We start from the raw sequence: 55,437 nt of genomic DNA on the forward strand, positions 1-55,437 counted from the left end.
ACCATCCGCTCCATGACCCGCCACATCCAGCCGGTGCCTTCGCGGCACGGCGTACACTGGCCGCAGCTCTCGTGCTTGTAGAAGTAGGCCGCCCGCGCGATGGCCTTCACCAGGTCGGCGTCCTTGTCGAACACGATCATCGTGCCGGTGCCCAGGCCCGAGCCCCGCGCCTGCAGGTCCTCGTAGGTCATCACCGCGACCTCGGCCTCCGCCGCCGGGATCATCCGCACCGAGATGCCGCCCGGGATGACGGCCTTCAGGTTGCCCCAGCCGCCGCGCACGCCGCCCATATGCTCTTCGATCAGCGTTTTCAGCGGGATGCCGACCGCGTCCTCGACCACGCAGGGCCGGTTCAGGTGGCCCGAGCCAGCGAACAGCTTGGTGCCGGTCGACTTCTCGGTGCCGAACTGGGCGAACCAGTCGGCGCCGCGCCGCAGGATGGTGCCCACGACCGCGATGGTCTCGACGTTGTTCACAGTGGTCGGGCAGCCGTAGATGCCGGCGCCGGCCGGGAACGGCGGCTTCAGGCGCGGCTGGCCCTTCTTGCCCTCGAAGCTCTCCATCAGCGCGGTCTCGTCGCCGCAGATGTAGGCGCCGCCGCCATGCTGCACGCGCACGTCCACGTCCCAGCCGTGGATGTTGCCGGGGCCGATCAGCTTGGCGTCGTAGGCCTGCTTGATGGCGGCCAGCAGGCGCTCGCGCTCATGCACGTACTCGCCGCGGATGTAGATGTAGGCCGTGTGCGCCCGCATGGCCTTGCAGGCGATGAGGCAGCCCTCGATCAAGAGGTGCGGGTCGTTGCGCAGGATGTCGCGGTCCTTGCACGCGCCCGGCTCGGACTCGTCGGCGTTGACCAGCAGGTAGTGCGGCCGCTCGCTCTCCTGCTTGGGCATGAAGGTCCACTTCAGCCCGGTGGCGAAGCCCGCGCCGCCGCGGCCGCGCAGGCCCGAGGCCTTGATCTGGTCGCAGATCCACTCCGGCGTCTGGGCCACGATGTCCTTGGTGCCGTTCCACGCGCCGCGCGCCTTCGCGCCATCCAGGCCCCAGTCGCGCTGGCCGTAGATGTTGAGGAAGATGCGGTCCTTGTCGGCCAGCAAACCGGGCAAGTCAGGAGTCTCCCTTGCGGCCACGCAGGGCGGCCATGAACCACAGTTGGACGGCGAAGCCGCCGACCACGGCGGCGATCACCATCGCGATCGCCCACGTCTGGCCCTGGGCGTAGAGCATGATCCCGATCACGGCGACGAGGGCCGCCACGACGTTGGCGATCATCATCACCTTGCGCCGCCGCTGGATGGTCTCGACGTCCAGGGTCATGCCCCCACCTTCGTCTTCGGCGCCTTGGGCGGCTTCGGCGGCAGGTTCGGTATGGTGATCTTCTTGGCCAGCGACCCGTCGTAGAGCTTGCTGTCGGTCAGCGTCAGCGGTTCGCCCGCGGGCGCCGAGCCCTGCCGCTTGATCTCCGAGCCCGGCTTGGGGGTCTTCCCGGCCGCGAACTCGTCCAGCAGCTTCTCGAAGCCTTCCGGCGTCAGGTCCTCGTAGTAGCGGTCGTTGATGGCCGCCATCGGCGCGTTGGCGCAGGCGCCCATGCACTCGACTTCCTGCCAGTAGAATTTGCCGTCGGCGCTCTTGTGGTTCTGGGGCCCGATGCGCCTCTTGCACACCTCCATGAGCGCCTCGGAGCCGCGCGTCTGGCAGGGCGTCGTGCCGCACACCTGCACCAGCGCATGCGTGCCCACCGGCTCCAGCATGAACATGGTGTAGAAGGTCGCCACCTCCAGCACCCGGATCACCGGCACGCCCAGCAGCTCGGCGATCGCGCGGATCGCGGGCTCGGGCACCCAGCCTTCCTGCTTCTGGACCAGCCACAGGATCGGCACCATGGCCGACTGCTGCCGGCCCGCCGGGAAGTTGGCCATCCACTGCTTCGCGGCCTTCAGCGTCGCGGGCGCGAACGCGAAGCTCGCGGGCTGGTCGGGGCTGAGACGACGAACGCTCACGCGGGCCTCACTTGCGGAAATCCACGCGGGCGATCCTGCCGCCCGCGATGGTGTAGATGGCGATCACCTGGAAGGCCTCGGTCTCGCCGTCGCGGAACACCCGCTCGTGGTCGATGACCGTGTCGCCGACGCAGATGCGGTTGGCGAGTTCGGCGCGGTTCCGGGGGAAGTCGGCGAACACCTGGGCGTACTTGGCGCGGTAGGCGTCCAGGCCGCGGATCGTGACGTCGCCGTTCAGGTCGGCCACCACCACGTCGTCGGCGAAGAACGCGCAGTGCGCGTCCAGGTCCTGGCGGTTGTAGGCGTCGAGCTGGCCGGCGGCGAGATCACCCGGCTTCAGATTGGCGGCCGCGGTCATCGGTCGATCTCCCCGAACACGATGTCCAGCGAGCCCAGGATGGCGGAGACGTCGGCCAGCATGTGGCCGCGGTTCATCCAGTCCATGGCCTGCAGGTGCGGATAGCCCGGCGCGCGGATCTTGGCGCGGTAGGGCTTGTTGGTCCCGTCGCTGACCAGGTAGACGCCGAACTCGCCCTTCGGCGCCTCGACGCAGGCGTAGACCTCGCCCGGCGGCGTCCGGTAGCCCTCGGTGAACAGCTTGAAGTGGTGGATCAGCGACTCCATCGAGCGCTTCATCTCGCCGCGGCGAGGCGCGGTGATCTTGTTGTCCTCGATCAGCACCGGACCCGGCGTCTTCAGCAGCGCCTCGCAGCACTGCTTCATGATCTTCGTCGACTCGCGCATCTCCTGCATCCGGCAGAGGTAGCGGTCGTAGCAGTCGCCGTTCACGCCCAGCGGAATGTCGAAGTCCATGTCGTTGTAGGCGGCGTAGGGCTGGCTGCGGCGCAGGTCCCAGGGGATCCCGGAGCCGCGCACCATCACGCCCGAGAACGAGCGCGCGATGGCCTCCTCGCGGGTCACCACGCCGATGTCGACGTTGCGCTGCTTGAAGATGCGGTTGTGGGTGATCAGGCCTTCGATGTCGTCGCAGATGCGCGGGAAGCCGTCGCACCAGTCGGCGATGTCGCGCACCAGCGCCTCGGGCAGGTCCTGCCGCACGCCGCCCACGCGGTAGTAGTTGGCGTGCATCCGCGCGCCCGACGCGCGCTCGTAGAACACCATGAGCTGCTCGCGCGGCTCGAAGCCCCAGAGCGGCGGCGTCAGCGCACCCACGTCCATGGCCTGGGTGGTCACGTTCAGCAGGTGGTTCAGGATGCGCCCGATCTCGTCGTAGAGCGTGCGGATCAGCAACGCCCGGTACGGCGGCGTCACCCCCAGCAGCTTCTCGATCGCCAGGCAGTAGGCGTGCTCCTGGTTCATGGGCGCCACGTAGTCGAGGCGGTCCATGTAGGGAATCGTCTGCTGATAGGGTCTAGCCTCCATCAGCTTCTCGGTGCCCCGGTGCAGCAGGCCGATGTGCGGGTCCACCCGCTCCACCACCTCGCCGTCCAGCTCCAGCACCAGGCGCAGCACGCCGTGGGCCGCCGGGTGCTGCGGGCCGAAGTTGATGTTGAACTTGCGGACCGGGGTCTCCGGCGTCTCGGGCGCGTAGAAGTCGGTGGCCGCCGCGGGGCTGTTGTCGCCGGTCATGTCTTGTCCCCGGTCTTCTCGCCAGGGCCCTTCTCGTCGCCGGGCAGGATCGGGGCGAAGCCCTTCTCCACGCCTTCCCAGGGCGAGAGGAAATCCCAGTTGCGCCACTCGACCGACTTCACGGGCTCGTAGACCACCCGCTTCAGCTCGTCGTCGTAGCGGACCTCGACGTAGCCGGTCATCGGGAAGTCCTTGCGGAGCGGATGGCCGTGGAAGCCGTAGTCCGTCAGGATGCGCCGCAGGTCGGGGTGGCCGTCGAAGAACACGCCGTACATGTCGAACGTCTCGCGCTCGAACCAGTCGGCCGCCGAGAACACGCTCACCACCGACGGCACCGCGGTGTCCTCGTCGGTCTGCACCTTCAGCCGCACGCGCCGGTTCTTCGTCAGCGACAGCAGGTGGTAGACCACGTCGAACCGCAGCGGCCGCTCGGGATAGTCCGCCCCGCAGAGGTCGATGAGCTGCTGGAAGCCCTGCGCATCCTTCAGGTAGGTCAGCGCCTCGACCACCCGGCCCGCCGGCCCGGTCAGCGTCAGTTCGCCGAACGCCACCGACGACCCGGTGATGACGCCCTTGGCCTCCTTGACGATGGCCTTTCCGAGCTTGGAAAGCTCGCTCTCGCTCGCGGGCCAGCTCATCGCACGATCGTCCCGGTGCGGCGGATCTTCTTCTGCAGTTGCAGCACGCCGTAGACCAGCGCCTCGGCGGTCGGCGGACAGCCCGGCACGTACACGTCCACCGGCACGATCCGGTCGCAGCCGCGCACGGTCGAATAGCTGAAGTAGTAGTAGCCGCCGCCGTTGGCGCAGCTTCCCATCGAGATCACGTACCGCGGCTCGGGCATCTGGTCGTAGACCTTGCGCAGCGCGGGAGCCATCTTGTTCACCAGCGTGCCGGCCACGATCATCACGTCGCTCTGCCGCGGGCTGGCGCGCGGCGCGAAGCCGTAGCGCTCCAGGTCGTAGCGCGGCATCGAGGCCTGCATCATCTCGACCGCGCAGCACGCGAGGCCGAACGTCATCCACATCAGCGAGCCCGTGCGGGCCCAGGTGATCAGGTCGTCGACGCCGGCGGTCACGAAGCCCTTGTCGGCCAACCGCTGCGACACGCCGTCGAAGAACGGGTCATGCTTCTGCGGGTCGTAGCCTTCGACGGTCGTGCGACCGGCGGAGCCCGCCGGGACGATCGCGCCGCTACCCGGGGGAACGATCACTCCCATTCCAGGGCGCCCTTCTTCCACTCGTAGATGAAGCCCACCGTCAGCACGCCCAGGAAGGTCATCATCGACCAGAAGGCGTACTTCGCCGCATCCGGCGGCAGCTTCATCAGCGCCACGGCCCACGGGAACAGGAACGCGACTTCCAGGTCGAAGATGATGAAGAGAATCGAGACGAGGTAGAATCGCACGTCGAACTTCATCCGTGCGTCGTCGAAGGCGTTGAAGCCGCATTCGTAGGACGACAGCTTCTCGGGATCGGGCGCCTTGGGCGCCAGCACCGAGGCGAACAGGATGAAGACGATACCCAGCACCGCCGCGATCCCCAGGAAGATCACGATGGGCAGGTACTCGAGCAGGAAGTCGTTCACGTAAGTCTCCGGAGGGAGTCGCGGCGCCCTTCTAGACCGATCATTCCGGTGTTTCAAACCGCCTTGTGCAGCGCGAAACGGAGGTTTTTTCGGAAGTTGCGAACCCTTCTCAATTAGCCGGCCGACGAACCTTCAGAGGCATCCCGCCGAGCGGCCTCAGGGCCACGTCGGTCCTGGGCTGCACGACGTGTCCGGGCGCGGGTTCGAAGGCGTACTCCGCCACCCAGCGCGAGAGCAGGATCAGCGCCCCGGCCTGCCGACGCCGCCGTGGATCGCGGTCGGCGCGTAGCACCCGTCTTCAAACCGCGGGAACGCGAGAGAACGCGGAGGCGCCGGGCCGTTCGTGACCCTTCCGCACCGTTCCTCGTTCCGCGGGTCCCTGCAAATCCGTGCGGCGGATGGTCCCCCGAGCACTCAGTCGTTGACACGATTCCGACCCGCCCATATGAGACGCGCCTTCGCAGCGCCGGACGGCATTGCGCGGGTGTAGCTCAGTTGGTTAGAGCGCCGGCCTGTCACGCCGGAGGTCGCGGGTTCGAGTCCCGTCACTCGCGCCACTTCCGGTGGCGAACTCCCCAAATCCGAACAGACTCCTGACGCCAGGCGCCGTTCGCCGCGTTAGAGACCTTGCCTATGGCCTTCCCCGCCACACATCCCGCCCTCGCCCGCGCGCTCGACGCGCAGGGCTATCAGGAGCCGACGCCGGTCCAGGCCGCCGTCCTCGCCGCCGAGCCCGACCGCGACCTGCTGGTCTCGGCCCAGACCGGGTCGGGCAAGACCGTCGCCTTCGGCCTTGCCGCCGCGCCGACCCTGCTGGGCGAGGCCGAGCGGTTCGATCGCGCCGCCGCGCCGCTGGCCCTCGTCATCGCCCCGACGCGCGAGCTGGCCCTGCAGGTCGCGCGCGAGTTCGGCTGGCTCTACGCCCCGGCCGGCGCGCGCATCGCCACCTGCGTCGGCGGCATGGACGCCCGCGCCGAGCAGCGCACCCTGAACGGCGGCGCCCACATCGTCGTCGGCACGCCCGGCCGCCTGCGCGACCACCTGGAGCGCGGCAACCTCGACCTCTCGGCCCTCAAGGTCGTCGTCCTCGACGAGGCCGACGAGATGCTCGACATGGGCTTCCGCGAGGACCTCCAGGAGATCCTGGACGCCGCGCCCGCCGAGCGCCGCACCTTCCTGTTCAGCGCCACGATCGCGCGCGAGATCGCCGCATTGGCCAGGCGCTACCAGCGCGACGCGGTGCGTATCGACACCATCCGCCGCGACGAGAGCCACGGCGACATCGCCTACCGCGCCGTCCGCGCCGCCCCGACCGAGATCGAGAACGCGGTCGTCAACGTGCTGCGCTACTTCGAGAGCCCCGGCGCGCTGATCTTCTGCGCCACCCGTGAGCGCGTGCGCTACCTCCACTCCGCCCTGCGCGAACGCGGCTTCGCGGTCGTCCAGCTTTCCGGCGAGCTGAGCCAGAAGGAGCGGTCCGACGCGCTCCAGGCGCTGCGCGACGGCCACGCCCGCGCCTGCATCGCCACCGACGTCGCCGCGCGCGGCCTCGACCTGCCCGACCTCGGCCTCGTGATCCACGCCGACCTGCCGGCCGGCCCGCCCGCCCTGCTCCACCGCAGCGGCCGCACGGGCCGCGCGGGCAGGAAGGGCGTCTCGGTCGTCATGGTCCCGCACCCCAAGCGCCGCCAGGCCGAGCGCCTGTTGCAGATCGCCGGCGTCGACGCCGAGTGGTCGGGCCCGCCGCTGCCGGAGGAGATCCGCGCCAGGGACCAGGCCCGGATGCTGGAGGACCCGATCCTCACCGACACGCCCACCGCCGAAGACGTCGAGCTGGCCCAGCGCCTGCTCGCAGACCGCAGCCCCGAGGCCGTCGCCGCGGCCCTGGTTCGCCTCTACCGCTCGCGCCTGCCGGCGCCGGAGGAGATGCTGCCCGACCGCGGCCCGGATCGCGGCGGCGAGCCCCGGCCGCTCCGTCCCGAGCGCCAGGCCCAGATCGAGTCCGCCGACGGGAGCTGGTTCCGCCTGCCCGTGGGCCGTTCGAAGAACGCCGACCCGAAGTGGCTGGTCCCGCTGATCTGCCGGCTGGGCCACGTCACCAAGAAGGACATCGGCCTGATCCGCATCTTCGACCATGAAACGAAGTTCCAGATCGCCCCGGACGCCGAAGGCCGCTTCCTCGAGGCCGTCCGCGCCGCCGCGGACGCCGGGGAGATCCGTATCAATCCCTCCAGCGCGCCGGGGCCCCAGGCTCCGCGTGGCCCGCGTCCCCACGGCAAAGGCCCGCCCGGCAAGCCCGCGCCCGGCAACCGCGGTCCCAGGCCGCCGCGCGGCCCTCGCCGCTGAGACCACCGCGCCGCACGGACGCACCCTTGACGCGACGAGATGTCACGGAACATCTCAGGCGTGTGTATGCGAAAAAGAACCCCCGGTCCCTGTACGCGGACCGGGGGCTTCAGAGGGGGCCTACGGGTCTAGGGTCCCGCAAGCTCTCGCCGGTTATCGAATCTGCAAGGCGACCCCCCAGCCACCTTCCAGACCCCTCGCCGAGCGAGCTGGGCTCGCACCGGCGAGCCCGGGGAGAGGTCTCGACGCTTCAAGGCGCCCCCCCGGACGCAATCCGTCTGCCAGTCCGCCCGCGGGAGCTAGGCGGCGGCGTCGGGACCGGGACCTAGGGCCGAGTGTCGGGTCTGCCCTGGGTCCCCGGATGCGGTCGAAACCCACGTCTAAGATCATCAGGAGTAGCTCCGACCCGACATGGAGCGGTTCCGATCTTTCCCCGAGCAATTCCCGATCTTTCCGCCTTGGTTGCGGCGCAGCGCGCCACTAGGTTGTGAGGAGCGTCCGAGTCAGGGGGTCGCGGGCGAGCGGGGCCGCAGGGACCCGTTCGCGGGGTAAAACGGGACTGGAGTTCTATGCAGCTTGCCCATGAGAGTGGGTTCACCATCGGTGCGCTCGAGGTGCGTCCGCCGACCCGCGAAGTGATGGCCCCCCATGGGCGTGAGGTCCTCCAGCCCCGCGTCATGCAGGTGCTGGTCACGCTCGCGCGGGCGGACGGCGGCGTGGTCAGCCGCGACGACCTGATCGCGGAATGCTGGGACGGCCGCGTCGTCGGCGAGGACTCCATCACTCTGGTGATGAGCAAGCTGCGCAAGCTGGCAGCGAGTTGCGGCGGCGCCTTCATCGTGGAGACCATCCCTCGCGTGGGCTATCGCCTGCTCGCCGATCGCAGCCCCGGCCCGGCCTTCGAGCCTTCCACGGGCCCGGCCGGCAAGGCGCGCCCCCGCATCGTCGTGCTGGAGTTCACCCACCAGCCCGGCGACGAGGACCAGGCCTGGTTCGCCGAGGCGCTGGCCGACGAACTCACCGCCGGCCTGTCGAAGTCCCCGCTCCTGTCGGTGACGCCGCGCCAGTCACTGCTGGTCTCCGACGTCGTGGGCGCCCCGCCCGGGGCCATCTGCGCGCGCCTGGGGGTGGACTACGTGATCGACGGCAAGGTCCGGGCGCTGGGCGGGACGGTCCGCGTGTCGGTCGACCTGATCCGCGGCGTCGACGAAACCAGCGCCTGGTCGGCCCGCTACGACCGCAGGATATCCGACCTCTTCTCGATGCTGGACGAGATCACCGCGTCGATCATCGGCACGGTCGAGCCCGCGGTCCTCGAGCAGGAGGAACTGCGGGCGCTCAAGACCCCCGAGCACAGCCTGCTGTTCTGGCGGCTCTTCGTGCAGGGCCGCCGCCATTTCTGGCGCTCGACCACCAGGGACGTCCGCGCGGCCGAGCAGTTCCTCGAGCAGGCCCTCGAGATCGAGCCCGAGGACGTCTCGGCGCTTTCGATCCTGGCCCACTGCCGGCTGTTCGACGTGTGGAGCGGCGTCTCCGCCGATCCCACCGCCGCCGTCGCCGACGCCCACCGGATCGCCCTGAAGGCCGTGTCGGCAGGCCAGTCCGACGCGTTCGCGCACTTCACCCTGGGCGTCGTGCTCTCGCTCCTGGACCGGCTGCCCGAGGCCAAGGCCGAGCAGCGCCGCGCCCTGGAGCTCAACCCCTACCTCGCGGCGGCCTCGGGCGAGATCGGCCGCCTGATGGCGTTCGAGGGCGAGTCCGCCCAGGCCATCGCCCACAGCGAGCGCGCCATCTCCGCGAGCCCCAACGATCCGCAGGCCTGGCTCTGGTTCCGGTCCAAGGCGCTGGCGCGCTTCTCGGCCGGCGACTTCGCCACCGCCGCCCTCGACGCCGCCGACGCCCGCGCGCGCAAGCCCGAGCGGTTCTCGCTCTGCTATCTCGTGGCCGCCTGCTACGCCGCCGACGGCCAGATGGACCAGGCCCGGCGCGCGCTCGACGAAGGCGACCGCCTCGCGCGCGAGCAGCTCGGCGGCGAGGGCCCGGGCTATACCCTCGAGGCGCTCCGCACCGGGCACCCGTTCGTGCGCCCGGAAGATTCCGAACGTCTCGTCGAGGCTCTGCGCGGCGCCGGCTGGTCGGGTTCCTGACCTTCGGCGAACACCGGCCACCGCTGCGGAGTTGTCCGCGACACAGCGCCGCCCGGGCGGCGCGCTTAACCTAAACAAAACCTATGATCGCCACAGTACTCAACCTAAGCGTCAGGTTGGGGGATGCGGGATGACTAGCGCGAAGAAGCCACAGAAGGTGGCGATTCTGGGCGGCGGCATGGGGGGTCTTGCGACCGCCTACAACCTCTCGAACCGACCCGGCTGGCGCGACGACTACGACATCACGGTCTACCAGCTGGGCTGGCGGCTCGGCGGCAAGTGCGCCTCCTCGCGCGGCGAGAACGCGCGGATCGAGGAGCATGGCATCCACGGCTTCGTGGGCAGCTACTTCAACGCCATCCCGATGATGCACGAGGTCTACGCCGAGTTGAACCGGCCGGCCGGCGCCCCGCTCGCGACCTTCGACCAGGCCTTCATCCCCTCGAACTTCGCCATGATGTGGGAGTACGAGAACGGCGGGCTCAAGCCCTGGCCGACCCGCTTCCCGGAGAACAGCCACTCGGCGATCGACCCGTCCGGCTACAAGGGACTCGAAAGCTCGATCACCTCGATCATCTTCGAGGTCCAGTCGATGCTGGACGCCGCCAAGGGCGTGCCGAAGATCGTCGAACTCGCCATCGACGCCCTGCTCGGCAAGGCCGCCGACCAGTGCCGCGAGATTCCGCTCTCGGAAGGTCCGAACCACCCGCTGGTGGGCGAGATCAAGACGGCCCGCGCGCTCATCACCGGCGTCGTGAAGACGATCGACAAGTTCGCGCCGGGCATCCTCGAACACTGGGACGACCTGCGCCACGCGCTGATGACGCTCGACTTCTACTCGACGATGATCCTGGGCGCGCTCGAGGACAACGTCGTGGTCAACGGCTACGACGGCCTCGACGACGAGAACTGGTCCGACTGGCTGATCCGCCACGGCATCGACGCGGCCACGCTGAAGTCGCCCGTCGTGATGATCACGGTCAACATCTGCTACCAGAGCCCCAACGGCGACACCTCGCGCGCCGCCCGCATGGCGGCCGGCGCCTTCCTCGACTGGACGCTCCGCACCTGCGCCTACTGCGAGGCCTTCCTGTGGAGCTTCGCCGCCGGCAGCGGTGAGACCGTCGTGGCGCCCATGTACGAGGTGCTGAAGCGCCGTGGCGTGAAGTTCGAGTTCTTCCACAAGGTCGACGCGCTGCACATCGACCCGCGCGACCGCCGCTCGATCGAGTCGGTCGAGTTCACGCTGCAGGCGACGCTCAAGGATCCGGCCCGGGGCTACGATCCGCTGATCGAGGTGAAGGGCCTGCCCTCCTGGCCCCATCGTCCGCTCTACGAGCAGCTCGTCGAGGGCGAGTACATGCGCGCGCTGCGCCAGGACCTGGAGTCCTACTGGTGTCCCTGGCCCAGCGCCGAGTTCCCCCACCTGCGACAACCCAGGATGTTGCGCCGCGGGGCGGACTTCGACGAGGTGGTGTTCGCGATCTCGCTGGGTGCAGTTCCCTTCCTCTGCGACGAGTTGATCCAGGAGAGCCCGCGCTGGGCCGACATGGTCGCCAACATCCCGTCGGTGCAGACGCAGGCCATGCAGCTCTGGCTGTCCAAGGACCTCTACGAGCTGGGCTGGGCCGAGAAGCTGGATCCGGCCAAGAACGAGGTGCCGATCACCGGCACCTACTTCTGCCCGCCGAACGGCAACGCCGAGTTCCACGACCTGCTGAAGTGGGAGGAATGGCCGGCCGACAACCGGCCCAGGGCCCTGTGGTACTTCTGCGGCCTGATGCCCGACTACGAGCCGATGCCGCCGTTCTCGGACCACGAGTATCCGGCCCGCCAGGCCGAGCGGGTCAAGGCCCAGTGCATCCAGTACCTGCAGGCCTCCATCGGCACGATGCTGCCCAAGGCGACCGTGCGGGCCAACAACCCGATCGGCGACCCCATGGGCCTCGATTTCGACCTCCTCGTCGACACCCGCGAGGTCGGCGCGCCCGGTTCTCCCGGCATCCGCGGCGTGCAGCGCTTCGACAGCCAGTTCTGGCGCGCCAACATCGACCCAACCGAGCGCTACGTCACCACGCCGCCCGGCAGCGTGAAGCACCGCATGGAGGCCTGGGGCTCGGGCTTCGACAACCTGACGCTCGCCGGCGACTGGATCTACACGGGACTGAACGTAGGCAGCTTCGAAGGCGCCACCATGAGCGGCAAGCTCGCGAGCCACGCCATCGCCGGCTACCCCGCGCTGGGCGCCGTCATCGGCTACCCCACCGTGCCGCGGCCCCAAGCCACGGCGTGCCCGCCGCCCGCCTTCGGAAGCAGTCCGCGCCTCAAACTCGTCGGCTGAGCGGGGTCAGCGGGTCGGCTGCCAGTTGGCGGCCGGCTGGAACAGTTCGACCACGTTCCCCGACGGGTCCTCGATCAGCACCTGCGAGCCGCCCGGGCCCGACAGAATCTCGTTGCGGAACTTCACGCCGAGTCCCCGCAGCCGCTCCGCGTCGGCGGCGATATCGTCGGTGATCCACTGGAAACGGTTCCAGCCCCCGGGCTCCGGCTGTCGTCCGTCGGGCATCGGCCGGCCCGCCGAACTCGCCCTGCCGCTCAGCAGGAGCCGAAGGTTCCCCAGCGCCACCGACCCGAAGGCCGGCGTCGACATGACCGCCTCGAAGCCGAAGCATGCGACGTACCAGTCCACGGCGGCGGCGACGTCGTCGACCATGTAGCGGACATTCACCGTCTCGAAGGGCGCGGCCATCTCGGGTCTCCTCGTCACGGGCGCCTGCCCCGCCGACCTCAGAAGACGCCGACCGCGAGCTGGGCCCAGATCAGCACGAAGATCGCGGCGATGACCAGCCCGGCGGCGATCCGGTAGGCCGGGCGCGGCGTCATCCACGCGGCGACCTCGAACGCGCCGCAGGCGCCGATCAACATGCCGGCGAAGACCGCGAAGTCCTCCCGCCCCCAGTTCACCTCGCCGGTGACCTGCATCGCCACGGCCGGCGCCAGCAGCAGCGCCGCCGCGCCGCCCCACATCGCCAGCCGCCACCGCCCGTCGCGAAATCCGCCCTTCGACGCCGTCATCGCCTGACCCTCATGCCGAACCCGGGCCCCAGGCTCCCATGCCGCCCCTGCGGTCCTGATGCGCCCCGTATGGAATTCCGGTGCAGACGCGGCCCGGTTCAGCCTTCCGCCGGGGTCAGTGAGGCGTCGACCATGATCTCGGCCGAGATGTCCTCCAGCGCCGCCTGCACCTGCGCCGCGCCCATCCCCGCCGGAAGCCGCAGGCGGGCCTCCATGTGGAAGAGGGCGCCGCCGGAGTGGGGCTCGGGGCTGATGCGGGTCTCGAAGGCCTCGATGTTGACCCCCAGGCCGGCCAGCACCGCGGTCACCTGGCGCACGATGCCGGGCCGATCCTGGCCGACCAGGCTGAACCGCAGCGCCTCGCCGCCGGTCCCCGCGCCCTCGATGGACGGCGCGATGCGCACCTCCAGCCCGCCGGCGTCGACGGCCCGCACCGCGTCGCGCAGGGCCTCCAGCCTGTCCGCCTCCAGCGCCACCAGCACCGAACCCACGTAGAGCCCGCCCAGTTGCGACAGGTGGCTCTCGAGCCAGTTTCCGCCGGCGGCAAGGACCGCGCCCGCCAGCGCCTCCGTCAGCCCCGGCCGGTCGCTGCCGCTCACGCTCAGGATCACCGACGCCACGTCTCGCCCTCCAGCTTCGCGCCCTCGCGCGGGCCGCCATCAGCCCGGCGCGCGGCCCCGGGTCAAGAGGGGGTGGGTCAAGAGGGGGCGGGTCAAGAGGCCGGCAGCTTCAGGTCCGCCAGATCCTCCAGCAGGCCGGGCCCGGTCGGCCGCCAGCCCAGCCGCGCCTGCGTCAGCGCCGAGGACGCCGGCGCGTCGTGCCCGGCGAACATCGCGAGCCAGCCGAAGTAGTCGGCCGCCTCGCCCTGGTCGATCGAGCGGACCGGCAGTCCGAGACGCTTGCCGAGCGTCTCGGCGATGGCCCGCAGGGTCACGCCCTCCTCCCCGACCGCATGCCAGCGCGCCCCGCGCGTCCCCCGCTCCAGCGCCAGCCGATACAGCCGCGCGACATCGCCGACGTGCGCCGCGGCCCAGCGGTTGGCGCCCTCGCCCACATAGGCGCAGAAACCCCTCGCGATCGCCGCCTGGATATAGGGGCTGACCAGTCCCTGCTTCTCCGTGTCGTGGACCTGCGGCAGGCGCACGACACCGGCGTTCGCGCCCTCGGCCGCCGCGGCCTGCGCCGCCTCTTCGGACGCCGCGCGCGGGATCGCGGTGGCGCTGGCCGCCGGATCGTCCTCGCCGATCATCTGCCCCGGCCGCGCCGCGCCCATGCCCGTGCCCGACGTCACCAGCAGCGGCTTGGCCGTCCCGGCCAGCCCGGCCGCCAGCGCCGCGATCGCGCGCCGGTCGTCGTCGCAGTTCTGCATGTAGGTCGAGAAGTCGTGGTTGAACGCCAGGTGGATCACCCCGTCCGCCGCCGCCGCGCCCGCCGTCAGGCTCGCAGCGTTCGCCAGCGACCCGCGATGCGCCTCGGCTCCGGCCGCGGCCAGCGCCGCCGCACCGGCGTCCGACCGCGTCAGCCCCAGCACCGTGTGGCCGGCCCCGATCAGTTCGGCGGTCACCGCCGCCCCCACGAACCCGGTCGCCCCGGTCACGAACACACGCATCGTCCATCTCCGTTCGCCCATGACGTGAGCGTCCTGTTCCTGCCCCAACTCCGCTCATCCCGCATTCGCGGGGCTGAGCAGGGGTATGTGGTGAGGCCCGGCTACTTCGCTTCCCACCAGTAGGGCGCACGTCTGCGCTCGCCCGTGACCACTTCGTTCAGCGTCGTCGGGTCGTACATCCGCCCGCCCACCATCACGCGGTGGATCTTCTCGCTGTTGCGGATGTCGGCCGTCGGGTCGGCGTCCAGCACGACGAGGTCGGCCAGCTTGCCGGCCTCCAGCGACCCGATGTCGGCGTCCATGCCCAGCGACTGGGCCGACACGATCGTCCCCGCCCGCAGCGCCTCCACGGGCGTCATCCCGCCGCGCACGAACGACCACAGCTCCCAGTGCGACCCGATACCCGCCTGCTGGCCGTGGGCGCCGATCGAGACCTTCACGCCGCGCCTGGCCAGCCTGTGCGCCTCGCGGGCGTTGTCATCGTCGACGTAGTCCGCCTCGGGCGCAATGGGCCGGCGCACGTTGTCGGCCGCCAGCACGGTCGGCGGGATGTGCGCCTTCAGCAGCGGCTGCTCCCAGACGTCGGTGTGCGCGCGCCAGTAGGGGTCAGCCGCGAGGCCGGAATAGGTCACCACCAGCGTCGGCGTGTAGTTGGTCCTGCTCTGGCTGAAGAAGCTCAGCACGTCCTCGTAGAGGCGCAGTTGCGGGATGTTGTGCTCCAGCGTGGCGTTGCCGTCGGCGACGATGGTCATGTCCTGGCCGAACAGCGCCGCGCCCTCGGCCACCACCTGCATGTTCTCGCGCCGCGAGGCCTCGACCACCTGCTGGCGCTGGTCCCGCCGCGGCTGGTTGTAGTTCTTGACGCTGAGCGCCCCCTGCGCCTTCAGCCGCCGGACGTGGGCGAGCGCGTCGTCCAGGCTGTTGATCTCCGCGTAGTTCCGCGCGCTCTTCGCGCCGTAGACGATCTCCCCGGTCGAGAAGATGCGCGGACCCAGGATCTTGCCTGCCCGCTGCATCTCGGCGGCCGCGAAGATCTCCGAGGCCTGCGCGGACGGGTCGTGGATCGTCGTGGTCCCCAGCGCCAGGTTCACCATCAGCGACCAGTTCTGCTGCGGGACCAGCTCGTCCTCGCCCTGGGCGCCGTGCGCATGCGCGTCGATCAGGCCCGGGATGATGGTCTTGCCCGTCACGTCCACGGTCCGGGCGTCCGCGGGGATCTGGACCTCGCCGCGCCGGCCAACGGCCGCGATGCGGTGGTTTTGGATCACGATCACGCCGTCGTCGATCAGGCCGCCGTCCTCGCGGGCCATGGTCACGATCCGCGCGCCGGTCAGCGCCAACGTACCGCGCGGCCGGTCGGCCTCGACGGTCCGGGCCAGCGACACGCCGCCCGTCGGCGGCTCGAACTTCGGCGCATCGTCGCCCGCCGGCGCCGTGGCGAAGAACCGGTCGGCCGCGGCCGTGTAGACCGCCGGGCCCATGCTCCAGTGCAGTTCGCCGTTGCTCCAGTGGATCCAGTCGGCGCCGCCCTTGCTGACCCGCGTGGCCGGCATCGGACCGCCCTTCTGGTCGACCGTCACTTCCTGCGTCCCCGGCATCAGCGGCATGACGAAGGCTTCGTAGTTCTGCCGGAACGCCATCGTCCGCCCGTCGGGCGAGACGCTGTAGTCGTTGACCATCTCGCCCGCCGCGTGGGTCCGCCGGGCCTCGCCGTTCAGGTCGGTGGAGACGAGCACGGTCTTGCCCTTCTCCGAGCCCAACATGAAGACGCGGTCGTTCGAGGCGCCGTACTGCGGCCGCACGAAGTCCTTCGACACCCGCACCGGCTCGCCGCCCCCCGAGGCCACGCGATAGACGCCCGGGTTCTCCGACCCGCGCGGCGCGACGAGGCTGCCGTCGCGTTTCTTCTCGAACACGATGGTCTTGCCGTCGGGCGACCACTGCGGATGCGCGTAGTGCCCCGCCTCGCGGGTCACGGCCTTCGCCGCGCCCCCCGCCGCCGCCACGGTCCGGATCTGCCCCAGCCCCGCGTCTGTCCAGGCCACGAACGCGACCTGCTTGCCGTCCCGCGACCAGGCCGGGAACAGCTCCAGACTCGCCTCGTCGCCTTTCGTCAGCCGCGCCGGCGCGCCCTCGCCCATCGGCTTGACCCACAGCTTGCCCAGGCTCTCGAACACCACCCGCTTGCCGTCCGGCGACACCGCCGCGAACCGGGTCATCCTGGTCGTGAACCTGTCGGGCGACACCTCGATCTTGGGGTGGACGGGGTCGATCACGCCGCGCTCGTCGCTCACCTTGAACGGGATCACCGCCGCGCCCGTCCCGTCCGCGCCCACGCGCCGGATCTTGCCGCCGGCCCAGAACACCAGCGTCCTGCCGTCCGGCGTCCAGGCGAAGTTGGGATAGGTCCCGATGACCGCCCAGGTCTCCTGCATGTCCACGTCGAGCGCGTCGTAGATCTTGGTCTCCACGCCCGAGGCCAGGTCCTTCACGTACAGCTTCGACTGCGCCCGCTCGCGTCGTACGAAGGCGATCTTCTTGCCGTCCGGCGACGGCGTCGGCCGCACCGAGCCGCCGTTCCCCGACACCGCCGTCGAGATCTCGCCCGTCTCCAGGTCGTAGCGCTCGATGTGGAAAAGGTCGCCGTTCGAGTCCTGCGCGTACTCGAAGATCGGGCCCGGCGTGACGTTCCGCTCATAGAAGATCGACTTGCCGTCCGGCGCGAAGACCGGCTCGCCCAGCTCCTTCTGGTGCGTCTCGTTCGGCCGCTTCACCAGCACCACGCCGCCGCCGCCGGAGACGTGGTAGAGCCAGATCTCGCCGGTCCCCAGCGAGCGGCCGGTCGTGAAGTGCTTCTTCGCGGCGATGAACTGCCCGTCCGGGCTCCAGCTCGGCTGGTTCAGCAGGCGGAAGTCCTCCTTGGTGACCTGCCGCTTGTCCGACCCGTCGGCGTTCATGATCCAGATATTGTCGCCGCCGCCACGGTCCGAGGTGAAAGCGATCCGCCTGCCATCGGGCGAGAACCGCGGCTGCACCTCCCAGGCCAGCCCCTCGGCGATCCTCGTCGGCGGTCCGCCCGCGATGGGCATCGTGTAGATGTCGCCCAGCAGGTCGAACGCGATCGTCTTCCCGTCCGGACTGACGTCGAGGTTCATCCAGGTGCCCTCGTCCACGTTGAGCGGCAACTGGCGCACGGTCAGCCCCGGCGGCGCGCTGACGTCCCACTTCGGCGGCTTGGCGGGCCTGGCCTCCTCCTTCGCGCCGGGGGCCGGCGTCACGGCCGGCGCGGGGGCCGGCGGCTGCCGCTCCGGGTTCAGCGCCTTGTCCTCGGGCCCCTGCGTCGCCTGCACGGGCGGCGGCGGCGTCTGCGGCGCGGGCTGCGCGACCGCCGCAGAGCCTCCGAGGCCGGCCGCGGCCAGCGCCAGAATAACGTGAACCCTCATGCCGAACCCCATCGTTCGCAGGCGCCTGGGCGCCGCGCTGCATCGCCAGGCCCGCCGGGACTCGGCCGGGCCGTTCTGGGTCCTTGCGTATCCCTGCGCCCCCCGCGGGGCTAGAGAATGTAGTGGTCCCCCGCCGCGCGCACGGTGATCTCGCCGATCGAGACGCCCCAGGGCTGGTCGATGGCGTGCAGCACGGCGTCGGCGATGTGCTCGGGCGCGAGGGCGGCGTAGTCGATCTCCGCGGCGTCCAGCCGGCTGCCGGCGCCCTCGCGCATCTCGCCCATCGCCTGCATGAAGTCGGGCATGTTGTGGCCCACGATGCCGACGACGGCCGCCGGGTTCACGATGGCCCCCGCCAGCCCCGTCCCTGGCACGCCGGTCGGCTTCACGGTCGTCACCTTGATCTTGCCGCGGGCCTCCATGCGCAGGGACTCCGAGAGGAAGTTCACCGCCGCCTTGCTGGCCCCGTAGACCGCCGCGCCCACAACCGGGAAGTTGCCGTAGATCGACGAGATGTTGACGATCTGCCCGCGCCCCGCCGCGATCATCGGGTCGTAGGCGGCGACCATCCCGTTCAGCACGCCCTTGATGTTGATGTCGATGCAGCGGCTCCACGCCGCGTGCGCCGCCGCGTGATCCGAGAAGAACGCCAGCGGCATGATCCCGGCGTTGTTGACCATCACGTCCACCCCGCCGAACGCCTCGACGCTGGCCCCCACCAGCGCCACCAGGTCCTCCAGTCGCGTGACGTCTGCCGCCAGCCCCTGCGCCTTGTCCCCGCTCGCCACGATCCCGTCCGCCGTCTCGCGCACCCCGGCCTCGTCGACGTCGCCGCAGGTTACGAGCGCGCCCCGCGTCGCCGCCTTCTGCGCCACCAGCCGCCCGAACCCGCCGCCCGCGCCGGTGATGACGATGGTCTTGCCCGCGATGTGGTCGCTCATGGCGCTCTCCCTTGTCCGCACTGCCAGACTGACGCCCGCGACGTGGCGTAAGGCGAGCGCGCTCAGGCGAGGGCGGGCTGATTCCCACGATGCTCGCCGCGTCCAGGACCGCGCTCTTTCTGTGGGACTGTGGGACCGCTGGAGCTTACGGCGAGGGAACGCCCACGATGCGGCTGAGCTTCGCCACCAGTTGGGCCTGCGACGAAACGCCGAGTCTCGCGAAAATCGATTTGAGTTGGTTTCGGAGGGTTTGCACTCTCACGCGCCGGAGGCTGGCGATTTCCTCCATGGCGCGGCCTGCGAGCAGCGCGACGGCGACCTCGGCCTCGGCCGTCGTCAGTCCGTACGCCTCACGCAGCAGTTCCATCACCTGCGACGCCGAGCGTGTCTGGCGGGCAAGGATCAGGATCGCCGCCGCGCCTTGGCCTGTATCGTGGAGCCCCCGCGGCAAGCGGGCGATTTCCGCGACAATGGGTCCATCGGCGTCCTGCAGAATGACTGGTCGGATCACGGCGTCGGCGAGCGACAGGACGGCATCCAGCGCTTTGCGAAGGCGGAGAGCGTTGGAGGGCTCCGTCGCCGAGAGGCCGCCGCTCCGATTGAGCCGAAGAGGCGAACCCCGCATTAGAACCGTCTCGCCCGCTGCCGTAAGGGCGACCATCCGCCCAAACCGGTTCAGAACGAACGCCGGTGTCGATAGCGCCTCGAGGCCGGATGCGACAAGCGTCGCCGCCTCGCCTTCCAGGGCGGCATTTACCCTGACGGCCGCATCCCAGCGCGGGATCAGCGCCGACATGACCTCGAGGTCGCGAGCTTCCATCGCCCCACGCGCGCCTGTTCGCAGAACGGCAAGCACGCTGTTGGTATCCGCCTGGCGCGTAGCGAGCTTGACGATCCCGACGTGCGAGACGTCGAGCGGATCGTAGAATTCCCGGTAGAAGGCGTTGCGGTGGCGGTCGGCGTCCTCGATGAAGCTCTCGTCGGTCCGGATGATCATGGCGCGCGTACTGACGATGCTGGCGCGGGGGTTGACCTGCGGGTTGTCCGCCATCCTCCGTTCGAAGTCGGCGCTGGCCTCCAGGGCAAGACCTGATTGCCAGTTCCAACGAACCTCCAGGCGATCGGTGATCCCGAGCAATTGCGCGACCCAGCCGCCGCAACTCTCGGCAGTCAATCGCAAGGCATCCTGCCAACCGTCGTCTGCGAACGGCGCGGCGTCGATCGCCTGCGACGCTGCCTGAACGTCACTCACCCTCCACCGCCCACCCTTCCTAGGGGAAAAACCGACGTTATCAGTGCAGGTCTTATGCCAGCACGGCAATCGCGGCTTGGCCCATTTGGGTCATGCGCCACGTAATCGGTTGCGCCCTCCTGAGGCAGTGGGCGGCGGGAAGCCGGCAATTCCGCCTCTTCTACCGGTCGGCAGGGGCAAAAGGGTTCAATAGATGACGCTTAGAGTCGGGCTGACGGTTGTTGCCCTGTGCGCGGGCGCACTCCTTCCTTCGACCGGGTATGCAGCACTGACTGTCACCCCGACCGACTTCTCGGAAATCTCGAGTACGGACGCATGGAACTGGGATCGCGGATCCGTCATTACCCGGTACTTCCCCCAGCCCCAGGCGAACACTGCGCTGGCGGCTGCATTCGGATACAACGTGCCAGGACCCGAGCAGGGAAACTTGGTGTTTGAGGACTGGGGCGCTCCGGGGGTTACAAATTATCTGTCATGGCGGACGGATCAGCCCATATACCTGACCGGATTCAATATATTTCTAGCAGACGACTCCAATTCCAATCCCAACAATGCGTTTCGCGGAATCGAGTGGTACTCTCTCTCCGCGAGTATGGATGGCGTCAACTACGATACACTTTCGTTTGTATATCTTGCCAACTCGGGAACTCGCATATTTGATTCTTACACGCAATCATACGGAAGCAATAGAATAAGAATATCGGACAACTTCTCTGGAAGGAACTATCAGTTCTTTCACTTTGAGGTCTCCCCACACAATTACATAATTCGCGGCGCCGCCATCACCCCTGGGGCGAGGATAGTCGAGTTGGATGCCATAACCGGCATGGAGCCTCCTCCGCCGCCTCCACCGCCGCCGCCGCCCCCAGGTGCTATCCCGGAGCCCGCGACCTGGAGCCTGATGATCATCGGCTTCGGCGCCGTGGGAGGGATGATGCGTCGGCGTCGCCCCGTGCAGCGGGTCTAAGCGGACCGCCTCTCCGCCTCGACACTGGCCAGCGACTCGGGCTTCGGCGCGCTCAGGCGATCTCGAGGTCCATCGCCCGGCGTCTGAGGCCGCGGACGTCGAGCACTTCCCAGACGCCGCCGCGCTTCTCCACGATCCCGGCCGCCTTCAGCGCGGCGATCTCCGGCTGGACGCTCTGTCGCGTGACGCCCAGGAAGTCGGCGATGTCGGTCTGGGTGAGCGGCGCGTCGATCGTGCAGCAGTTGGCCGGCGGCTCCGGCGCGCCGTTGAGGAAGGCGTAGAAGCAGCCCGACACGCGGCGGGCCATGCGCTCGCGCGACTGCGCCGCCTCGCGCCGGATGAGCTGCGACATCGAGCGGCTGAACTTGCGGCAGAGCGCCATGCTGACGGCCTGGTGCGCCGCGTAGATCCGCAGGAAGCCCGCGCGTGGGAAGTGGCGGACCCGGACGTCCGTCATGGCCGTGGTGGTGTGGTGGTGCGGCCGTTCCGCGATGAGGGGCGACTCGCCCCAGCAGTTGCCCGGCCCATAGACGACGATCAGGGCGGTCTCGCCGGCCGAGGTCACACCCGTCACCTTGATGTAGCCCTCGACCACCTGGTGGACGCCGCTCGCCGGATCGCCCGCCTCGCAGATCACCGCGCCGCGGGCATAGTCGCGGACAACCGCACACGCCTCCAGTTCCGCGCGGATGTCGGCGGGCAGCGCGGCGATCCAGTTCTCGCGGCGATTGATCATCGACCGGAGCTTAGCCCGGCTTCTTCGGCCCGATGTAAAAAACCAGGCAAAGGATCCGCGGCCAGCCGCGCTAGTCCGTCGCCATGCCCGCGTTCCTCACCCACCCGGCCGTGCTCGGGGCGGCCATGGTGGCCACGTTCATGACGCTGATCATGACGCGGCGGATGTCTGCTGTCGCCGCCCTGCTGGCGGTCCCGATCGCCTTCGGGTTGCTGGCCGGCGCCGGCCCGGACCTCGGGCGCATGATCCTGGAGGGCGTCGGGCAGGTCGCGCCCACCGCCCTCTTCCTCGGCTTCGCGGTCCTCTACTTCGCGCTGATGATGGACGCCGGCCTGTTCGCGCCCCTCGTGCGCGGGGTTCTGGCCGTGGTCGGCCGCGATCCGGTGCGCATCAGCCTCGGCACCGCGGTGCTCGCGACCCTCGTCTCTCTCGACGGCGACGGGACCAGCACCGCGCTGATCGTCATCTCGGCCTTCCTGCCGGTCTACCGGCAGGTCGGGATGAACCCGCTGATCCTGGCGACCCTGCTGGGCCTGTCGAGCGCGCTCGTGAACCTCCTGCCCTGGGGTGGTCCCGCCGCTCGCGCCGCCGCGGCGCTCCATGTGGATCTGGCCGACGTCGTGGGGCCGATCCTGCCCGCGATGCTGGCCGGCCTGGCCGTCGTCTTCCTGCTGGCCTGGATGTTCGGCCGCGCCGAGCGCCGCCGCCTGGGCTGGGTCCCGGGCGCGCCTGCCGTGGCCGCCCCGGTCGGCCAGCCCGAAGCCGAGGACGATGCCCGCCGACCGACGCTCCTCTGGTTCAACCTCGCGCTCACCCTCGCCCTCCTGGTCGGCATGATCTCCGGCCTCGCGCCCTTGCCGGTGCTGATGATGGGCGCCTTCGCGGTCGCGCTGACGGTCAACTACCCGCGCCTGGCCGACCAGCGCGCGCGGTTCGCCGCCCACGCCGACAACGTGCTGCAGGTGTTCCTGCTGATCTTCGCCGCGGGCGTGTTCACCGGCATCCTGAACGGCGCCGGCATGGCCGACGCCATGGCGTCGGCGGTGCTTTCGGTCATCCCGCCCGGGGTCGGCCCCTCCATGGCGGTGATCGCGGGCCTGGCCGCCCTGCCGCTCAGCTTCGTGATGTCCAACGACGCCTACTGTTTCGGCGTGGTCCCGGTCGTCGCCAAGGCCGCGGCGGCCTTCGGGATCGAGCCCGTCGCCATCGCCCGCGCCTCGCTGGTCGGCCTGCCCGTCCACACGCTGAGCCCGCTGCTGGCGCCGATCTACCTCGCCTGCAGCCTGCTGAAGGTCGAGGTGGGCGAGGCGCAGCGCTTCGCGCTCAAGTGGGCCGTGCTGGTCAGCCTCGTGCTGCTGATCGCCATGGGCCTGACCGGCGCCATCCCGTGGCGCGCCTGAAAGAGGATGACGCATGACCGAAGGACCCATCCGAATCCTCGTCCCGTCCGGGTCGCTCGGCAGCGGCGTGCGCGAGACCGAGGTGCGCCGCGGCATCGAACTCGGCGCCCACGCCATCGCCACCGACGCCGGCTCCACCGACAGCGGCGCGGCCTACCTGGCGCTGGGCATCTCCAAGAACGACCGCGGGGCCGTGAAGCGTGACCTCGCGATCCTCCTGCAGGCGGGGGCCGCGGCGGGCATCCCGGTGATCATCGGCACGGCCGGGCAGGCCGGCGGCGACCTCAACGTCGACTGGACCCGCGACATCGCCCTGGAGATCGCCCGCGAGCGCGGCCTCAGCCCCCGCATCGCCCTGCTCTACTCCGAGCAGGACAAGGCGACGCTCAAGGCCCTGAACGCCGCGGGCAGGATCCGTCCGCTCCCGCCCCTGGGCCCGCTCGAAGACGCCACGATCGACGGCTGCGACCACATCGTGGCCGCCATGGGGCCCGAGCCCTACGTCGCCGCTCTCCAGGCCGGCGCGAGCGTCATCATCGGCGGCCGGACCACCGACACCGCCGTCCTGGCCTGTTTCGCCCTGATGCACGGGATGGACGCCGGCGCCGCCTGGCACGCCGCCAAGATCGCCGAGTGCGGCTCGCAATGCACGGTGCGGCCGGCCGACGGCGCCGGTGTCCTCGTCACCATCGGAACCGACGGCTTCGAGGTGGAGCCGCTGAACCCCGCCAACCGCTGCGATCCGCACAGCGTTTCGGCCCACATGCTCTACGAGAACGCCAACCCGTTCCGGCTGACCGAGCCCGGCGGCGTCCTCGACGTGACCCACGCCCGCTACGTCGCCCTCGACGACCGCCGCGTTCGCGTCACCGGCTCGGTCTGGGAGCCGCAGCCCTACACGATGAAGCTCGAAGGCGCCTCGCGGGGCCGCTACCAGACCGTCATGCTGATCGGGATCCAGGACCCCGAGGTGCTCTCCCGCCTGGACGAATTCCACGACCGCATGCTGGGCGCCCTCTACGAGCGCGCGCGCCGCAGCCTCGGCCCGGAGGCCGGCGACTTCCACCTTTCTCTCAGGCTCTACGGCTGGAACGCCGTCTCCGGCGACCGTCCGCCGCCCGGCACGCCGCCGCCGCGCGAGGTCGGCGTCCTCTTCGTGGCCACCGCCGAGACCCAGGCGCTGGCCACCCGCATCGCCAAGGCCTGCAATGCCTGGTTCTTCCACTTCCCGATCGTCGCGGACCAGGAGCTGCCCAGCTACGGCTTCGCCTTCACGCCCGCCGACATCGAGCGCGGCCCGGTGTTCGAGTTCCGCCTGAACCATGTGGTGGCGGTGGACGACGCCATGCAGCTCGTCCGCACCGCCTGGATCGACCTGCGCGAAGGAGCCGCCGCATGACCACCGTCAGGGACGCCTGCCGCCACGTCCGCTCCAAGAACGCCGGACCCTACTGGGTGACGGTCGACCTCTTCTTCCGCGACGCCGACCACTTCGCCCGCTACGCCGGGAGCCCGGCGCTGGGTCCCACCCTGTTCGCGCGCCTCTTCGGCGCCGATCCGGCGCTCGTGCAGCACCATCGCGTGGCCGACCTCGACATCCTCAAGGTCTCCTATCCGCGCACCAGTCCCCAGGGCGGCGAGGTCGAACGCGACATGCACTGCGGCCAGCAGTTCGTCCGCCTGCTGGACATCGAACTGGACTGATCGGGGGCGAGGCAATCGTCGTTCGGCGACGCCTGCCGACAAAGAACGCCGCGCTACAGCGCGCCCGCGAACCCGCGGATCGGCGAGATCGGTTCGTGGACCGTGCGGACCAGCAGTTCCGCCTCCGGCGCGCCGCCGCGCAGTTGCGCGAGCCAGGCGTCGGGATCGAACTCGACGCCCACGGGGTTCTGGTTCATCGCCTCGCCGCGGATGAAGTCGTTGCACCCGTCGCCCTCGAACGCGTCGACCTGGAACTCCATCTGGTTGCCGTCGGGGTCGGCGTAGTAGAGCGATGCCGCCAGCCCGTGGTGGACACACCAGTACGGCGTGATGCCCCTGGCCTTCAGCTCGGCGTAGTTCTCCAGGAGGTCGGTGATCGAGGCGGTGGTGTAGGCCACGTGGTCGACGCCCACGGCGCCGCGCCTGTCGGCCTCCGGCGTCCCGTCCGGCGCGACGACCGCGAGGTTCAGGAAGGCGAACCTGTGATGCTCGCCGTCATAGGTCAGGAACGCCATCGCCGGGTTCTCGTGCTGCACCTGCGCGCCGAACACCGCCTCGTACCAGGCGATCATCTCCTCGAAGCGGCGCGTGCGGTACACGACGTGGGCGAACAGGGTCGGCTTGCGGATCAACGGGATGCTCCTGCAGCGCAGAGCGAAACCGTAGGGCTTCCGCCGATCTCCCGCAATTGCAGCCGCGACCCGATGGCCGGTCGAGCGCCCTACTCGCCCGGCCGGTACGTCCGCTCGGTGTGGCCCGCCAACTGCTCGGGATGGAAATAGACCTCGCGCAGGCTCCCGCTCGCATAGCGCTCGGCCTGGTCGTTGAAGTGGGGGCTCGCAGGGTCGCCGCTCTCGCCGCCCGCCGTCACCGCCAGCGCCCGCACCTTCGGCCCGAACTCGACCACCGAAACGAAGCTGTTGCCCCTGGTCCCATAGTAGCGCTTCGTCCCCGGGTAGCGCCGGGCCTCGAACGCGGCCAGCGAGCCCCAGCCGGCCGAGGTGAACGGCACGGCGATCGAAGGGCCGTCGTCGCGGAAGGTCTGCACGATGTCGCCGGTCAGCCGCTGGAACCGGTTGATCTGGCCCCAGGGCGTCTTCCAGGTCCCGAAGTCCGCCGTCAGCCGGTCCGACGCCTCGGCCAGCGCCGCCAGCCGCTCGGCCGGCGTGCGCGCCGCCATGGCCTTCAGCAGCGCCCAGTTTCCAGGTCGTCCCGGCGGAGTCTTCGCCGCCAGCGCCTCGGCCCAGAACACCGCCAGCGACGTTTCCGTCGACCCCGCCGACCAGCGCCGGTCCCAGGCCTTCAGCGCCGCCACCTGCTCCGCCAGCCGCGTCTTCATCGGGTCGCCCGCCGGCCGCTCGTCCCAGGCCGAGACCAGCGCCGGGATCAGCACGTCGAACGCCGGCAGGTCCGGATCGAACGCCGCCCTCAACAGCCCTTCACGCGTGAACCCGCGCTTGCCGTCGAGCACGCGGATCGCGTGCTCGGTGCGCGCATTGCGCCCGGCCGCGTCCATGTACTTCGGGAACGCCGCCGCCTTCGGGCTCTCGGTCCCCGCCGCCTCGTACGGCGCGTCGTTGACATTGAAGACCCAGCCGCCCCTGGGCCGCACCACGTTGGGCCGCTCTGCGAACGCATGCAGCGGCCCCCAGTCCGTCGCCGGGTCCGCGCCGTCCACCGGCCGGGTGAAGTCGAACCGGTCGTTCCGCGTCGGGATGAACTGCGGGTGCAGGTAGGCTACCGTCCCCTTGTCGTCGGCGAAGAGGGTGTTGTTCGACGAGTTGGCCTTCGCAGCCTCCGCCACCTTCAGGAACCCATCGAGGTCGGTAGCCTTGGTGCGCAGGTAGGACTGCGTCAGGGCCTCCACCGGCTTGTACATCATCGCGAACGCGATCCAGCGGTCGCCGTCGGCGCGCACGATCGGGCCGTGATGGGTGCGGTAGGTCGTGAACTCGCGGCTGCCCATGGCCCCGTCCGGCAGCCGGTAGCGGATCGTCACGCGGGCCGTCCGAACCGGCCGCGCCTCCTTTCCGTAGCGGTACATCAGCGTGTCGGGCGTGCGGATGATCGTCTCGGCGAACTCGTCCACCACGTCGACGCCGCTCGAGGTGTGCATCCAGCCGGCGTGGGCGTTGAAGCCCTGGTAGATGAAGAACTGCCCCCAGGTCACCGCGCCGTAGGCGTTCAGGCCATCCTCGCTCGTCATCTGCAGCTCCGAGCGGAAGAAGAAGCTGGTGTGCGGGTTGATCAGCAGCAGCGCATGGCCGTCCTTCGTGATCTGTGGCCCGATGGCGATCCCGTTCGACCCCGTCGGCGCCCCTGCCTCCCCCGCCGCTTCACGGGGCAGGTAGGCGCTCCGCGCACCGCCATAGAAGGCCTCCAGCGCGGGCAGCGAGATCCGCTCGATGTCGCCCCCGATGCTGCCCTCGGTGAAGCTGAGCGCCATCCACGGCTCGAAACGCGCGATCGCCCGCGGCCTCGTCTGCGGATGGGTGGCCAGGTAGTGGTTGAGCCCCGCCGCCCAGCCGTCCATCAGCGCCTTCAGCCACGCCGGGCTCGCCGCGTACCTCGCCTGCAGGTCGGCCGGGTCGACATAGAGCCGCTGGCGCAGGTCCTGCCAGATCGCCCCCTGCCCCTCGGCTTCGGCCAGCCGGCCCAGGTTCACCAGGTAGTTGGTCTCGATGCGGTTGAAGTCGTCTTCCGCCTGCGCATAGGCCATCCCGAACACGGCGTCGGCGTCGGTCTTGCCGCGGACGTGGGCGATGCCCCAGTCGTCGCGCACGATGCTGACCCGGGCGGCCTGGCCCTTCCATTCGGCCACCCCTTGCGACGCCGCGGGCGACGCGACCAGCGCCAACGCCAGGACCAGACCCGTCAACCGCATGCCGTCGTCTCCGCCCGCTGTCAGACCTTCACCTCGCGCACTCCTCCACAGCTTGTCCAGCCGCGACCTCCGGCCACGCTTGGCCCTCGCAAGGACTCAGGCTCCCTTGCCCCCGGGGCACAGGTTCAGTGGAGTGCAGCATGCCGGACGCCACCTACGTCGCCTTCGTGCCCAGCGGCATGAGCGCGAAGCTGAGATCGGTCCTGCAGGCCGAGGACACCGGCCAGATCTCCTGGCGCGAACGCCGCGTCATGTTCGGCAGCGAGTTCTACTTCTCGGGCCCGCCGAAGCTCGCCCGCGCCACGCACGCCTACGTCAGCCAGTGGGTGGTCCGCCACTAGACGAGGCCCGCACGACGATCCGGTGGATGCGCCAGCGCCGCTGCGCGGCGCTCGCGCCCGGCCGGTCCGTCCGCCGCAGCGTGACGGTCCCTGCGGCGCGGTAGTCGCCGCCGGTCACGAACCGCCCCGTCTGCGCCACCGGCACGCGCACATAGGTCCAGCCCGGCTCGTCGCCGGTCGCCGGCCGCGGCCGCGCCACCTCCGTCAGCAGCGACAGGAACGGCGCCACGTCCTCGACGCCGCCGTCTTCGCGCAACGCGGCCGCCTCGCTCATGCGGCCGGCCTCCACTGCGTGGTAGTAGTCGCGCACCACCCGCTCGGCCGCCTCGGGCGACGCCCGCGCCTCTGCCGGCGGCGCATCGGCCGGCGAACACGCCGAAAGCCCCACGAGCCCCAGAACCACGCCGCGCCGCCGCATCCTCACCCCCGAAACGCAGCCGAGCCCCCACTCCATCCGTAGTTGCATCAGACGACGTCAATGATCGCTTAAGGATAGTCCCCCGTGCCCGCCCACCCCGACCTTCGCCGGTTCTGTCTCCCCCAGTGGGCGTACCGCACGCTGGTCGTCTGCGCGCCCGGCCGCCCCCTGGCGCCCCCGCCGCTCCGCAAGGCCGCGTCGCCGAAGCGCAAGGCCGCCTAAGCTCCTCCCCGCTCGGCCTGGAACTCGCTCACCAGCCCCTGGTAGTCCGCCAGGTCCGGGAACCGCGGATAGCTCCGCTTCGCCGGCGTCTTCGCCCACGGCAGCCTCTCGTCGGTGAACATCTCGACGAACGGGACGAAGTCGCGCGCGTCGTCGAACATCGTCGCGCGCACGTTCACCAGCCAGTCCGCCCCATCGGGCCGCGTGAACACCCAGCTCATGCAGTGGGGACAGTGCAGGTGTCGGTTCGGCCCGTGCAGACCGCCGACCACCGGCTCGCCGACCGTCACCTCGAAGCCCGCGGTCGGATGCATCGTCGAGAGCGAGAACGCGCTGCCCGTCATCTGCTGGCAGCCCTTGCAGTGGCACGCCATCGTCAGCAGCGGCGCCTCCGTCACCCGGAACCGCACCTGCCCGCAGCGGCAGCCGCCCTCCCGCGCGCCCTTCGCCGTCTCGTCCATGGTGGTCTCTCCTGCAACGCCCGAAGGCTTGACCATGCCGCGCTGGTACGCGCGCGGAAAGCCGTCCCTCCGGCCGACGACAACGAACCGTGGACATTGGCGCCCGTACAGCCTTTGACAGCGTCGACTCGAACCGCCATCTCAAGACCCTGGGGGCACGCAGATCTCTGGCCATTCTCGATGGACCGTCGCCGCGGAGCTTTCGACGTTCGTCTGCTTCGCGCTGTTGTCCAAGTACCTCTTGAGCCTGCTCTTTTGGCGCTATGCCGGCCCCGTGTCGCTGCTGCTGACGCTTGGATTGTTGACCCTGTATATGCGGGCCGTCGGGCTGCGATGGTCGACGATGGGCCTGGTTCCGCTGAAGGGATGGAAGGCCAGGCTGATGGTGCTTCCCAAGGCGGGCCTGACGCTGGTCGCGTTCGCCATCGTCGTCGCGCTGACGACGATTGTCGGTCCCGCGCTCGGGCTTGCGTTCCTGGCCGAGGCGTCGTCAGGCGTCGATGATCGCTGGGGCGAGGTGGCCGGCAGCTTGCCCCACTATCTCCTCTGGCTTGGCATCGTCTGGACGGCGGCCGCCTTTGGAGAGGAGATGTTCTTTCGCGGCTACCTCGTGACCCGGCTGCGACTGGTGTTCCCGGACGGCTGGCTCGGGTCGGTTTTCGCCGTCGCCGTTTCTGCGCTGATCTTCGGCTACGGCCATTTCTACTATCAGGGATGGCGAGGCGCGGTCGTGACCTGTGGGATCGGCCTGGCGTTCGGCACGATGTTCCTCCTGTTCAAGCGCAACCTGTGGCCGCTAATCCTGCTGCACGGCATCATCGACACGCTGACGTTCACCGCCATATTCATGCGAGGGGCATAGCGATCGCGCCGCGCGCACGCCCGAGGCTCGGGGTCCGCTTCGCGCCAGATGCGGACCATGCACGGCTCAGGCTGCGTAGACGACCGAAGGCGGTCGCTCCACGCATCAGAAGCCGCCCCTTGCCCAGCGCCTACTTCTGCACCGGCAGCATCATCGTCGTGCGCGGCGGGGCGCCCTGGGGGTCGTGGGGCGAGGTCTCGCCCGAGGCTTCCGCCAGCAGCCGCTCCACGAAGCCCGGCAGCCAGGTGTTGCGCTGCGGCTTGATCCGCTCCGCGCGGTAGATGTGGCCCAGGTCGGCGTAGGCACGATCGAAGTTCTGGTTGACGATGACGTAGTCGTAGAGGTGCCAGTGCTGGACCTCTTCCTGGCCGAGCCGCAGGCGCGCCTCCATGATCGCCTCCGAGTCCTGCGCGCGGGCCCGCAGCCGGCGCTCCAGGTCGCCCCAGGCGGGCGGCAGGATGAAGACGCTCACGGCGTCGTCCGGGGCCTTGTCGGCGATTTGAGCGGCGCCCTGCCAGTCGATGTCGAAGATCACGTCATGGCCCGCTTCCAGCGCGGTCTCCACCGGCTCGCGCGGCGTGCCGTAGTAGTTGCCGTTGACGGTGGCGTACTCGAGCAGCTCGCCCGCGGCGATCATCGCCTCGAACTCGTCGCGGGTCCTGAAGTAGTACTCGCGCGCCTCCTCCTCCCCCGGCCGCGGATCGCGGGTCGTGGCCGAGATCGAGAGGATCAGGCTGTCGTGGTCGGCCACCAGCGTGCGCGTCAGCGAGGTCTTCCCCGCTCCCGCCGGGCTCGACACCAGCAGCAGCATGCCTCGCCGCGTCGTCTCCCACGGCTTCAGATCGTCGGTCATGCCCGCGCCTTACTCCACATTCTGCACCTGCTCGCGGAACTGCTCGATCACGGCTTTGAGGTCCAGGCCGACGGCGGTCAAGGCGCCCGACGCCGACTTCGAGCACAGCGTGTTGGCCTCGCGCATGAACTCCTGCGTCAGGAAGTCCAGCCGCCGCCCCACCGCCGCGTCGGCGCCGATCAGCCCGCGCGCCGCCTCGACGTGCCCGCCCAGACGGTCCAGTTCCTCGCGCACGTCGGCCTTCACGGCCAGCGCGGCGGCTTCCTGCACGATCCGCTCCTCGGTGGCGGCCTCGCCGGCCAGTTCCTTCAACCGCGCCTCGAAGCGGGCCTTGATGGCGGCGGGCTGGCCGGCCGCCAGCTCCCGCGCCTGAGCCGTCAGCGCCGCCATCCGGTCCACCTGGCCGGTGAGCACGGGGAGAAGCGCCGCACCCTCCTCGCGGCGCGCCGCCAGCAGCCCGTCCAGCGCCGCGGCCACCGACGCGCCGATGGCGGCCTCCAGCTCGGCCTGCGCCTCGGGATCGAGCCCCGCGTCGTCCGCCTCCACCACGCCGCGAAGGGCCAGGAGGCCGTCCCACGCCGGCGGCGTCACCTTGCCCGCGGCCACCAGCGGCGCGCCCAGCGCCAGATAGCGCTCCAGTTGCCCGGTGTTTATCCGCACGATCACCGCGCCCTCGGCGCGCTTCGCCTGTACGCCGACGGTGAGCTGACCGCGCTGGAAGCGCGCCTGCGCCCCTTCCCTCGCCGCCCGCTCCAGGCCCTCGAACCCAGGCGGTCCGCGAAACCGCGTCTCCAGGTTCCGGCCGTTGACGCTGCGCGCTTCCGCCGACCAGCTCCATGCGCCCGACGCGCCCTCGGCGCGTCCGAACCCCGTCATCCCCGAGATCGGCATCAGAGCGCCTCCATCCGTGCAGCGCCGCCGGTCGCGACGCCCGATCCCGACAGGAGTTCAGTCGTCTCAAGGGCTCGGACCGCGCGCTTCAGACCGCCCCGGGCATCGTTCGGATAACGACGTAACTCGCCCGCAGGTGAATCGGCGCTCTTCTCCTGAGAGAACACAGTTTGCGAAAAGCGGAATTCCTGTTCTGCTCGCACCCGACCGTTCGGGGACGGTCGCAGGGGGGGACCCAGATCGTGCTTCGCAAGTTTGTCGCCGCGACCATCGCGGCCGCTGTCATTTGTCCGGCGTCGGCCCTGGCCGCGAGCTGGAACGCGTTCGACCTGTTCAACGGGACCAATCCAACGGCCCCGTTCCGCTACACGGCCTTCAGCGGCGCGATCGGCCAGAATCCGACGCTCATGACCGCCGACACCTGTCCCTACGACATCACCTGTCTGCAAGGCACGGGCGACGCAGGCGTCTTCAAGCCCGGCGCCGCCACGCCCGGCGCCATCGAGGTCGACGATGGCTCGATCGTGACCGTGCCGGCCGGCGCCCTGGTGGTGGATCCCGGCGACTTCGGCATCGCGGTGTTCTTCAACGCGCCGCAGGCGGGAACCTATCGCATCAAGGCCCTGTTCGACGGCGCCGAGACGCTGAACAACGGCGTCACCGTCGCGCGTCTCCAGTCGAACGTGATGAGCTCGGTGATCGGCACGCCCAACACCACGCCGGACAACCTCGCGTTCAACGGCACGGTGACCCTGGGCGCGAACCAGTTCTTCGGCTTCTTCATCGGCCCCGGCCAGGCGGCGGGCCACGATCTCACGTCGATGTCCTTCCGCGTCGCCGAGGGCGTGCCCGAGCCGGGCGCCTGGGCGCTCATGATCCTGGGCTTCAGCGGTGTCGGCGCCGCGCTCCGCCGGCGCGCGCTCCCGACCTGACACGCCGCGGTCCGTCACCGGCTGCCTCCGGCGCCGGCGGCGCGCTCGCGTTCGATCCGGCGCCAGCGGGCGACGTTCTTCTCGTGCTCGGCGTAGGTCGTGGCGAAGGCGTGGCCGCCCGTGCCGTCGGCGACGAAGTAGAGTTCGTCGGTCCTGGGCGGGTTCAGCACCGCCGCCAGCGACTCGCGGCCCGGGTTTGCGATCGGCCCAGGCGGAAGCCCAGTCATCCTGTAGCTGTTCCACGGGCTGTTCGCAGCCAGCTCCGAGGCGCGGATGCCACGGCCCAGGGGGCGCCCTCGGGTGATCCCGTAGATGATCGTGGGGTCGCTCTGCAGGGCCATGCCGGAGCGCAGGCGGTTGACGAAGATGGCCGCGACGCGCGGGCGCTCCGACGCTACGCCCGTCTCCTTCTCGACGATGGAGGCCAGGATCACCGCCTCTTCGGGCGTCGAGATCGGCAGGCCCGGCTGGCGGGCGGCCCAGAGTTCGGCCAGCACCCTGTCGCGGGCGGCCCGCATGCGCCCGATCACCGCCTCCCGATCCTCGCCGCGCTGCACCTCGTAGCTGTCGGGCAGGAGCGAGCCTTCGGGCGGCTCGACGGCCGTCCCGGTCAGCACGGGATAGGCGTTGATGGCGTCCAGCGCCATGCCGCTGGTCCAGCCCTCGGGAATGGTGACCAGCCGGCGTACGACGCGGCCGGCGCGGATGTCGCCGAGCACCGCGGCCATCGAGGCCCCGGACTTCACCTCGTACTCGCCGGCCTTCAGGTCGCCGGCCGCGCCCGTCAGCCGCGCCGCGATCGCGAAGAGCCCCGCCGAGGAGATGACGCCGGCCTTCTGAAGCGTGTCGGCGATCTGGCGCACGCCGGAGCCGCGCTCCAGCACGACGGCCGTGACCTCGCCGCTCTTCGCCTGCGGGCCGGGCCCCCCGTAGCTCCAGAAGCCGGCCAGCCCGACCAGAATCGCCAGCCCCAGCGCGATCAGGCCGCCTCCGGCCGCGGCGCGACGGGAGAGCCGGCGTTTCGTCACGCGTACTTCTTGAAGATCACCGAGGCGTTGGTGCCGCCGAAGCCGAAGCTGTTCGACAGCGCCACGTTGATCTCCATCGGCTTGGCCCTGTGCGGGACCAGATCGATGGCGGTCTCGACGGAGGGGTTGTCCAGGTTGATCGTCGGCGGGGCGATCTGGTCGCGGATCGCCAGCACCGTGAACGCCGCCTCGATCGCGCCGGCTGCGCCCAGCAGGTGGCCCGTGGCCGACTTGGTCGAACTCATCGTCGCCTTGCCCGCCGCGTCGCCCAGCAGTCGCTCGACCGCGCCCAGCTCGATCTCGTCGCCCAGCGGCGTCGAGGTGCCGTGGGCGTTGATGTAGTCGATGTCGCTGGCCTGGATGCCGGCGTTCCTGATCGCCGCCTTCATGGCGCGGAAGCCGCCGTCGCCGTCTTCGGCAGGCGCCGTGATGTGATAGGCGTCGCCCGCCAGGCCGTAGCCGATGACCTCGGCGTAGATCTTGGCCCCGCGCGCCCTGGCGTGCTCCAGCTCCTCCAGGACCAGGATGCCGGCGCCCTCGCCCATCACGAACCCGTCGCGGTCCTTGTCGTAGGGCCGGCTGGCCCGGGTCGGCTCGTCGTTGAAGCCGGTCGACATGGCGCGGCAGGCGATGAAGCCGGCGATGCCCACGGGCACGACGCTGGCCTCGGCCCCGCCGGCGACCATCACGTCGGCGTCGCCGAACATGATCAGCCGCGCCGCGTCGCCGATGGCGTGCGCGCCCGTGGCGCAGGCGGTCACGACCGCGTGGTTCGGGCCCTTGAAGCCGTGGCGGATCGAGACCTGGCCCGACACCAGGTTGATCAGGGACGAGGGGATGAAGAACGGGCTGACCCGGCGCGGGCCCTTCTCGTGCAGCTCGATGGCCGTCTCGGCGATGGTGCCGAGGCCGCCGATGCCCGAGCCGATCATGACGCCGGTGCGCTCCCGGTCTTCGTCCGTCTGCGGGACCCAGCCCGAATCCTTCACCGCCTCGTCGGCGGCGGCGACGCCATAGAGGATGAAGTCGTCGACGCGCCGGCGGTCCTTGGCCGACATCGTCTGGTCGGGGTCGAAGCTGCCCGCCACGTCGGGTCCGCCGCCGCCGCGCCCGTCGAGCCGCGGCACCTCGCAGGCCACCTGGCAGGCATAGTCCGAGATATCGAAGGCGGTGATGCGGCCCGCGCCGGACTCACCGGCCAGCAGCTTCTTCCAGGTGTGCTCGACGCCCTGGCCCAGGGGGGTCAGGAGACCGATGCCGGTGACGACGACTCGACGCATGGCGAACCCTCAAAACGAAGCCGCCGCGCCATCGGGCGCTGATTGCCCAGGGACGCGGCGGCTCTTGATCCGATACGTGAAGTTGCGGCCTTAACCGCCCAGACGCTCCTGGATGAACTTCACGGCGTCGCCGACCGTCTGGATGTGCTCGGCGGCGTCGTCGGGGATCTCGATATCGAACTCTTCCTCGAAGGCCATCACGAGTTCGACGTTGTCCAGGCTGTCGGCGCCCAGGTCGTCGATGAAGCTGGCCTTCTCGGTCACCTTCTCCGGATCGGCATCGAGGTGCTCGATCACAATCTTACGGACGCGTTCAAGAACGTCGGACATTCGCTTAAGTCCCTCAGGGGTTAGTCAGGTCTTGCATCGGCGACGGTGAGGTCGAAGTCAACCGCCGCCTTGGTGATCAAATCCGGGTGGCGCGTAGCATGTTCCACCGGCAAGGCGATAGTCAGATCATGACCATGCCGCCGTTGACGTGCAGGGTCTGGCCGGTGACGTACCCGGCCTCGTCGGAGGCGAGATAGGCGACCGCTGCCGCGACGTCACCCCCCGCGCCCAGCCGGCCGGCCGGAATCGTGCCCAGGATGGCCGCCTTCTGCTGTTCGTTGAGCGCGTCGGTCATGGGGCTCGCGATGAAGCCCGGCGCCACGCAGTTGACGGTGATGCCGCGGGTCGCGACTTCCTGCGCCAGAGCCTTGGAGAATCCGATCATTCCGGCCTTGGAGGCGGCGTAGTTGGCCTGGCCGGGGTTGCCCATCACGCCCACGACCGAGGTGATGCCGATGATGCGCCCGTGGCGGCGCTTCATCATCCCGCGCATGGCCGAGCGGGCGAGGCGGAAATAGCTCTCGAGATTGACCTTGAGGACCGTCTCCCAGTCCTCGTCCTTCATCCGCATGAGCAGGCCGTCGCGGGTGATGCCCGCGTTGGCCACGACGATGTCGACCGGCGCCCCGGCGGCGCCCTCGGCCGCTTCCATCAGGCCGTCGACGGCGGCGGGATCCGAGAGATTCGCCGCCGCCACCGAGACGCGCGCGTTCAGGCTCGCGGCCAGGTCCTGCAGGACGGCTTCGCGCGTGCCGCTCAGCACCACATGCGCGCCCTGCGCGTGCAGGGTCCTGGCGATCTCGGCGCCGATGCCGCCGGTCGCTCCGGTGACAAGGGCGGTCTTGCCGGTGAGGTCGAACATCAGAGGCTCCCCGCGAAGGCGTCGAGGTCGGCGGGCGTGTTCAGCGGCACGGCTTCGGCGTCCGGCGCGATCCGTTTGGCCATGCCCGACAGCACCTTGCCGGCGCCGGCCTCGGCGAAGCGCGTGACGCCGTTTCCGGCCATCCAGGTGACGGTCTCGCGCCAGCGGACGCGGCCGGTGACCTGCTCGACCAGCATCCGGCGGATCGCCTCGGGGTCGTTCGTCGGGCGGGCGACGACGTTGGCCACCAGCGGGGCGCGCGGCGCGACGATCGTCGCCGCGGCCAGCGCCTCGGCCATCTCGTCGGCGGCGGGTTGCATCAGCGGGCAGTGGAAGGGCGCCGACACGTTGAGCGGGATCGCCCGCGCGCCCAGTTCCTTGGCCTTCTCGATGGCGCGGTCGACCGCGGCCTTGTCGCCGGAGATCACCACATTGCCTTGATTGTTGTCGTTGGCCACGACGCAGACGCCGACTTCGGAGCCCGCCCTGGCGGCCTCTTCCGCGAGCGCGATATCGGTCTTGGGCCCGATCAGCGAGGCCATCGCACCCTGCCCCACCGGCACGGCCCGCTGCATGGCCTGGCCGCGGCGCTTCAGGAGGCGGGCGGTGTCGGAGAGGCTGATCGCGCCCGCGGCGGCCAGGGCGGAGTACTCGCCGAGGCTGTGGCCGGCGACGAAGGCGGCCTTTTCGACCGGGACGCCGAACTCCTTCTCCAGCGCCCGCATCACCGCGACCGACACGGCCATCAACGCGGGCTGGGCGTTCTCGGTCAGGGTGAGCTGCTCCTCGGGCCCGTCCCTCATCAGCGCGGAGAGCTTCTGGCCCAGCGCCTCGTCCACTTCCTGGAAGACCTCGCGCGCCGCGCCGAACGCCTCGGCCAGTTCCTGGCCCATGCCGACGGCCTGGCTGCCCTGGCCGGGGAAGAGGAATGCGAGGGTCATAGGCGATCCCGTTCCTGGTGATTCCGAGGCGCGAGGGTTAGGGGATAGAACCGACGCGTACAAGAACGACGAGACTCGAGGGGATGAACTCATGAGGGCAGTTATCCGGCGCGACAAGCGGCTGGTGTGCGACGAGATCGCGGAGCTGACGCCGGCCGCGGGCCAGGTGCTGGTGAAGACGCTGGCCTGCGGGATCTGCGGGTCGGACCTGCACGCGCTCCACTACATGGAGCACATGATCGACCTCTCGCGGCGCGCTGGCGGCGCCATGGACGGCGGCTTCGATCCCACCGCCGACACGGTCTTCGGACATGAGTTCTGCGCAGAGATCCTCGACCACGGGCCCGGGTCGACCAAGGCGCTCAAGGCCGGAACCCGGGTCGTGAGCGTCCCGGTTACGATGCACGACGGCGGCGTCGAGGCGCTGGGCTTCTCCAACCGCCTGCCGGGCGGTTTCGCCGAGCAGATGCTGCTGACCGAGGCCATGGTGCTGCCCGTGCCCAACGGCCTGCCGACCGACAAGGCCGCGCTGACCGAGCCGTTCGCGGTGGGCGCGCACGCCGTGGCCAAGGCGCGGCTCGAGCCGAAATCGGTGTCGCTGGTGGTCGGCTGCGGCCCGGTCGGGCTGGCGGTCATCGCGGCCCTCAAGGCCAAGGGCCACGGACCGGTGATCGCCGCCGACTTCTCGCCCCGCCGCCGCGCCGCCGCCGAAAAGCTGGGCGCCGACGTCGTGATCGACCCCGCTGTCGAGAACCCTCACGAGCGCTGGGAAACGCTGGGCGTGCCGCGGGCGCGGGCCGCGCAGTCGATGATGCAGATGATGGGCAACGCCATCGCCCAGCCGGTGGTGTTCGAATGCGTCGGCGCGCCCGGCGTGCTCCAGGCGCTGATCGAGGCGGCTCCGGCCGGCTCGCAGATCGTCGTGGCCGGCGTCTGCATGGAGAGCGACAAGATCGAGCCCTCCATCGCCATCACCAAGGAGATCGAGCTCACCTTCGTGTTCGGCTACACGCCCGAGGAGTTCGCGCTCACCCTGAACCAGCTCGCCGACGGGATCATCGACGTCTCGGGCCTCGTGACCGGCAAGGTCGGACTGGATGGCGTCGCACAGGCGTTCACCGACCTCGGCGATCCCGAAGCGCACGTGAAGATCCTGGTGCAGCCGAACGGCTAGTGTGTTGGATCTGAGGTTCGCCCGCTTCTGGGTCGGAGCGCAGAGCGAACTTCAGATCCAAAAAGTACCCTAGAAACAAATACTTCTCTAGTGTCCTTATCGATTCCGAAGGTCGACCGAGTCCGCCTCACACGCTTGCGAACTTCGGAATAGGGACACTAGCGTCGGGGGTGATCGCGCAGATATGCCGCCGAGGCCTGCCGGAAGGCCGGTGAGGCCGCCCCGTCGAGCGGGCCCACATAGTAGCCCTGCCGCGCGAGCAGCGCCTGGGTCTCCGCGATCGTAGTGGCCGGCGCGATGACGTCGGCGGTGTCGAGCATCGGTGCGCCGGGCTGAAACGCCCCGACATCCCGGTCGAGCCCGGCGCGTTCTCCTGCGGTCAGGCGGCCCTCGATCTCGACCTGCTTCTCGCGCGCAGCCACGTCGCCCGCGTTGGCCGCGATCGCGTACCACCGGTAGGCCTCGCGCAGGTTCTTCTCCACGCCCCGTCCGGCCTCGTAGAGGAGGCCGAGATTGTATTGGGAGTCCACGACGCCCTGTTCGGCGGCGCGACGGAACCAGCCTGCGGCGGCGGCGTAGTCGCGCATCCCGCCGTCGCCCTGCGTCAGGAAGAGCCCGAGGTTGTGCATGGCCATCCGGTCGCCGCGCTCGGCGGCCCGGACGGTCCACGCGCGCGCCGCCGCCATGTCCTGCGGCAGGCCGGCGCCGCCGGTCTCGTAGAGCGCCGCGAGATGTAGCTGCGCCTGGGCGTCGCCGGCCTGGGCGAGCCCCGTCAGGCGCGGCAGCGCCATCGCGTCCCCGCGCGCCAGGGCTTCGGCGACGGCGGCGTAGGTGTCTCCCGACGGGACCGAGGCCGGCAGCGGCGATGGCCCCTGCGCCTTCCGCGCCGTCGCGGCCGGGCCCGACGGCGCGGGCCTGAGGCTCGGGCGGAACGGGAGGGACTCGGTCAGCGCGGCCGCGACCTGCGGCAACAGTTCGGGCCGGGTGGCGGTCAGCACGCCGGCGCCGACGACGCTCAGCGCCGCCAGCGCGCTCGCAACCACCAGCACCGCGCGAAGGACGCCCGGATCCTGTCGCCATGACCCGGCCTCGGCCTCCCGGGCGCGGCCGAACTCGTCCAGCATCAGGTCCAGCCGCCCCGACACGGCATGCTCCCGCGCCGCCTGGGCCGCAGACTGGCTTTCGAGCTTCCGGGTGAGCTGGCTTACCGTGGCCGCGAGTTCGGCCGCCCGCGCGTGGGCGGCGGACTCATGCTCCGCCATCCGCCGGGCCAGGACGTCGAGCGTCCGGATCAGCTCCGCGGCGGTTTCGAGCGGCAGGGCGGCGGCCGCGGCGTCGAAGCGCGCCTCGAGCGCGCCCAGGACGGCGCGCAGCTCGTCGAGCGCGGCGCGCGTTCGCGCCTCGCCCGTCCCGATCGGCCAGCCCCCGTCGTCGGCCAAACCATCCCCCTCAAAGACCGGCCGCCCGACCGGCCCGACGCCGATGTTACACCAACCCGCCGGGGCGCCCCCAACCCCCTGCGCCGATTGTCGCACCGTCGCCACCGGAAGCGCCCGCGAGGCCCCTCGGCGGCTTCAGCGGTCAGGTCTTCCGCAATCGTACGATGCGACGCCTTAGGAGAGGCTGAACGCGAGAGAGTTCAGCCCCCTCGCCCTGTCCTCCCGCCAAGGTTTCACACCTTGCGGGCGAGGGTGTGGCGCTCAGCAATGCCTGCTCAGAACCTGAAAATGGCGGCAACGGATGCAGCATTCGACCGGCGCGCCCGCGCCAATCACCTTGCCGCCGACATGAACAAGCATCGGAAGTTGTGAGACCTCGCCGGCCAGGAGCGCCAGCTTGACAGTCGCCAACCGCGGTTTCACAACCGACCGTGGTTAGCAGAAGGTAAAAGCCGCGGTTGCAACCCTGAGCATCCGAGACTTTTTTCTTTCGCCTGTCAGGGGAATATTCGGCGAACACGGGCCGAGCAAGTCTCGGCGCAGGTCGCCATCCGATCGGGAAAGTCACCGGGGGTAACGTATGAAGCTTCGTCTTGCGTTCGCCGCGTTCGGCGCCGCCACGCTCACCGCCGTCGCAGCCCAGGCCGCCGACGCCACCGCCAACGCCAGCGCCACGATCGTGGCCCCGACGCAGCTCAGCGCGACGCGCGACCTGGCGTTCGGTACGATCGCCAAGCCGACCACGGGCACGACCCTCGTCACCGTGGCGTCCGACGCCTCGGCCAGCGCAACGCCGACCGTCAGCGGCGGCAACGGCTCGGTCCCGGTGTCGGGCCAGGCCCGCGCCGCGACCTTCCGGCTGATTGGCAATCCTGGGTCCACCTACACGATCGGCGGCAACGTCCTGAGCTTCCCCACCGCGGGCACGAACCTCATCAGCCCTGCGTCCGAGACGCCGGTCGCGTCGTTCGGGTCGGTCGGGACCATCCCCAACGGCGGCGCGACGCCGGGGCAGCAGGACCTCTACATCGGCGGCCACTTCTCCATCGACGCCAATACGGCGCCGGCCACGTACAACGGCACCCTCGTGCTGACGGTGACGTTCAACTGATCCCCTGCGACACCGCCGGGACTTTCCGTCCTGGCGTCGGTGTCTAGGTTTGGGCCATGACTCGCGCAGTTCCCATCGTCGGCATCGTGGCCGCCCTCGCGGCGGCGCCGGCGGCGGCGGCCGGTTTGCAGGCCCAGGCCGGAGCCCAGACGGTGATCGTCGAGCCGATGGCGATCCGGATGCAGTGGGCGACCGCCATGCCCAGCGTCCGGGGCGCTGCCGACGGCGCCGTCTTCAGCGGCGCCATGCCTTCGATGGCCCTGGGCATGATGATGCCCGCGAACGCCCGACTGATGATCCAGCGGGAGGACGAAACCGGCGAGCCTGCGACGGCGCCCGGCGCCTTCGACGTCACCACCATCCGCGACCAGCCCGCCGTACTGGTTCGCACGGGCCTGACCGACACGCGGATCGGCGGCGATCACGCCCTGGTGGGCGGTGAAGTGCGCGCCGGGACGGCCGCCAGCATCGGGGTCGCGCGCGGCGGCCTCATCCTTGCATCGACGGGCAGCCAGGCGCCCGGATCGTCCGGAACGCTGGTCGTGATGGTGCAGTACAACTGATGCGCGCCGCCCTGATCCTCGCGTTCGCGCTCGCCTCGGCGGGCGTTCCGGCGCTCGCGCAGCCGGCGGACCCCGCGCCAGCGCCCGTGGTGACCACCGGCGGCGCGTTCATCAACATCACGCCGAAGCGGATCACCTTCGACAGGGGCCGCCGGATCGGCACGGTCTTCCTGGTGAATCAGGGGCGCGAACCGATCACCGTCGACATCGCACTGATCGACCGGGTGATGCTGCCCGACGGCCAGATCTTCGCGCTCGACGAGGCGGTTCAGCGCGACGACGCGAAGGCCGTCGCCGCCCAGGTGAAGTCCGCGAGGGACCTGCTGCAGCTATCGCCCCGGCGCGTGACCCTGCTGCCGAACCGGCCGCAGACGGTGCGCATCCGCCTGGCGAGCCTGCCCGACGCCGCCGGCGGCGAGCGCCGCAGCCACCTGACGATCACCACCCTGCCGCCGAGGGACACCGGGGCCACGCCCGAGCAGGCCGCCAACCCGGCCCGCAACGAACTGAGCTTTCAGATCACCGCCGTGTACGGCATCTCGATCCCGGTGATCGTGCGACCGGCCGAGCCGGACGTCAGCGCCACGCTGCAGGGCGCACGCCTCGAGTTCCCGGACGTGTCGCCCGACGGCCGCGCCGCACCGCGCCGGACCGCGGTGGTCGCCCTGGACCTCGTGCGCGGCGGCGCCAGTTCGGTCTACGGCAACTTCGAAGTCCGCGTCGCCGGCGCGAAGAAGGACGCCGAGCCGCTGGGGCTCGCGCGGGGGGTCGCCGTCTATCCCGAGGTCGCCCGCAGAGCGGTGCGGATTCCGCTCAGCCGCGCTCCTGCCCCCGGGGAGTCGCTGGAGGTGACCTTCACGGACGACGACACGTCACCGGGGAAGGTCCTTGCGAAAGCCGCGCTCTAGATGGCCGGCGCTCGCTGCGACCGCCGTCCTGACGCTGATGCGGGGCGCGCCGGCCGAGGCGGCTGAGCCCCCTGCCCCGCCCGCCGCGGATGCCCCGGCGCTCGACCCGGCGACTCTGCTGCTGTTCTCCGTGTCGCTCGACAACCTGACCCTGTCGGAAGGGCTGGGGGCCTATGGCGACCCCGCCGACCCGCTCGTGCCCGTCGGCGAACTGGCGCGCCTGCTCGAGGCGGACATCGACGTGCTGCCCCCGGAACGCCGCATCGTCGGCCGGCTGGGCCAGGCGCGCAGTTCCCTGCTGGTCGATCTCTCGGCCGGTGTCGCGCGCTCAGCGGGGCGCGAGACGCCGATCTCGGCCGGCGACGCCGCCGTAACGCCGACCGAGATCTACCTGCGCGTCTCACAGTTGCGCAGGCTGCTGGGTCTCGAGATCGAGGTCGCGGACGACGAACTCGCGCTGCGCCTGCATGCGCGCGAGAAGTTCCCTGTGCAGGCGCGCCTGGAACGGCTCGCCAACCGGCCCGATGGATCGCAGACCGGCGTCGAGCAGGATTCGCTGCGCGTCAGCGAGCCCTACGCACTGTTCAGCCCGCCCGGCGTCGATGCGATCCTCGACACCGGCGTGAGCGCCGGCGACCCGAACCGGTCGTTCCGCTACGACCTGCGCCTGGCCGGCGACCTGCTCTGGAGCAACTTCCAGGGCTATCTCGGCTCGGACGAGGAAGGCCGCGCCACCAACGCGCGGGTCCTGCTGCAACGGCGCTCGATCGAGGGCTCCATGCTGGGGCCGCTGCACGCGCGTGAGGTCAGTCTCGGCGACACCTACACGCCGTCGCTCTCGATCGGGCCGCGCAGCGTGTCCGGCCGCGGGTTCTCGTTCTCGACGGCGCCGCTCGAACAGACCAGCGTCTTCAACCGTATCGACCTGCGCGGGGACCTGCCGCCCGGGTTCGACGTCGAGCTCTATGTCAACGACGTGCTGCGCAGCAGCACAAACCAGGCGATCAACGGCCGCTTCGAGTTCCTGGACGTGCCGCTGTCGCCCGGCCTGAACGTCCTGCGCGTGGTCACCTACGGCCCCCGCGGCGAGCGGCAGGAGGAGGTGCAGGTCGTCAATGTCGGCGCGGGGCTGCTGCGGCCGGGCGAGGCGCAGGTGCAGTTCGGCATCGTCGAGCAGGAGCACCCGGTGTTCCAGCCGCGCCGGGTCGGCCGGCCGCTGCTCGGCGACACAGCCGTCTTCGCGAGCGGCGGCGTGCGCACCGTCGTCTCGGTGAACTACGGCATCAGCAGCCTGGCCACCATGTCGGCCGGCCTCGCGCGGACGCCGCGCCCGAACGGCGACGCGGTGTCGATCTATACGCTGGGCCTGCGCGGTTCGATCTTGGGAATGGCGACCCAGTTCGACGTCGGCGTCGACGACAACGGCGGCCAGGCCGCCTCGCTCGGCGCGGCGGGCATGTGGGGGCCCCTCTCGGGCGTGCTGCGCCATGCCGAGTACCGCGACGGCTTCATCGATGAGAACAACCTGGGCTTCAACTCGCAGTTCGAGATGCGCAGGCGCACGGAAATCACCGTCGACTCCAGCCTGAACCTGAGGGGCCGCATCGTGCCGGTCTCGATGCGGGCCCTGCGCAACGAATACGCCGGCGGGTCGTACGACTTCCTGGCCGCGGCGCGCGCCTCGTCGAGCGTCGGCCAGGTGCTGCTCTCCGCGGGCCTCGAGTACCAGCGCCAAGTCTATCGCCCGACGCCGGCCACGGAGATCCTGCGCGGCTACATCACCGCCACGACCTTCCGCGGCTACACGTGGCAGATCCGCACAAGCCTCGACTACGACGTGCTGCCCAACTTCAAGGCGCGTTTCCTGGCGCTCACGGTGGATCGCAAGCTGTCGGACACCTGGTCGGTCCGCTTCGGGCTGGGGCAGCCTCTGGACGACCTCGACCGCTGGAACGTGGTGCTGTCCTCGATCCTCGCCACCCGCTACGGCGACTTCGCGCTCACCGGCGAGTACGACAACATGGACGACGACTGGCGGCTGGCGGCGCAATGGAACTTCGGCCTGGGTTACGATCCTGCCCGTCGCCGCTACGACCTCATGCGCACCGGGCCGGGCACTGGCGGCTCGGTCCTGTTCAACGCCTTCATCGACGAGAACGGCGACGGCGTACGGCAGGCGAACGAGGCCCCTGCCCCGAACGTGGCCCTGGACGCCGGCGGCCAGCGCGGCGTGCTGACCGGGCCCGACGGGCGGGTGTTCCTGACGGGCCTCGGCGGCGGTCCCAGCAGCAGCGTGGACGTCAGCCTCGACCGAATCGACAACCCCTCGGTGGCGGCGCCGCCATCGAAAGTGCGGCTGCGTCCTCGGCCGGGCGGCGTGACGCGCGTGGACTATCCGCTGCGGCCCACGGGCGGCGTGGCGGTGAAGGTGGAACTGCTACGCGACGACGGCGCCCGCGTCGGCCTCGCATCGGTCCGGCTGCAACTCGTCAAGGACGACGGCCAGGTCGTCGACGCGGTCAGCGAGTTCGACGGTTCGGCGATCTTCGACGCCGTGCCTGTGGGCGCCTGGCGGCTGCGCCTCGATCCGCGCCAGGCCGAGAAGCTGCGGATGCGGCTGACCACCGAGCCGGCGGTGAAGATCGCGGGCGACGGCGAATACGCGCCGGACGTCGCCGTGCAGGTGCGCTTCGACCCCGCGCCGCCGGACACGGCGGTGGCCAAGGCGGGAGGCGGCGGATGACGACGCAACCTTCGGTGCGCCGACTTCGAGCGGGCCGTCTGCTATCGGACGGCATGCGCCGCCTCGTCCTCATCGCGCTCCTGGCGCTGGCCGCGCCGGCGGCGGGGCGCGCCGCCACCTTCACCCTGAACGTCACCGGCGCGATGGACCTGGGCTCCGTGGGTGCTGCCTCCAGCGGCGACACGGTGTTCCGCGTCGATCCCGTCAGCGGTTCGGTCAGTGTGGTTTCGGGCGGCGGACGGCGCATTTCGACCGCGAGCGCGCGGGTCCAGGTCAATATCACCTGCAAGCCCTCGCGGTCGGCCGACACCGACTGCACGACCCGGAACGTGCGCATCCAGATGGGCCGGATCGGCTCTCTGACCGGCCGCGCGCGGGCCTTCTCGGCCTTCTACGCGGCGAGCGGGACCGCCACCATCGTGACCCCGCCCACCGGCGCCGTCCCGACGATCTTCGAACTCGCGCCGTTGGGCGACAACAGCCAGAAGAACTTCTTCGTCGGGGCCGACTTCCCCGTGGCCGGCGACGATTCCGGCCTGGCGTCCGGCAACGGCGAGAACGCCTTCTTCGTCTACGTCGTCGACGCCAATGGCCTGATGGTCGTGGGCGATACCGACAAGGGGCGGATCAAGGCCTTCCGCGCGCTCGCCGTCTCCAAGACCGCGGACCTCTCGTTCGGCCGCATCCAGCGCCCGACCAGCGGCGCCTCGACCGTCACGCTGAACGCCAACAACGGCAACCGCACCATCACCGGCAACGGCAATGCGGTCGCCTTCGCCACGCCGGCCCCGACGCGCGCCGCCTTCACGATCACCGGAGAAGGCGGCCAGCAGATCTCGCTGTCGGTGCCCGCCACGATCAGCCTGACCGGCCCTGCGACGCTGCCGGTGTCGATCACCAAGAGCGGAGCCACCTCGCCCAGCCTGAATTCGGGGCTCGGCAACGCCGGCAGCTTCAGCTTCACGGTGGGCGGCAGCTTCACGCTTGCTCCAACCACCCCCGTCGGCTCGTACTCAGGTACGCTGACGGTCACCGTCGACTACAACTGACCCTTGCATCGGCGGGAACCGAGGTATTCAACTGTCGCGCCTCGAACGAGGCTGCGGGCCCCAGGGAACTCCGAAACCATGAAGCGCATCGTCCTCGCCGCCGCCGTCGCCGCGGTGCTCGCCTCGCCCGCCGCCGCCGCCCTGAAGCCGGGCGACAAGGCGCCGAATTTCACCGCGCCGGGCTACCTTGCCGGCGACCCCGTGCAACTGTCGCTGGCCGAGGCGCTGAAGAAGGGCCCGGTCGTGCTCTACTTCTTCCCGTCGGCCTATACGAAGGGCTGCAACCTCGAGGCGCACCTGTTCTCGGAGGCCGCCGATCAGTTCAAGGCGCAGAAGGCCACCGTGATCGGGGTCACCGCCGGCGCCGTCGACCGCCTGGCCCAGTTCTCCAAGGACACCGAACACTGCGGCGGCAAGTTCGCCGTGGCCGCCGACCCGGGCGCCAGGATCGCCAAGTCGTACGACTCGGTGCTGACCGTGAAGCCGGACTGGTCGGATCGGACGTCGTATGTGATCGCGCCGAACGGAACGATCCTGCACGCCTACTCGAAGCTGGACCCCTCCGAACACGTCACCGAGACTCTGGGCGCGGTGAAGGCCTACAACGTCAGGAAGAAGTAGCCCGCTTCCCGACGCACCGCCGGCATCGAAAACCCTTGCCCGCGCGAGGGTTTTCCCTTATCTGCGCGCCTCTTCACGGATGGCGGTCCTCGCGAAATCGTTCGCGACTAAGGATCCATCGTGGCCGGCGGGCTTCCGCCGCCGACCGCGCCGCCTTCCACAACGGAAGAAGGAAACCATGGCGCTCTACGAGCACGTCGTCATTTCGCGGCAGGATATCTCGCCGCAGCAGGCCGAAGCCCTCAACGATCAGTTGAAGCACCTCATCGAGGAAGGCGGCGGCAACGTCGCCAAGATCGAGTACTGGGGCCTGCGCAACCTCACCTACCGGATCAAGAAGAACCGCAAGGGTCACTATTCCCTGCTGGCGATCGACGCTCCGGCCGACATCGTCAAGGAAATGGAACGCCAGCTTTCGATCAACGAAGATGTGCTGCGCTACATGACCGTGCGCGTCGAAGAGCTCGACCTGGAGCTCTCGCCGATCCTCGCCCGCCGCGATCGCGACCGCGAACGCCGCGACGACGCCCCGCAATTCTAGGAAAGGGAGGCTCATCGCATGACTGACGAAACCTCCACGGCCCCGGCCGCGGCTCCCGCCGCCGGCGCTTCGACGGGTGGCCAGCGCCGTCCGTTCTTCCGCCGCCGCAAGGTGTGCCCGTTCTCCGGCGCCAACGCTCCGAAGATCGACTACAAGGACGTGAAGCTGCTCCAGCGCTACGTCTCCGAGCGCGGCAAGATCGTGCCGTCGCGCATCACCGCGGTGTCGGCCAAGAAGCAACGCGAACTGGCCAAGGCCATCAAGCGCGCACGCTTCCTGGCGCTGCTCCCCTACGTCGTGAAGTAAGGGAGCCAGGCACATGAAAGTCATTCTGCTCGAACGGCTGGAAGGCTGGGGCACGCTCGGCGACGTCGTGAACGTCAAGGACGGCTACGCCCGCAACTTCCTGCTGCCCCGCCAGAAGGCGCTGCGCGCCAACGCCGGCAACCTCAAGGTCTTCGAAGCCCAGCGCGCCGAGATCGAGGCCCGCAACGCGAAGGCCAAGGAAGCGGCCGGCAAGGCCGGTGAGAAGCTCGACGGCACGTCCTACGTGATGATCCGCCAGGCCGGCGAATCCGGCCAGCTCTACGGCTCGGTCGCCGGTCGCGACGTGGCCGACGCGATCAACGCCGAGGGCGGCAAGATCGAGCGTTCGATGGTCGTGCTCGACAAGCCGATCAAGACGCTCGGCCTGCACGAGGTGAAGGTGCGCCTGCACTCGGAAGTGACGGTCACCGTCACCCTGAACATCGCGCGCAGCCAGGACGAAGCCGAACGCCAGGCGCGCGGCGAGAACGTGATCAGCTCGCAGTTCGAGGAAGAGCGCGTGGCCGCCGAAGAGGCCGCCGCCGACCTGCTCGAAGGCGGCGCGGGTCAGCTCGCGCAGGAGTTCGCTTCGGCGGACGCCTAGCCAAAGCGTCGAATCCCGACGGAAGATTGCGGCCCGGAAGGCGACTTCCGGGCCGTTTTCCTGCGTGGAACGCGGCGCTTCGCGGCTGACGCCGACAGGTCACGCGCCGCCCTTCGCCTTCGACGGCGGCTTCGCCGACCGGCGCGCAGGCGTCTCCGGGCAGAGACCTGCGACCGATTCTGACGCCGCGGCGCGGGAGCCTCTCCCGCGCCGCTCTTCCATTCCCTGAACATCGTGGCGGCGCTTTTCCACAGGTGGGAAATCGTGTGTGGACAGGTCTGCAAATGTTTCGGGCGCGGCGGTGATCACACCCGCCGCCTTCGGTATCGGTAGCCGCATGGCCCTCGTCCCGGCGCTCGATCTCCGCCCCACCATGACCGCGTCCAACGATGTCGCGATCGCGCATGCGCCCTCCAATCTGGAGGCCGAACAGGCGCTGCTGGGGGCGCTGCTGTTCGACAACGCCGCGTTCGAGCGCCTGGGCGACAACCTGCAGGACCGCCACTTCTACGAACCCTTCCACCAGCGCCTGTTCGCGGCGGTCGAGGGGTCGATCCGCAAAGGCGCGCTGGCCGATCCGATCCTCCTGGCCGAGCAGTTCTCGTCCGATCCGGCCTTCCAGGAACTGGGCGGCGTGCGCTACCTGGCCGACCTCGTCGACCGCGCGCCGCCGGCCGCCAACGCACCCGACTACGCTCGCACCGTCTACGACCTGGCCCTGCGCCGCGACCTGATCCGCATCGGTGGCGACATCTCCACGACCGCCCAGCGCGGCGACGCCGAACTCGATGCCCGCGACCAGATCGAGGCGGCCGAACAGCAGCTCTACCAGTTGGCCGAGACGGGCGGCGTCTCGTCGGGCTTCGTCAATTTCTCCGACGCCTTGCAGGGCGCCCTGGCCATGGCCGCCGAGGCCCACAGCCGCGACGGCGGGCTGGCGGGCCTGTCCACGGGCCTGATCGACCTCGATCAGAAGATCGGCGGCCTGCATCCGTCCGACCTGATGATCCTCGCCGCCAGACCTTCGATGGGCAAGACGTCCCTCGCCTGCAACATCGCCTTCGACGTGGCCAAGAACTACGCCTACGAGCCGCAACCCGACGGGTCGAAGAAGACCGTGGCCGGCGGCGTGGTCGCGTTCTTCTCGCTGGAAATGTCGTCCGAGCAGTTGGCCATGCGCCTGCTCGCGGAGGTCTCGGGCGTGTCGGGCGACCGGCTGCGCAAGGGCGAGATCGACGCGATGGAGTTCGGTCGCATCCGCGACGCGGCCCTCGAGATCCAGGAAGCCCCGCTCTACATCGACGCCACCGGCGGCATCACGCTCGCCAAGCTGACCGCGCGCGCCCGGCGACTGAAGCGGATGGTCGGCCTCGACCTGATCGTCGTGGACTATCTGCAGCTCGTCACGACCGGCGCGGGTGGCCCTGACAACCGGGTGCAGGAGGTCTCGATGATCACCCAGGGCCTCAAGGCCCTCGCGAAGGAACTCAGCGTGCCGGTGCTGGCGCTCTCGCAGCTCAGCCGCCAGGTGGAGAACCGCGAGGACAAGAAGCCCCAGTTGTCCGACCTGCGGGAGTCGGGCTCGATCGAGCAGGACGCCGACATGGTGATGTTCGTCTATCGCGAGGAGTACTACCTCTCGCGCCTGGAGCCGCGGGAAGGCACCGAGGAGCACTTCCGCTGGCAGGAACAGATGGACCAGGTGAAAGGCCTCGCCGAGATCATCATCGGCAAGCAGCGCCACGGCCCCATCGGCACCGTGAGGCTCTCGTTCCACTCCGACACCACCAAGTTCGGCAATCTGGCCCGTGACTCGAGCCGCTACGACCCGCACTAAGCGGGCATGAGTCCGACCGAGCGCGCCCGCCTGACGATCGACCTCGACGCCCTGGCGCACAACCGGGCCGCGATCGCCGCCGCGACCCCGGGCGCCGAGGTGGCGGCCGTGGTGAAGGCGGATGGCTATGGGCTGGGCGCGGGTCCCGTCGCCAGGCGCCTGCATGCGGAGGGCACGCGTAGCTTCTTCGTCGCGCGCATCGAGGAGGGTGAGTCCCTGCGCGGCGAACTGGGCGACCGGGACGCGGCGATCTACGTGCTCGACGGGCTGCCGGCGCGCCCGGCGCAGCGCCTGGTCGACGCCCGCCTGACGCCGGTGATCGCGACGGCGGCGCAGGCTGAAGCCGCACGCGGACTCGGCCGGCCCGTCGCGCTGCAGGTCGATACGGGCATGAACCGCCAGGGCCTGACCCTCGGCGAGGCGCGCGCCGTCGCTGACGGACTCGAGGTCGGCCTGATCATGAGTCACCTGGGTTCGGCCACCGATCCGGCCGAGGCGCGAAATCGCGAACAGCTCGCGCGGTTCAGGGAGGTCCGCGGGCTGTTCCCCAACGCGCGCGCCAGCCTGGCCGCCTCCGCCGGCGCCTTCCTCGGTCCCGACTATCGCTGCGACATGATCCGCGCCGGCATCGGCCTGTTCGGCGGCGGGCCCGAAGAGCGGCCCGACCGGCGGCTGAGGGCGGTCGCCACCCTCACCGCTCCAATAGTCGATATCCGCCTGCTGAGCGCCGGAGACCGTCTCGGCTACGGCTCCAGCTTCACAGCGCCCGGGTCCATGCGCGTGGCCGTCGTCGCGGCCGGCTACGCCGACGGCGTGATCCGGGCGGCCATGGGCGACGGTTACGCCTGGGCGGCCGGCGCGCCGCGCCGTCTCCTGGCCGTCAACATGGACATCCTCGTCATCGAGCTGGCCGAGGGCGGCGCGGTCGGCGACGTGGTCGAACTGCTCGGCCCCCATGCACTGCTGGACGACCTGGCGAGGGCCGCGGGCACCGTCGCGCACGAGGTGCTGGTGCGCCTCTCGTCCCGGGCGGCGCGGGTCTACCTCGGCGCGTAGGACGCGGAGAGCGGACCGCCGAGCTCGCGCGCCATCCCTACGAGCGTCGCCCTCCCCGCCGCCAGCAGAAGGATGGCCACCAGCACCGCGGCGAACGCGGTCAGCCGCTGATCGTCGGGGATCCTCATCAGTTTCGGCAGGCCCAGCCACACGGCATAGACGCTGTAGAGCCCGGCCAGGATGCCCACCGGGATGGCGAGGCTGGGATAGACCTCGGCGACCCCTGCGACCCAGCTTGCCGTCGCGCCGTAGCCGATCAGGTTCATGGCTTCGACCCGGCCGCGGGTCCCGCCGAAGGCCGGGGCCGTGACATCCACGAACACGGCGGCCAGCCATACGCCCGCCAGCGTCACCGCGTAGCCAACGGCCGCGCCGAGCAGCAGGCCCCCGACGCTCATGCGCACGTCGACGTCGGCGATGTTGAAGCCGAAGGTCAGCGCGCCACCGAGGCTGCAGGCGGCCGGAATCATCGCCAGCGGCGCCACATGGCCGCGCATCAGCGCACCCGGCGCTGCAGGGTCGCCTGCGATGCGGTCCCAGGTGCGGCCGGGTGCGAACAACATGCCAAGGGCGCGCGAAAAGAAATCCGCCGCGCGCGGCGCCATGCCAGCCCTCCAACGACAGACCCGCGCCATGCCTAGCACAACGAACGCGCGCCCGCCGCTACCCGGCCTTGGCCAGCGCCTCCAGCCGCGACAGGTCCACCGCGTTCACCGCGTCCTTCAGGTCCGGCATGCTGGCGCCGTCGCCCTTGGCCTCGACCATGAACCTCTCGCCCACGAGCACGCCGTACTCGCCGCGCTTCGACGAACGGTCGTAGCTCTCGTGAGTCATGCGGCCGCCTTGGTTCTCGAACGTCTCGTAGCCCGTATCGCTCTCCTTGGACGAGCGCACCTTGAAGGCGCCCATCATGCCGGCGAGGGCGCCGGCGCCGCCGATGTCGGTGATCTGGAGCCGGATCGACGAAACGCCCTTCACGTAGCGAGCCTCGACCTGCGAACCCTTCATCCCCGCCGCCTCGCTGGACGAGGCGCTGACCTCTCCTCGCGCGTAGCCGCCGAGCGAAGCGGGCAGGTAGCTCTTCAGCGCGTCGGTGTCGGTGGCCGCCACGTCCTTGCCGGCCTCGATCCGGCGCGCGGCGGCCTCGGCCTGCTTCTGCAGTTCGCCGACGTCGATCTCGCCCTGTCCCGGGATCGTGACCTTGCCGCTCACCTTCGGGGGACCGGCGAGCCGCATCGTGACCCCCGAAACCGCCGAGTATGCGATCGAGACCATCAGGCCCAGCACGAAGGCCACGACGAGCACGACGACGAAGTAGCCGACGGTCCGCTCAGGATCGCTCTTCATCAGCTTCGGCAGGCCCTGGTAGAGCGTGTAGAGGCTGTAGACGAACGCCACGAGCACGGTGACGCCGACCAGGAAGCCGAGGAGGCCCCAGCCCGCGACGAGGCCCAGGGCGCCCGCGACATAGGACGCCGTGGGGGCGTAGGCGGCGAGCTTCATCGCCTGGACGCGGTTCTTCTCCGCACCGAAGTTCGGCGCGAAGCCGTCGATCACCAGCGCCATGAGGTAGACGCCCAGCAGCCCCAGGCCGAACGAGGCGACCGCGCCCGCGACCGCCCAGACGGGGTCGGGCCTGGCCGCGACGCCGAATCCGCCGAAGCCGGCGCGGACGCCGAACGCGAGCTGGCCGACCAGGCCGGCGACGGCGGGAATCGCCGCCAGCGGCAGGACATAGTTCCGGTAGAGGCCCCCGACCGTCGCGGGCTCCCCGTCGATGACGTCCCACGCGGCGCTGGGCTGCGCCAGAAGCAGCCGGACCCGCGCGATGAGTCCCGAGCCGGCCGATCCAGGTTCCACCATGCTCATGGCCGAGACCCTCCGCGAACAATAGCGCTCCGGACCCTAGACCTCTCGTCGCACGCGACAAGCCGGGTACAGACCGCGAACGCCGGCTCGGCTAAAGTCGGCCGCATTCGAATCAGGAGGATCCATGGCCCGCGACGGCGCCGTCTACGCCTGTCAGTCCTGCGGCGCCGTACAGACGCGCTGGACGGGCCAGTGCCCGGCGTGCGGCGCCTGGAACACCCTCGTCGAGGAACTGACCAGCCGGCCGCCCGGCGCGCTCAAGCTGACGAAGCCGACGCGCAGGGCGGGTCTGGCGTTCGAGGGGCTCGACGCCGCGACGCCCGCGCCGCCGCGGATCGTCACCGGCGTCGAAGAATGGGACCGCGTCTGCGGCGGCGGCGTGGTGCCCGGGTCAGCGATCCTGGTCGGCGGCGACCCCGGGGTGGGCAAGTCCACGCTCCTGCTCCAGGTGGCGGCCAGCGCCGCGCGGCGCGGCGCGCGGTGCGCCTACATCTCGGGCGAAGAGGCGATCGAGCAGGTCCGCAGCCGCGCCCAGCGTATGGGTCTCGCTGACGCGCCGGTGAAACTGGCGGCCGAGACCGCGCTGCGCGCCATCGTCGACGGGTTGAAGGCCGACCCGTTCGACCTGGTGGTGATCGACTCGATCCAGACCCTGTGGAGCGACGCCCACGAGGCCGGGCCCGGCTCGGTGACCCAGGTGCGCGCCGCCGCGGGCGAACTGGTGCGCCTGGCCAAGAAGCGCGGGCTGGCGGTCATCCTGGTCGGCCACGTCACCAAGGAGGGCGCGATCGCCGGGCCGCGGGTGGTCGAGCACATGGTCGACGCCGTCTTCGCCTTCGAGGGCGAGCGCGGCTATCCGTTCCGCATCCTGCGCGGCGCCAAGAACCGCTTCGGGGCGACCGACGAGATCGGCGTCTTCGAGATGGGCGACGCGGGCCTCGCCGAGGTGAAGAATCCCTCGGCCCTCTTTCTCGACACGTCCGGCGAGCGGGCCGCCGGCGCCGCGGTCTTCGCGGGAATCGAGGGCTCACGGCCGGTGCTGGTCGAAATCCAGGCGCTGGTGGCGCCCTCGGCCTACGGCACGCCCCGGCGCGCGGTGGTCGGCTGGGATTCGGGGCGCCTGGCGATGATCCTGGCGGTGCTGGAGGCGCGCTGCGGGCTCTCCTTCGGCGATCGGGACGTCTACCTGAACGTGGCCGGCGGCCTGCGCATCTCGGAGCCCGCGGCCGACCTCGCCGCCGCCGCCGCCCTGGCCTCGTCGGCCTTCGACGTGGCGCTGCCGCAGGACTGCGTGGTGTTCGGCGAGATCAGCCTCTCGGGCGAAGTCCGGCCGGTGAGCCGCATGGACTCGCGCCTAAAGGAGGCGGCCAAGCTGGGCTTCCGCCGCGCCTTCGGTCCGGCGGACCCTGAGAGTTCAGCCCTGCAGGTGACCGGGGCGAGCCGCCTGGCGGACGCCATCCAGCGCGTCCACGACGGAGCGTGGGACAGGTCGTGACGCAGTTCGACTTCCTCGTCCTCGCCCTGCTGGGCATCTCGGCCGCCATCGGGTTCGCGCGCGGCGCCGTGCGCGAGGTGTTCGCGCTGATGGCGCTGGTCGTCGCGGCCGGGCTGGCCGTCTTCGGCCTGCCGGCCTTCGGGCCGATGGTCCGCAAGATGGTCCAGCCGGACTGGCTCGGAACCATCGCCACGCTGGTCCTGGTGTTCGGCGTCGCCTTCGTGGCGCTGCGGCTGATTGGCGCGGGGCTGGCGCGCAACGTCCAGAAGACCCAGATGCTGGGCTTCCTCGACCGCTCCCTGGGCCTGCTGATCGGGCTGGGCCGCGGCCTCATCGTCCTGGGCGCGCTCTTCCTGATGTTCAACGCCGCCACGCCCGAGGACCTGCGCCCGAAGTGGATCACCGGCGCCCAGAGCTGGCCGCTCGCCGCGAGCATGGGCCGGTTGCTGGACGAGCTGGCGCCCAAGGGCCTGGACGTCGCGGGACGCCTGAAACCGGCGTTCGACCGCGCGGTCTCTGGTGACAATTCATCGACAGACGGGTACGAGGCCCGCGAACCCGCAGCCCCCGACCGTCCGGAGCGATCCCGATGACCCATGCGCACGAGCGTTGGTCCCCTCCGGCGCGCGATCCGGACGACGATTCTCCCCGGCTCGAGTGCGGCGTATTCGGCGTCCACGACACCGCCGAAGCCTCCGGGATCACCGCGCTGGGCCTGCACGCGCTCCAGCATCGCGGACAGGAGGCCTGCGGCATCGCCAGCTTCGACGGGCAGCGGTTCCACACCGAGCGGCACATGGGCTACGTCGGCGACGCCTTCGGCGGCGGCGACCTCGAAAAGCGCCTGCCCGGCCGCGGCGCCATAGGGCACACCCGCTATTCCACCGCCGGCGGCAGCTTCCTTCGCAACGTGCAGCCGATGTTCGCCGACCTGGAGGCCGGCGGTCTCGCGCTCGCCCATAACGGCAACCTGACCAACTTTCTCACCCTGCGCGAACAACTCGTCTCGGAAGGCGCGA

55 protein-coding genes, 1 tRNA gene and 1 pseudogene (1 of these 57 only partly in view) are annotated in these 55,437 nt (G+C 70.2%); 27 read left to right on the forward strand and 30 right to left on the reverse strand.

Translation table 11 applies throughout. The features are described from left to right. The 8 genes from nuoF to JNL41_RS03340 all read right to left on the reverse strand — a co-directional run. On the reverse strand, window positions 1–1,106 hold a 1,106-nt coding region (nuoF, locus tag JNL41_RS03305), incomplete at its 3' end, for an NADH-quinone oxidoreductase subunit NuoF (RefSeq protein ID WP_293472849.1). Between the two features lies 1 nt (window position 1,107). After that, complete coding sequence (locus tag JNL41_RS03310; RefSeq protein ID WP_293472850.1) at window positions 1,108–1,317, reverse strand: hypothetical protein; 210 nt, start codon at window positions 1,315–1,317, stop codon at window positions 1,108–1,110. Continuing rightward, the gene (nuoE, locus tag JNL41_RS03315) at window positions 1,314–2,000 is read right to left on the reverse strand and encodes an NADH-quinone oxidoreductase subunit NuoE (RefSeq protein WP_293472851.1); all 687 of its coding nucleotides are present in this window, start codon (window positions 1,998–2,000) and stop codon (window positions 1,314–1,316) included. Before nuoE ends, JNL41_RS03310 begins: the two co-directional genes overlap by 4 nt. 7 nt (window positions 2,001–2,007) lie before the next feature. Next, on the reverse strand, window positions 2,008–2,358 hold the full coding sequence (locus JNL41_RS03320; RefSeq protein ID WP_293472852.1) for a nuclear transport factor 2 family protein: 351 nt from the start codon (window positions 2,356–2,358) through the stop codon (window positions 2,008–2,010). Continuing rightward, entirely contained in the window at window positions 2,355–3,590 is a 1,236-nt protein-coding gene (locus tag JNL41_RS03325; RefSeq protein WP_293472853.1) for an NADH-quinone oxidoreductase subunit D, read from the reverse strand. Before JNL41_RS03325 ends, JNL41_RS03320 begins: the two co-directional genes overlap by 4 nt. Further along, on the reverse strand, window positions 3,587–4,228 hold the full coding sequence (locus tag JNL41_RS03330) for an NADH-quinone oxidoreductase subunit C (protein ID WP_293472854.1): 642 nt from the start codon (window positions 4,226–4,228) through the stop codon (window positions 3,587–3,589). Before JNL41_RS03330 ends, JNL41_RS03325 begins: the two co-directional genes overlap by 4 nt. After that, complete coding sequence (locus JNL41_RS03335) at window positions 4,225–4,830, reverse strand: NADH-quinone oxidoreductase subunit B (protein WP_293472855.1); 606 nt, start codon at window positions 4,828–4,830, stop codon at window positions 4,225–4,227. Before JNL41_RS03335 ends, JNL41_RS03330 begins: the two co-directional genes overlap by 4 nt. After that, the gene (locus JNL41_RS03340) at window positions 4,800–5,177 is read right to left on the reverse strand and encodes an NADH-quinone oxidoreductase subunit A (protein ID WP_293472856.1); all 378 of its coding nucleotides are present in this window, start codon (window positions 5,175–5,177) and stop codon (window positions 4,800–4,802) included. Before JNL41_RS03340 ends, JNL41_RS03335 begins: the two co-directional genes overlap by 31 nt. A 480-nt stretch (window positions 5,178–5,657) precedes the next feature. Between JNL41_RS03340 and JNL41_RS03345 the strand changes: the two genes are divergently transcribed. The 4 genes and pseudogenes from JNL41_RS03345 (at window position 5,658) to JNL41_RS03360 (ending at window position 12,011) form a co-directional block, all read left to right on the forward strand. After that, window positions 5,658–5,734: transfer RNA gene (locus tag JNL41_RS03345), tRNA-Asp, on the forward strand. A 76-nt stretch (window positions 5,735–5,810) separates the two neighbouring features. After that, window positions 5,811–7,418, forward strand: a pseudogene (locus tag JNL41_RS03350) (DEAD/DEAH box helicase); the annotation flags it as partial. 674 nt (window positions 7,419–8,092) lie between these two features. After that, window positions 8,093–9,670 carry a winged helix-turn-helix domain-containing protein gene (locus tag JNL41_RS03355; RefSeq protein WP_293472857.1) on the forward strand — a complete coding sequence of 526 codons (1,578 nt, stop codon included), beginning with the start codon at window positions 8,093–8,095 and terminating at the stop codon, window positions 9,668–9,670. A gap of 130 nt (window positions 9,671–9,800) precedes the next feature. Continuing rightward, window positions 9,801–12,011 (forward strand): NAD(P)-binding protein, encoded by a 2,211-nt coding sequence (locus JNL41_RS03360; protein WP_293472858.1) that lies wholly within the window; start codon window positions 9,801–9,803, stop codon window positions 12,009–12,011. Between the two features lie 6 nt (window positions 12,012–12,017). On the opposite strand, the gene JNL41_RS03365 is transcribed toward JNL41_RS03360, so the two are convergent. From JNL41_RS03365 to JNL41_RS03395, 7 genes are all read right to left on the reverse strand, one after another. Next, window positions 12,018–12,419, reverse strand: coding sequence for a VOC family protein (locus JNL41_RS03365; protein ID WP_293472859.1), 402 nt, complete (start codon window positions 12,417–12,419; stop codon window positions 12,018–12,020). A 38-nt stretch (window positions 12,420–12,457) separates the two neighbouring features. Next, window positions 12,458–12,745: a hypothetical protein gene (locus JNL41_RS03370; protein ID WP_293472860.1), complete on the reverse strand. Its 288-nt coding sequence runs from the start codon at window positions 12,743–12,745 to the stop codon at window positions 12,458–12,460. A 98-nt stretch (window positions 12,746–12,843) separates the two neighbouring features. Further along, window positions 12,844–13,365 (reverse strand): ACT domain-containing protein, encoded by a 522-nt coding sequence (locus tag JNL41_RS03375; protein WP_293472861.1) that lies wholly within the window; start codon window positions 13,363–13,365, stop codon window positions 12,844–12,846. A gap of 92 nt (window positions 13,366–13,457) precedes the next feature. Further along, complete coding sequence (locus JNL41_RS03380) at window positions 13,458–14,354, reverse strand: SDR family oxidoreductase (protein WP_293472862.1); 897 nt, start codon at window positions 14,352–14,354, stop codon at window positions 13,458–13,460. A 101-nt stretch (window positions 14,355–14,455) separates the two neighbouring features. Beyond that, on the reverse strand, window positions 14,456–17,797 hold the full coding sequence (locus JNL41_RS03385) for an amidohydrolase family protein (RefSeq protein WP_293472863.1): 3,342 nt from the start codon (window positions 17,795–17,797) through the stop codon (window positions 14,456–14,458). Window positions 17,798–17,907: 110 nt separating this feature from the next. Next, a complete protein-coding gene (locus JNL41_RS03390) occupies window positions 17,908–18,738 on the reverse strand; it encodes an SDR family NAD(P)-dependent oxidoreductase (RefSeq protein WP_293472864.1) in 831 nt (276 codons plus the stop codon). 145 nt (window positions 18,739–18,883) lie between these two features. Then, a complete protein-coding gene (locus JNL41_RS03395) occupies window positions 18,884–19,990 on the reverse strand; it encodes a helix-turn-helix transcriptional regulator (RefSeq protein WP_293472865.1) in 1,107 nt (368 codons plus the stop codon). 193 nt (window positions 19,991–20,183) lie between these two features. Here JNL41_RS03395 and JNL41_RS03400 point away from each other — a divergent pair, with 193 nt between their 5' ends. Beyond that, on the forward strand, window positions 20,184–20,957 hold the full coding sequence (locus tag JNL41_RS03400; RefSeq protein ID WP_293472866.1) for a PEPxxWA-CTERM sorting domain-containing protein: 774 nt from the start codon (window positions 20,184–20,186) through the stop codon (window positions 20,955–20,957). A gap of 52 nt (window positions 20,958–21,009) precedes the next feature. On the opposite strand, the gene JNL41_RS03405 is transcribed toward JNL41_RS03400, so the two are convergent. Next, a complete protein-coding gene (locus JNL41_RS03405) occupies window positions 21,010–21,693 on the reverse strand; it encodes a Crp/Fnr family transcriptional regulator (RefSeq protein ID WP_293472867.1) in 684 nt (227 codons plus the stop codon). Between the two features lie 83 nt (window positions 21,694–21,776). Here JNL41_RS03405 and JNL41_RS03410 point away from each other — a divergent pair, with 83 nt between their 5' ends. Genes JNL41_RS03410 through JNL41_RS03420 form a run of 3 tightly spaced genes read left to right on the forward strand, consistent with a single transcriptional unit; the run spans window position 21,777 to window position 24,797 of the window. Further along, window positions 21,777–23,093 (forward strand): citrate:proton symporter, encoded by a 1,317-nt coding sequence (locus tag JNL41_RS03410; protein WP_293472868.1) that lies wholly within the window; start codon window positions 21,777–21,779, stop codon window positions 23,091–23,093. A 13-nt stretch (window positions 23,094–23,106) separates the two neighbouring features. Further along, window positions 23,107–24,492: an acyclic terpene utilization AtuA family protein gene (locus JNL41_RS03415; protein ID WP_293472869.1), complete on the forward strand. Its 1,386-nt coding sequence runs from the start codon at window positions 23,107–23,109 to the stop codon at window positions 24,490–24,492. Further along, the gene (locus JNL41_RS03420) at window positions 24,489–24,797 is read left to right on the forward strand and encodes a DUF4387 domain-containing protein (protein WP_293472870.1); all 309 of its coding nucleotides are present in this window, start codon (window positions 24,489–24,491) and stop codon (window positions 24,795–24,797) included. Before JNL41_RS03415 ends, JNL41_RS03420 begins: the two co-directional genes overlap by 4 nt. A gap of 53 nt (window positions 24,798–24,850) precedes the next feature. Here the strand turns inward: JNL41_RS03420 and JNL41_RS03425 are convergent, their stop codons facing one another. Both JNL41_RS03425 and JNL41_RS03430 read right to left on the reverse strand, forming a co-directional pair. Further along, on the reverse strand, window positions 24,851–25,429 hold the full coding sequence (locus JNL41_RS03425) for a VOC family protein (RefSeq protein ID WP_293472871.1): 579 nt from the start codon (window positions 25,427–25,429) through the stop codon (window positions 24,851–24,853). Window positions 25,430–25,518: 89 nt separating this feature from the next. Continuing rightward, the gene (locus tag JNL41_RS03430; RefSeq protein WP_293472872.1) at window positions 25,519–27,681 is read right to left on the reverse strand and encodes a penicillin acylase family protein; all 2,163 of its coding nucleotides are present in this window, start codon (window positions 27,679–27,681) and stop codon (window positions 25,519–25,521) included. Between the two features lie 140 nt (window positions 27,682–27,821). Here JNL41_RS03430 and JNL41_RS03435 point away from each other — a divergent pair, with 140 nt between their 5' ends. Next, on the forward strand, window positions 27,822–28,022 hold the full coding sequence (locus JNL41_RS03435; protein WP_293472873.1) for a hypothetical protein: 201 nt from the start codon (window positions 27,822–27,824) through the stop codon (window positions 28,020–28,022). Here JNL41_RS03435 and JNL41_RS03440 read toward each other — a convergent pair. Then, entirely contained in the window at window positions 27,997–28,440 is a 444-nt protein-coding gene (locus JNL41_RS03440) for a hypothetical protein (protein ID WP_293472874.1), read from the reverse strand. The genes JNL41_RS03435 and JNL41_RS03440 overlap by 26 nt on opposite strands. Before the next feature lie 84 nt (window positions 28,441–28,524). Between JNL41_RS03440 and JNL41_RS03445 the strand changes: the two genes are divergently transcribed. Continuing rightward, window positions 28,525–28,662 (forward strand): hypothetical protein, encoded by a 138-nt coding sequence (locus tag JNL41_RS03445; RefSeq protein WP_293472875.1) that lies wholly within the window; start codon window positions 28,525–28,527, stop codon window positions 28,660–28,662. Here the strand turns inward: JNL41_RS03445 and JNL41_RS03450 are convergent. After that, a complete protein-coding gene (locus JNL41_RS03450) occupies window positions 28,659–29,123 on the reverse strand; it encodes a GFA family protein (RefSeq protein WP_293472876.1) in 465 nt (154 codons plus the stop codon). The genes JNL41_RS03445 and JNL41_RS03450 overlap by 4 nt on opposite strands. Window positions 29,124–29,349: 226 nt before the next feature. On the opposite strand from JNL41_RS03450, the gene JNL41_RS03455 reads away from it, so the two are divergent. Then, the gene (locus JNL41_RS03455; protein ID WP_293472877.1) at window positions 29,350–29,985 is read left to right on the forward strand and encodes a CPBP family intramembrane glutamic endopeptidase; all 636 of its coding nucleotides are present in this window, start codon (window positions 29,350–29,352) and stop codon (window positions 29,983–29,985) included. A gap of 130 nt (window positions 29,986–30,115) precedes the next feature. On the opposite strand, the gene gmk is transcribed toward JNL41_RS03455, so the two are convergent. Further along, window positions 30,116–30,838 carry a guanylate kinase gene (gene gmk / locus JNL41_RS03460; RefSeq protein WP_293472878.1) on the reverse strand — a complete coding sequence of 241 codons (723 nt, stop codon included), beginning with the start codon at window positions 30,836–30,838 and terminating at the stop codon, window positions 30,116–30,118. 9 nt (window positions 30,839–30,847) lie between these two features. After that, the gene (locus tag JNL41_RS03465) at window positions 30,848–31,729 is read right to left on the reverse strand and encodes a YicC/YloC family endoribonuclease (RefSeq protein WP_293472879.1); all 882 of its coding nucleotides are present in this window, start codon (window positions 31,727–31,729) and stop codon (window positions 30,848–30,850) included. Between the two features lie 242 nt (window positions 31,730–31,971). On the opposite strand from JNL41_RS03465, the gene JNL41_RS03470 reads away from it, so the two are divergent. Then, window positions 31,972–32,661, forward strand: coding sequence for a PEPxxWA-CTERM sorting domain-containing protein (locus JNL41_RS03470; protein WP_293472880.1), 690 nt, complete (start codon window positions 31,972–31,974; stop codon window positions 32,659–32,661). Window positions 32,662–32,675: 14 nt separating this feature from the next. Here JNL41_RS03470 and mltG read toward each other — a convergent pair whose 3' ends face one another. The 5 genes from mltG to fabD all read right to left on the reverse strand — a co-directional run bounded on the left by mltG (window position 32,676) and on the right by fabD (window position 37,102). Next, window positions 32,676–33,689 (reverse strand): endolytic transglycosylase MltG, encoded by a 1,014-nt coding sequence (gene mltG / locus JNL41_RS03475; RefSeq protein WP_293472881.1) that lies wholly within the window; start codon window positions 33,687–33,689, stop codon window positions 32,676–32,678. Further along, the gene (fabF, locus tag JNL41_RS03480) at window positions 33,686–34,969 is read right to left on the reverse strand and encodes a beta-ketoacyl-ACP synthase II (RefSeq protein ID WP_293472882.1); all 1,284 of its coding nucleotides are present in this window, start codon (window positions 34,967–34,969) and stop codon (window positions 33,686–33,688) included. Before fabF ends, mltG begins: the two co-directional genes overlap by 4 nt. Window positions 34,970–35,059: 90 nt before the next feature. Further along, on the reverse strand, window positions 35,060–35,299 hold the full coding sequence (locus JNL41_RS03485) for an acyl carrier protein (protein ID WP_068877152.1): 240 nt from the start codon (window positions 35,297–35,299) through the stop codon (window positions 35,060–35,062). Window positions 35,300–35,420: 121 nt separating this feature from the next. Then, a complete protein-coding gene (gene fabG / locus JNL41_RS03490; protein WP_293472883.1) occupies window positions 35,421–36,161 on the reverse strand; it encodes a 3-oxoacyl-[acyl-carrier-protein] reductase in 741 nt (246 codons plus the stop codon). Then, entirely contained in the window at window positions 36,161–37,102 is a 942-nt protein-coding gene (gene fabD, locus JNL41_RS03495; protein WP_293472884.1) for an ACP S-malonyltransferase, read from the reverse strand. Before fabD ends, fabG begins: the two co-directional genes overlap by 1 nt. Window positions 37,103–37,193: 91 nt before the next feature. Between fabD and JNL41_RS03500 the strand changes: the two genes are divergently transcribed. Further along, the gene (locus tag JNL41_RS03500; RefSeq protein ID WP_293472885.1) at window positions 37,194–38,276 is read left to right on the forward strand and encodes a zinc-binding dehydrogenase; all 1,083 of its coding nucleotides are present in this window, start codon (window positions 37,194–37,196) and stop codon (window positions 38,274–38,276) included. A 158-nt stretch (window positions 38,277–38,434) separates the two neighbouring features. Here JNL41_RS03500 and JNL41_RS03505 read toward each other — a convergent pair whose 3' ends face one another. Next, window positions 38,435–39,715 (reverse strand): hypothetical protein, encoded by a 1,281-nt coding sequence (locus JNL41_RS03505; protein WP_293472886.1) that lies wholly within the window; start codon window positions 39,713–39,715, stop codon window positions 38,435–38,437. Between the two features lie 580 nt (window positions 39,716–40,295). Between JNL41_RS03505 and JNL41_RS03510 the strand changes: the two genes are divergently transcribed. The 11 genes from JNL41_RS03510 (at window position 40,296) to alr (ending at window position 51,054) form a co-directional block, all read left to right on the forward strand. Then, window positions 40,296–40,826, forward strand: a complete 531-nt coding sequence (locus tag JNL41_RS03510) for a DUF4402 domain-containing protein (protein ID WP_293472887.1) — start codon at window positions 40,296–40,298, stop codon at window positions 40,824–40,826. Window positions 40,827–40,882: 56 nt separating this feature from the next. Beyond that, window positions 40,883–41,389 (forward strand): hypothetical protein, encoded by a 507-nt coding sequence (locus JNL41_RS03515; protein ID WP_293472888.1) that lies wholly within the window; start codon window positions 40,883–40,885, stop codon window positions 41,387–41,389. After that, window positions 41,389–42,297, forward strand: coding sequence for a hypothetical protein (locus JNL41_RS03520; protein WP_293472889.1), 909 nt, complete (start codon window positions 41,389–41,391; stop codon window positions 42,295–42,297). The genes JNL41_RS03515 and JNL41_RS03520 overlap by 1 nt, the downstream gene beginning before the upstream one ends. Further along, window positions 42,278–45,040 carry a hypothetical protein gene (locus tag JNL41_RS03525; RefSeq protein ID WP_293472890.1) on the forward strand — a complete coding sequence of 921 codons (2,763 nt, stop codon included), beginning with the start codon at window positions 42,278–42,280 and terminating at the stop codon, window positions 45,038–45,040. Before JNL41_RS03520 ends, JNL41_RS03525 begins: the two co-directional genes overlap by 20 nt. Then, window positions 45,037–46,089 carry a DUF4402 domain-containing protein gene (locus tag JNL41_RS03530; RefSeq protein ID WP_293472891.1) on the forward strand — a complete coding sequence of 351 codons (1,053 nt, stop codon included), beginning with the start codon at window positions 45,037–45,039 and terminating at the stop codon, window positions 46,087–46,089. The genes JNL41_RS03525 and JNL41_RS03530 overlap by 4 nt, the downstream gene beginning before the upstream one ends. A 78-nt stretch (window positions 46,090–46,167) precedes the next feature. Then, window positions 46,168–46,710: a peroxiredoxin gene (locus tag JNL41_RS03535; protein ID WP_293472892.1), complete on the forward strand. Its 543-nt coding sequence runs from the start codon at window positions 46,168–46,170 to the stop codon at window positions 46,708–46,710. Window positions 46,711–46,888: 178 nt separating this feature from the next. Continuing rightward, window positions 46,889–47,251: a 30S ribosomal protein S6 gene (rpsF, locus tag JNL41_RS03540; protein WP_293472893.1), complete on the forward strand. Its 363-nt coding sequence runs from the start codon at window positions 46,889–46,891 to the stop codon at window positions 47,249–47,251. Window positions 47,252–47,269: 18 nt separating this feature from the next. After that, entirely contained in the window at window positions 47,270–47,557 is a 288-nt protein-coding gene (gene rpsR, locus JNL41_RS03545) for a 30S ribosomal protein S18 (protein WP_293472894.1), read from the forward strand. A gap of 13 nt (window positions 47,558–47,570) precedes the next feature. Then, the gene (gene rplI, locus JNL41_RS03550; RefSeq protein WP_293472895.1) at window positions 47,571–48,161 is read left to right on the forward strand and encodes a 50S ribosomal protein L9; all 591 of its coding nucleotides are present in this window, start codon (window positions 47,571–47,573) and stop codon (window positions 48,159–48,161) included. Between the two features lie 337 nt (window positions 48,162–48,498). Beyond that, window positions 48,499–49,998 carry a replicative DNA helicase gene (locus JNL41_RS03555; protein ID WP_293472906.1) on the forward strand — a complete coding sequence of 500 codons (1,500 nt, stop codon included), beginning with the start codon at window positions 48,499–48,501 and terminating at the stop codon, window positions 49,996–49,998. A 6-nt stretch (window positions 49,999–50,004) separates the two neighbouring features. Next, a complete protein-coding gene (gene alr / locus JNL41_RS03560; RefSeq protein WP_293472896.1) occupies window positions 50,005–51,054 on the forward strand; it encodes an alanine racemase in 1,050 nt (349 codons plus the stop codon). On the opposite strand, the gene JNL41_RS03565 is transcribed toward alr, so the two are convergent. Then, window positions 51,039–51,659 carry a Yip1 family protein gene (locus JNL41_RS03565; RefSeq protein WP_293472897.1) on the reverse strand — a complete coding sequence of 207 codons (621 nt, stop codon included), beginning with the start codon at window positions 51,657–51,659 and terminating at the stop codon, window positions 51,039–51,041. The two genes, alr and JNL41_RS03565, sit on opposite strands and share 16 nt — an antisense overlap. A 58-nt stretch (window positions 51,660–51,717) precedes the next feature. After that, a complete protein-coding gene (locus JNL41_RS03570) occupies window positions 51,718–52,923 on the reverse strand; it encodes a Yip1 family protein (protein WP_293472898.1) in 1,206 nt (401 codons plus the stop codon). A gap of 124 nt (window positions 52,924–53,047) precedes the next feature. Between JNL41_RS03570 and radA the strand changes: the two genes are divergently transcribed. The 3 genes in view from radA to purF are tightly spaced (each overlapping or abutting the next) and all read left to right on the forward strand, a layout consistent with a single transcriptional unit that may run on beyond the window. Then, the gene (gene radA, locus JNL41_RS03575) at window positions 53,048–54,418 is read left to right on the forward strand and encodes a DNA repair protein RadA (protein WP_293472899.1); all 1,371 of its coding nucleotides are present in this window, start codon (window positions 53,048–53,050) and stop codon (window positions 54,416–54,418) included. Next, entirely contained in the window at window positions 54,415–55,011 is a 597-nt protein-coding gene (locus JNL41_RS03580; RefSeq protein ID WP_293472900.1) for a CvpA family protein, read from the forward strand. The genes radA and JNL41_RS03580 overlap by 4 nt, the downstream gene beginning before the upstream one ends. Next, a protein-coding gene (gene purF, locus JNL41_RS03585) for an amidophosphoribosyltransferase (protein WP_293472901.1) crosses the window boundary here: on the forward strand, window positions 55,008–55,437 show its 5' portion. The gene runs 1,064 nt beyond the window's last position; only the first 430 of its 1,494 coding nucleotides appear in the window; it begins with the start codon at window positions 55,008–55,010; the stop codon falls past the right edge of the window. The genes JNL41_RS03580 and purF overlap by 4 nt, the downstream gene beginning before the upstream one ends.

Origin of the sequence: Phenylobacterium sp. (genome assembly GCF_016793285.1) — a bacterium.
Classification (GTDB): domain Bacteria; phylum Pseudomonadota; class Alphaproteobacteria; order Caulobacterales; family Caulobacteraceae; genus Phenylobacterium.

Bases quoted from the DNA above. Each gene is read 5' to 3' on its own strand.
- JNL41_RS03310 (WP_293472850.1), bottom strand. From the start codon at position 1,317: ATGACCCTGGACGTCGAGACCATCCAGCGGCGGCGCAAGGTGATGATG.
- JNL41_RS03320 (WP_293472852.1), bottom strand. From the start codon at position 2,358: ATGACCGCGGCCGCCAATCTGAAGCCGGGTGATCTCGCCGCCGGCCAG.
- JNL41_RS03325 (WP_293472853.1), bottom strand. From the start codon at position 3,590: ATGACCGGCGACAACAGCCCCGCGGCGGCCACCGACTTCTACGCGCCC.
- JNL41_RS03330 (WP_293472854.1), bottom strand. From the start codon at position 4,228: ATGAGCTGGCCCGCGAGCGAGAGCGAGCTTTCCAAGCTCGGAAAGGCC.
- JNL41_RS03355 (WP_293472857.1), top strand. From the start codon at position 8,093: ATGCAGCTTGCCCATGAGAGTGGGTTCACCATCGGTGCGCTCGAGGTG.
- JNL41_RS03360 (WP_293472858.1), top strand. From the start codon at position 9,801: ATGACTAGCGCGAAGAAGCCACAGAAGGTGGCGATTCTGGGCGGCGGC.
- JNL41_RS03365 (WP_293472859.1), bottom strand. From the start codon at position 12,419: ATGGCCGCGCCCTTCGAGACGGTGAATGTCCGCTACATGGTCGACGAC.
- JNL41_RS03370 (WP_293472860.1), bottom strand. From the start codon at position 12,745: ATGACGGCGTCGAAGGGCGGATTTCGCGACGGGCGGTGGCGGCTGGCG.
- JNL41_RS03380 (WP_293472862.1), bottom strand. From the start codon at position 14,354: ATGCGTGTGTTCGTGACCGGGGCGACCGGGTTCGTGGGGGCGGCGGTG.
- JNL41_RS03385 (WP_293472863.1), bottom strand. From the start codon at position 17,797: ATGAGGGTTCACGTTATTCTGGCGCTGGCCGCGGCCGGCCTCGGAGGC.
- JNL41_RS03390 (WP_293472864.1), bottom strand. From the start codon at position 18,738: ATGAGCGACCACATCGCGGGCAAGACCATCGTCATCACCGGCGCGGGC.
- JNL41_RS03400 (WP_293472866.1), top strand. From the start codon at position 20,184: ATGACGCTTAGAGTCGGGCTGACGGTTGTTGCCCTGTGCGCGGGCGCA.
- JNL41_RS03405 (WP_293472867.1), bottom strand. From the start codon at position 21,693: ATGATCAATCGCCGCGAGAACTGGATCGCCGCGCTGCCCGCCGACATC.
- JNL41_RS03410 (WP_293472868.1), top strand. From the start codon at position 21,777: ATGCCCGCGTTCCTCACCCACCCGGCCGTGCTCGGGGCGGCCATGGTG.
- JNL41_RS03415 (WP_293472869.1), top strand. From the start codon at position 23,107: ATGACCGAAGGACCCATCCGAATCCTCGTCCCGTCCGGGTCGCTCGGC.
- JNL41_RS03420 (WP_293472870.1), top strand. From the start codon at position 24,489: ATGACCACCGTCAGGGACGCCTGCCGCCACGTCCGCTCCAAGAACGCC.
- JNL41_RS03430 (WP_293472872.1), bottom strand. From the start codon at position 27,681: ATGCGGTTGACGGGTCTGGTCCTGGCGTTGGCGCTGGTCGCGTCGCCC.
- JNL41_RS03435 (WP_293472873.1), top strand. From the start codon at position 27,822: ATGCCGGACGCCACCTACGTCGCCTTCGTGCCCAGCGGCATGAGCGCG.
- JNL41_RS03440 (WP_293472874.1), bottom strand. From the start codon at position 28,440: ATGCGGCGGCGCGGCGTGGTTCTGGGGCTCGTGGGGCTTTCGGCGTGT.
- JNL41_RS03450 (WP_293472876.1), bottom strand. From the start codon at position 29,123: ATGGACGAGACGGCGAAGGGCGCGCGGGAGGGCGGCTGCCGCTGCGGG.
- gmk (WP_293472878.1), bottom strand. From the start codon at position 30,838: ATGACCGACGATCTGAAGCCGTGGGAGACGACGCGGCGAGGCATGCTG.
- JNL41_RS03465 (WP_293472879.1), bottom strand. From the start codon at position 31,729: ATGCCGATCTCGGGGATGACGGGGTTCGGACGCGCCGAGGGCGCGTCG.
- fabF (WP_293472882.1), bottom strand. From the start codon at position 34,969: ATGCGTCGAGTCGTCGTCACCGGCATCGGTCTCCTGACCCCCCTGGGC.
- JNL41_RS03485 (WP_068877152.1), bottom strand. From the start codon at position 35,299: ATGTCCGACGTTCTTGAACGCGTCCGTAAGATTGTGATCGAGCACCTC.
- fabG (WP_293472883.1), bottom strand. From the start codon at position 36,161: ATGTTCGACCTCACCGGCAAGACCGCCCTTGTCACCGGAGCGACCGGC.
- fabD (WP_293472884.1), bottom strand. From the start codon at position 37,102: ATGACCCTCGCATTCCTCTTCCCCGGCCAGGGCAGCCAGGCCGTCGGC.
- JNL41_RS03500 (WP_293472885.1), top strand. From the start codon at position 37,194: ATGAGGGCAGTTATCCGGCGCGACAAGCGGCTGGTGTGCGACGAGATC.
- JNL41_RS03510 (WP_293472887.1), top strand. From the start codon at position 40,296: ATGAAGCTTCGTCTTGCGTTCGCCGCGTTCGGCGCCGCCACGCTCACC.
- JNL41_RS03515 (WP_293472888.1), top strand. From the start codon at position 40,883: ATGACTCGCGCAGTTCCCATCGTCGGCATCGTGGCCGCCCTCGCGGCG.
- JNL41_RS03520 (WP_293472889.1), top strand. From the start codon at position 41,389: ATGCGCGCCGCCCTGATCCTCGCGTTCGCGCTCGCCTCGGCGGGCGTT.
- JNL41_RS03530 (WP_293472891.1), top strand. From the start codon at position 45,037: ATGACGACGCAACCTTCGGTGCGCCGACTTCGAGCGGGCCGTCTGCTA.
- JNL41_RS03535 (WP_293472892.1), top strand. From the start codon at position 46,168: ATGAAGCGCATCGTCCTCGCCGCCGCCGTCGCCGCGGTGCTCGCCTCG.
- rpsF (WP_293472893.1), top strand. From the start codon at position 46,889: ATGGCGCTCTACGAGCACGTCGTCATTTCGCGGCAGGATATCTCGCCG.
- rpsR (WP_293472894.1), top strand. From the start codon at position 47,270: ATGACTGACGAAACCTCCACGGCCCCGGCCGCGGCTCCCGCCGCCGGC.
- rplI (WP_293472895.1), top strand. From the start codon at position 47,571: ATGAAAGTCATTCTGCTCGAACGGCTGGAAGGCTGGGGCACGCTCGGC.
- JNL41_RS03555 (WP_293472906.1), top strand. From the start codon at position 48,499: ATGGCCCTCGTCCCGGCGCTCGATCTCCGCCCCACCATGACCGCGTCC.
- alr (WP_293472896.1), top strand. From the start codon at position 50,005: ATGAGTCCGACCGAGCGCGCCCGCCTGACGATCGACCTCGACGCCCTG.
- JNL41_RS03565 (WP_293472897.1), bottom strand. From the start codon at position 51,659: ATGGCGCCGCGCGCGGCGGATTTCTTTTCGCGCGCCCTTGGCATGTTG.
- JNL41_RS03570 (WP_293472898.1), bottom strand. From the start codon at position 52,923: ATGAGCATGGTGGAACCTGGATCGGCCGGCTCGGGACTCATCGCGCGG.
- radA (WP_293472899.1), top strand. From the start codon at position 53,048: ATGGCCCGCGACGGCGCCGTCTACGCCTGTCAGTCCTGCGGCGCCGTA.